The sequence below is a fragment of the Paraperlucidibaca baekdonensis genome (genome assembly GCF_003387535.1).
GTDB lineage: Bacteria > Pseudomonadota > Gammaproteobacteria > Pseudomonadales > Moraxellaceae > Perlucidibaca > Perlucidibaca baekdonensis.
This window is the reverse complement of the sequence record NZ_QUNR01000002.1, coordinates 234,514-290,912: the sequence shown is the minus strand read 5'-3', so window position 1 is coordinate 290,912 and position 56,399 is coordinate 234,514. Positions and strand designations below refer to the sequence as shown.

The window sequence follows — 56,399 nt, the reverse complement described above, 5'->3', positions numbered from 1 at the left end:
ATTGACGAAAAAAATCGCCTCGGCCGCCAGCAAATCGGCGCGCGTGTAGTCATCAATATGCACGCTGATGTCGCGCTCTGCACAGGCATTGAGCAATGCATCGCGCAGCACACCGCGCACACCACAACGCGCCAGTGCCGGTGTGTGCAGCTCGCCATCGCGGACAAAAAACAGGTTGCTAAACACGCCCTCAATGACGCGCCCGGCGTGATCGTAGACCACCGCTTCTTGGCAGCCCGGCAACGTGGCGAGCTCGGCACGCATGAGCACCTGCTCCAAACGGTTACAGTGCTTAATGCCAGCCAGCATGGGTTGATCGCTTAGCGTCAGGCTTAGCTCGGCCATGCAAATGCCCTGGCTCGACCACGCCGCCGGCGGCATTGGCTCATCGTGCCACGTCAATATCAATACCGGCTCGCAGGGCGTTGGGCGGCCATAGCCGCGACCACCGGAACCGGCACTTACCTGCACGCGCATCACGCCGGTGCCACGCCCCTGCAAAAATGCCTGCACATACTCTCGCCAAATCGGTTCATCGGGCAATGCCAGGCGCTCGCAACCACTGCTCAGGCGCGCCCAATGCTCAGCCATCAGCACAGGCCGACCTGCGAGCACGCGCACGCTTTCAAACAGGCCATCGCCGTAGCGTAGGCTGCGATCATCCGGCGCCAATGCCGTTAGCGGCTCGGCGCCGCGCCAGAGCATCACATCAGGCAGCATGGCGGATGGCTCGGCGACCGCGCTCACAGGCGTCGAAACACCAAGGACGCGTTGGTGCCGCCAAAGCCAAAGGAGTTTGATACGGTTACATCCAGGCGCTGATCACGGGCGCTGTGTGGCACGTAGTCGAGGCGGCATTGCGGGTCTGGATTATCCAAATTGATGGTCGGCGGCACGACCTGATCGCGCAACGCCAAGACGCTAAAGATCGCCTCAATGCCACCAGCAGCACCGAGCAAATGCCCAGTCATGGACTTCGTCGAGCTCACCGCCAGCTGGCTGGCGTGGCCGCCAAAGACCCGCTCAATGGCCAATGATTCGGCCACATCGCCGGCCGACGTGGAGGTGCCATGGGCATTGATGTAATCGACCTGATCAGGGTTGATACCGGCATCGTTTAAGGCATTGCGCATGGCACTGGCAGCACCGGCACCACTTTCTACCGGCGAGGTCATGTGGAAAGCATCTTCGCTCATGCCAAAACCCACCAGCTCCGCATAAATGCGGGCGCCGCGCGCTTGCGCGTGCGCCAAGGACTCGAGCATGACCACACCAGCACCATCGCCCATCACAAAGCCATCACGATCACGATCGAATGGCCGGCTAGCAAGCTCTGGCGCGTCGTTGCGTGTGGATAGCGCTCGCGCCGCGGCAAAACCGGCCAAGCCCAAGGCGCACGAGGCCTTCTCGGTGCCCCCAGCGAGCATGGCATCGGCATCGCCATAGGCGATCATGCGCGCAGCGAGACCAATGCTGTGTGTGCCGGTCGTGCAGGCGGTGGCCACGGCGATATTCGGGCCTTTTAAGCCAAAACGAATCGCCAGCATACCCGCCGCCATATTGACGATGGAGCCCGGCACAAAAAACGGCGAAACCTTACGCAAGCCGCCATCCAGCAAGCTTTTATGGGTCGCCTCAATGGTACTTAGGCCACCGATCCCCGACCCCACCGCAACACCCACGCGCTCGGCATTGGCTTCGGTAATCTCCAAGCCCGAATCGATCATGGCCTGATGGCCCGCTGCTATGCCGTACTGAATAAACGCATCAATACGCCGCGCCTCTTTGGCAGGCATATAGTCATCGACAGCGAAGTCAGATACTTGGCCGGCAAATTGGGTGGTGAGGTGGCTGCAATCAAATTCAGTAATCGGGCGAATGCCGCTGCGACCGGCGGTAACACCCTGCCAAGAAGACTCAACGCTGCTACCGAGACCGGTGAGCATGCCAAGCCCAGTGACCACTACGCGCTGCTTTGTCATAAGTCCTCCGCTCGCTAACTGAAGATGCGATTGTCGCTACTATTATGCAGCCATGCCCGTGCTGCTGATACGAAAAAGCCGCAGGAGCGCAAACGCCACTGCGGCTTTTCACTCACACACAAATTACTGTTTGCTGTGCGCAGACACGTAATCAATGGCGGTTTGCACCGTGCTGATTTTCTCAGCCTCTTCATCGGGAATTTCTGTTTCGAATTCTTCTTCTAATGCCATCACCAATTCCACGGTGTCTAGCGAGTCAGCGCCCAAGTCATCAACAAATGATGCTTCGTTGGTAACTTCTTCCAGCTTTACGCCCAGTTGCTCGGCGACAATTTTTTTGACGCGTTCTTCGATAGTGCTCACGTTTTTCTCCTGTGATGTCGGTTAGGCCGACAAGTCGCGACCAAGTCTAGTGAAGCGACCCGTAGCTGGCAAGAACAGCCTGCCGTCAAACCGTAAATAGTTGTTTCATGTCAACTTATGTTGGAATTTCATGGCCTTAGGCCATGTACATGCCGCCGTTGACGTGCAGCGTGGTCCCGGTGATGTAAGACGCTGACTCAGAAGTCAAAAACGCAACTGCCGAGGCAATGTCTTGTGGTTGCCCTAAACGCCCTGCCGGCACTTGCTTGAGTAATAACTCGCGCTGCGCTTCCGGCAAAGCAGTGGTCATATCGGTTTCAATAAAGCCCGGCGCAATGGCATTGACGGTGATATTGCGCGAAGCAATTTCCGCCGCCAGCGCACGGCCAAAGCCCTCTAAACCGGCTTTCGCCGCCGCGTAATTGGCCTGTCCGGGATTACCCATGGAGCCCACCACGGAGCTGATATTGACAATGCGACCCCAACGCGCCTTGGTCATGCCTTTCAGGCAGGCCTTGGTGAGTCGGAAAATCGCCGATAAATTGGTGTTAATAACCTCATCCCATTCGTCTGCTTTCATGCGCAGCATGAGGTTATCGCGGGTGATGCCAGCGTTATTAACGAGGATTTGCGGGGCACCGAATGTCTCGTGAATGCTGGTTAAGGCTTGCTCGATCGACTCAGGATCAGCGACATTGAGCACGAGGCCTTGGCCCTTGATGCCGGCCTCAGCAAATGCGGCCGAAATGCGCGCGGCGCCATCGGCGCTGGTTGCCGTGCCTATGACGGTATGGCCTTGCTGACCAAGCGCTAACGCAATCGCACGGCCAATGCCGCGGGTGGCGCCAGTCACGAGGGCAATTTTTTCTGACTCACTCATAGCAATTCCTCAAGCATGTTACAGAGCTTAACAAAGAGCAGCCAACGCTGCTGTCATACCTTCGGTGGACTCTAACGACCAATGCGTCGCGTCTTTTGCGCTGCGCTTGTTGAGGCCGGTGAGCACTTTGCCCGGGCCACTTTCTAGCAAATCCGTGACGCCCAACGTCGTTAAACGCTCAACGCATTCAACCCAGCGCACGGGGCTGTAGAGCTGCTCCACGAGCGCCGCTTGCAAGCTCGCCATGTCATTGGCCACTTTCGCTGAGACATTTTGCACCACCGGAATCACCGGCGCATTGAACGTTAGCGCGTGAAAGCATTTCGCTAGCTCGTCTGCGGCCGGGCGCATCAGGGCACAATGCGATGGTGCACTTACCGATAGCGGCAAAGCGCGCTTGGCACCCGCGGCCTTACACTCGGCCATGGCGCGCTGCACCGCCGCTGCCGTGCCGGCAATGACGACCTGGCCGGGCGCATTAAAATTGACCGCTGAGACGACTTCGCCTTGCGCAGCAGCCTGACACGCCGCAATGACTTGCGCGTTATCTAACCCTAAAATTGCCGCCATCGCGCCCTCGCCAGCAGGCATAGCAGCCTGCATCAGGCGTCCGCGTTCAGCCACTAGGCGCACACCATCGGCCAGTGATAGCACCTCAGCGGCCACCAGCGCGGTGTATTCGCCCAATGAGTGACCCGCCAAATACTGCGGCGCTGGGCCACCGGCTTGCTGCCAGGCGCGCCACACCGCAATGCCTGCCGTCAGCAACAAAGGCTGCGTGTTTTCGGTGGCGTTCATGTCGGCTTCAGGGCCGCTCTGCGCGAGCGCCCACAGGTCTTTGCCGAGGGCCGCTGAGGCTTCTGCAAACGTGGATTCAATGAGGGGATGGTGCGCCGCTAAGTCGGCTAGCATGCCAATACTTTGCGAGCCTTGGCCGGGAAATACCCATGCAGTCGTCGTCATAATCTGTCCTGTAAAATGAATACGTTTTTTTATAGTAATGAGCGCCGCAACGCCTAAGCGTTTTTGTCTTCAGCCGCCTCGCTAAAACGCCGAGAGATCAAGCCCGGAATGTCTTTGCGCACCTCCAGCATGGCCACTTCCAGGGCGTGTGCAAACGAGTCGCTGGTGGCGCTGCCATGGCTTTTTATCACGATGCCATTGAGGCCAACGAGGCTGGCGCCGTTGTAGCGGCCGGGGTCCATTTGCGATTTTAAGCCACGCCAAATCGGGTAGGCCAGCGCGCCGAGCAGCTTGGTCAGCCAGTTGCGGTTGATTTGCGTCTTGATCATCGCGGCGATCATTTTCGCCACGCCCTCGGAGCTTTTCAGCGCAATATTGCCGACAAATCCGTCGCAGACCACCACTTCAGCTTCGCCACGGAAAATGCCATCGCCCTCAATGTAGCCGATGTAATTGAGGCCAGAATCGCGCAGCAAGGCGTGCGTTTGCTTGATGAGCTCGCTGCCCTTGATTTCTTCTTCGCCAATATTGAGCAGCGCCACGCGCGGGCTGGCATGGCCATCAAGGGCGCCAGCAACGAGCGCACCCATCCGGGCAAACTGCAGCAAATGCGCGGGCTCGGAATCAATATTGGCGCCCAAATCGAGCATATGCACATGGCCACCCTGCGTGGGTAGCGCCGTCATAATGGCTGGGCGATCAATGGCAGGATGGGTTTTCAACACGAAGCGGCTGACCGCCATGAGCGCGCCGGTATTGCCCGCAGAGATGCACGCTTGCGCGCGGCCATCACGCACGGCTTCGGCTGCTAAACGCATCGATGAGCGTTTTTTCTGACGCAGGGCCACCGCGATTTTATCGTCCATGGTGACGAATTCGCTGGTGTGCTCAATGCATAGACGGGCTCGAAGCGACGCGGGAACATTTTCCAGAAATGGCAAAATAGCCGCTTCATCGCCTACCAACAAGAAATTCACGTCGGCGGCAATGGCGGCTATTTTTAACGCCGCTGGCACAGTAACGGAGGCACCGAAGTCGCCTCCCATTACATCAACTGCCAGCGTGATCGACATCGATCAGAGCGTCTTGAGTTTAGGCTTCGTCTTTGACGCCAAAGAGTTGGTGGCCACGATAGAAGCCATCTTTGGTGACGTGATGACGACGGTGCAGTTCGCCCGTGGTTTGATCGACGCTCAGGGTTGGGCCACTGATGGCATCATGCGAACGACGCATGTCACGACGCGAGCGGCTTTTACGGTTCTGTTGAACGGCCATGGTTTACTCCGGCACTTTACTCACGACTGTTGCACAAAGCAGCAGTCTCACTGTGGTGTCATTTCGCGTCTCAGTGCTTTTTCAAGCTCGCTAAGACATGAAATGGGTTCTCTTTCACTACCTCGGGCTCAGCTACCACGTCATCGTGCAATGGCACGGCTGGCTCACATTCGTCATGGCATGCCACCAAGGGCAGCGCCAAAATCAACTCATCTTCTAGCAATGCCGGGAAATCTAATTCTCCGTCATCGGCTAGTACAAAATCTTCGGCTTCCGACAAGCGCTCAACATCGGCGTCATCATGCAGCATAAACACATTGATCTGTGCCGACAGCGGCACGGCCACGGCTTGCAAACAACGCTGGCACTCAAGCGACACGGTGGTCTCTAAGCGCCCCGCCAACACCGGCAGATGCCGTGCGTCGCGCGCGAAAGCAACATGCACACTAACCTCACCCTCGGTACTCAAGGCGCCATCAAGCAGGCGCGAAAAACGCGCTAATGGCACGGCGACATCGAGCACTGCTGCGCGATCGGCCCATTTGCCAGGTTCGATGAGGTGTGGAAGTGTGCCGTCTGACATAGGGGCGGGATAATACGGACTCACCCCGCCCCTGTCAAAGAACTATTGCGGCATTTATGGCTTATTTTAAGCGCCCGCCAGCGAGCTCCATGCCCAGTGTTTGGCGCACGCTCGCGGCAAACTCGTGACCAGCCAGCGCACCCAATCGACGCAGCACGGAATCCACTGGATTGGGCACCAAGGTGTAGTCGACCATGGTCTCGGCTTTCACCACATCGCGCGCCACGCTGTGCAGCGAGCCGAGGTCATCGGCAAGACCAAGCGCAATGGCCTGATCACCACTCCAGAAATACCCAGAGAAAGTCTCATCATTGACGCTCAGGCGCTCACCACGCCCAGCTTTCACGGCCTCAATAAAGTGCCGGTGCACCGCATCGAGCACGCCTTGTACATGGGCGCGCTCCTCAACATTCACCGGCTGACTGGGGCTGAGCAGGTTTTTGTGACGCCCCGCAGTGAGCGTTCGATCCTCCACGCCGAGCTTCTCTAGCAGCTCAGGCACACCAAAGCCGGGCATGATGACGCCAATCGAACCCACCAAGCTCGACGGATTCACGAAGATTTTATCGGCGGCCACCGCCATATAATACGCACCTGAGGTGCCCATATCATCGATCACCGCATACACCGGCGTGTCTGGATGCGCGGCGCGTTGGCGACGAATCTCGCGATACACCAGATCCGACTGCACGGGGCTGCCGCCGGGGCTATTGATGCGCAACACCACAGCCTTCGCCTCGCTGGCATTAAAGGCACTATCGAGCGCCTCAATGAGGCTGTCGGCATTGGCCAAGGCATCGGCAGCAATCACACCATCCACCGTGATGACTGCGGTGTGCGCACCAAAGCTCTCGGTGCTAACCGAGCCCGATAGCGCGCGATAGGCCAGCAACGCCACCAACACAATAAATGCCGCACGACGAATCCACATCCAACGCTTAGCGCGCTGACGGTCTTTCAAATCTTCTAATAAAAAACGCTCAACCAATGCCCAGTCGCGCGGACCGCGACCATTGCCCCATTCCGCCATGACTTAATCCTCACTGATAAATAGTGTGCTGCAAAAATTTCGCCAAGGCCGGCACGCTGTCGCAGAGCGTCAATGGCTGATGCTTGAGCAAGCGCTCGGCGCTGTGCACGCCATAGGTCACGCCCACAGACGCCATGCCCAGCGCTTCGGCCATGCCAAGATCATAGGTGGTATCGCCAACCATGAGCGCGCGCTGCACCGGCACATTGAGCTCGCTTAATAGCTCCTTGAGCATGCGCGGATCGGGCTTAGAGCGTGTCTCATCGGCACAACGGGTAGCGGCAAAATAATGCCGCCAACCGGTATCAGCGAGCACGCGATCTAGGCCTTTACGGCTTTTGCCAGTGGCCACCGCCAACTGCACAGCACCCGCCTTGAGCTGCTCAAGCATGGCTTCGGCACCAGCAAACGGCGTGGTTTGTCCCTGGCTATGTGACACAAAGTGATTAGCATAGTGTTGTCGCAAGGCCTCGCGCGCGGCCTCAGTGACGCTCGGAAATAGCACGCGCATGGCCTCGGGCAAGCCCAGGCCAATAATATCTTTAGCGGCCTCATCGCTCGGCGCATCAACACCTAAAACGCCAGCGGCGGCCTGAATGCTGCGCACAATCTGCGCCACCGAGTCCATCAGCGTGCCATCCCAGTCGAAAATCACCAGGTCAAATTTAGCCACGACGCAGCACCGCCAGACCTTTTTCGAAGTCGTCATCGGGCTCGGCCGACAAGCTCAAGCGCTTGCCCGAGGGCAAGGTCAGCTTCAAATCGCGCGCATGCAAAAACAGTCGCGACAGGCCTTTGGCTTTAAAGCGCTCATTAACCGCATCGCTGCCGTACTTGCTGTCGCCCACCAGCGGATGGCCTAAATGCTGCGCATGCACACGAATCTGATGAGTGCGACCGGTGAGCAAATGCGCCTCTACCAGCGTGGCATCTTTATAGCGCTCCAATACCGTAAACACCGTGATTGCAGCCTTGCCCTCGCGCGAGACTCGCACCATGGCTTCACCGCCGGGGCGCTCAACCTTTAGAAGCGGCGCTTCAACGCGGTGGCTGGTGCCTTGCAAGCGACCACTCAAAAGCGCCACATAGCGTTTGTCCATCTGGCCATCACGCAGCTGACCGTGCAGCGCACGCAGCAAGGGTCGATGCCCCGTGACCATGATCAGCCCTGATGTATCGCGATCTAGGCGATGCACGAGCTCAAGGCTACCGGCCTGCTCGGGGCGCATGCTGCGTAGCGCCTCAATCAAGCCCACCGAGATGCCACTGCCACCATGCACGGCCAAACCGGCAGGCTTATTGATCACCATCAAATGATCTTCATCAAACACCAGGCGTTGCGCCAAAAGCTTTTGCAAGCCGCTCGATGGCCGGTGCGCGGGCGCTTCTTCGCTGACACGAATTGGCGGCACGCGAATCACATCGCCGGCCTCCACACGGTAATCCGGCTTAATGCGGCCTTTATTCACGCGCACCTCGCCTTTGCGCACAATGCGATAAATCAGCGTGCGTGGCGTGCCTTTCAACGCCGTCATCAGGAAGTTGTCGAGGCGCTGGCCGGCGTAAGCGGCATCCACGGTGATGTAGCTAACGGCGGGGGTATCTGAACTATCGGGTGCGTGCATGAACAAGCCTGTGGATAAATCGGTGCGCTTAATCTAGCGGCACACGGGGATGACTGCTATATTAGCGAGTCGCTATGCAATTGAAGACTAACGACTTGCTCATTAATGCCCAAGGGCACGCCCAAACACATCGGGCTCAAGCAAGTCGCTGGCGGAAGTATAAAGCATAAGCGACGCCGCCCGGCGGGAATCGCACACGAGCTTGGTCAGCTGAGAGGATAATCCCCAGTCTTGACCACCGACCCATGCACCTCCCCTGGCTGGCCGTAACACCCAAGTACCGGTAAGCGTTGACGCTACGCGCTCACCAAACAACACAGCCTGGGGCCGTCTTCGGATCTCGCTCAGGCAGGAATAGTTTTCGGCCCATGCCCATTCGGCGTGGAACCGCGTTGGTTAGCTCCGCACAGACACCCTGTGCCCGACCTGGCCAACCAACAACAGAATCAATGACTTAATCTGGCCCGATCGGTCGATGATAGTCAGCTTACACAGACCTCATGCCACGCGTGTGGTCGCTCTGTTGCCGTACACCTGCCTGAGTGCGCTCAGACGGTTCCTCTTTTGAGTAACCGCACATGAAACGCATGTTAATTAACGCCACGCACGACGAAGAAATTCGCGTCGCCATGGTCGATGGCCAACGCCTCTATGATTTCGATCTGGAGCACCGTGGCCGAGTTCAGAAAAAAGCCAGCATTTATAAAGGCCGCGTCACCCGCGTTGAGCCCAGCCTTGAAGCCGCCTTTGTTGACTTCGGCGGCGACCGTCACGGCTTCTTGCCATTAAAAGAAGTCGCGCGCGAATATTTCAACAAATCCCCGAAAGAAGCCGGCGGCCGCATCACGATTAAAGATGCGCTGCAAGAAGGCCAAGAAGTCATCGTTCAGGTCGAAAAAGAAGAACGCGGCAATAAAGGCGCGGCGCTATCGACATTTATCTCGCTGGCCGGTCGCTATTTGGTGGTCATGCCCAACAACCCGCGCGCGGGTGGCATCTCGCGCCGTATTGAAGGTGAAGAGCGCCAAGAGCTGAAAGATGCGCTGAACTCCATCACCATCCCCAATGATATGGGCGTCATTGTGCGCACCGCGGGTCTCGGTCGTAGCGCCGAAGAGCTGCAATGGGACTTGGATTATCTGCTGACCTTATGGACGGCGATCAACCAAGCCGGCACCGAAAAGTCCGCGCCCTTCCTGATTTACCAAGAATCCAACGTCATTATTCGTGCCGTGCGTGATTATTTGCGCCAAGACATCAATGACGTGCTGATCGACAGCGAAGCCGCCTACAACGAAGCCATGAGCTTTGTGCAACAGGTCATGCCGCACTATCAGAACAAAATTAAGCTCTACAAAGACTCGGTGCCGCTGTTTAACCGCTATCAAATCGAGAGCCAAATTGAGACCGCCTTCCAGCGCGAAGTGAAACTGCCATCGGGCGGTTCTATTGTTATCGATCCGACTGAGGCGCTGGTGTCTATCGACATCAACTCGGCGCGCGCCACCAAAGGCAGCGATATTGAAGAGACCGCGCTCAACACCAACTTAGAAGCGGCCGATGAAATAGCCCGTCAGCTGCGCCTACGCGACAGCGGCGGCTTGGTGGTCATCGACTTTATCGACATGACCCCGCCAAAACATCAGCGCATGGTCGAAGAGCGTCTGCGTGAAGCGCTGACCATGGACCGCGCACGTATCCAAATGGGTCGCATCTCCAAGTTCGGCCTGCTCGAACTCTCGCGCCAACGCCTGCGGCCATCGCTCGAAGAAGCCACTGGCTTGGTCTGCCCACGCTGTAATGGCACGGGCGTGATCCGCGATGTGCGCTCACTGGCGCTGTCGATCATGCGTCTCATTGAAGAAGAAGTATTGAAAGAGCGCACCGCGCAAATCAACGCCTCAGTGCCGGTCTCGGTCGCCACGTTCTTGCTCAATGAAAAGCGCCAGACCTTGGCTGAGCTCGAGCTGCGCAGCAAAGTACGTATTTTGATTTTGCCCAACCCGCACTTAGAAACGCCACACTACGAAGTCACGCGTCTGCGCGATGACCAAGTCGAAGAAAACGATGACGACGGCCCAAGCTTCAAGCTCGTTGAGCGTATCGAAGCACCGGCGCTCGAAGTCGTGCTCGATGCAGTCGATGGCGAGTCGCCAAAACGCCAAGTCGCGGCCGTGCGCAATGTTGCCCACAACACCCAAGCGCCAGCGCCAAAAGCCGCTGAGCCGCGCGAACAGGCCACCACGCCCTCGCCGGCTGCTAAAGTTGAGCAAGCCACCGGCTTGTTACTGTGGCTGAAAACATGGCTTAGCGCCCTGTTTGGCATCAAGCCTGAGCCGGAGCCCGTGGTACCTGAGCGCAAACCGACGCAAGCACGCGGCAACTCAAACCAACGCGGTGGTCGCGGCCAAGGCGGTCGTAATCGCCAGCCAGAGCGTCGTCAAAATAACGAACTGCAAGCCGCCGGTGGTCGTGGTCAAAGCGACACAGCAAATGACAATCGCCCCCCACGTGGTGAGCGTCGCGATGCCGGTGATGGCACAGAGCAGGCATCGCGTGCGCCGCGCCCACCGCGGGCTCCGCGTCCGCCACGCGATAAAAATCGTGAAGCCAATGCAGAGAGCAAAGCAAAAGCTGAAGCCGATAACGTCGACAATACCGCTGCTACAACCACTACCCCGCCGGCCGCCGCAGCAACTGAGGGCGGCGGTGGCGAACGTCGTCGTCGCAACCGTCACCCTTCACGACGCCAACGTGGACCGCGCGAGCGCGACCCACAGGTACTTATGGATGCCGGCTTGCCCGTTCCAGACGAAATGGCGGCAAAAACTGACGCTACGCCAGACGCCAGTGCCGCACCTAAAGCAGCGCCTGCTGTTGCCGCATCAGCTGCCGAGGTCGTGGCTGTAGAAAAGACAGAAGCCATTGCCGTTGTCGAAGCCAAGCCAGAAACTGCTGAGGCTGCTCCTGCACAAGCAAAGACTGAAGCTACTGAGGCTGCTGCAAGTGTCGAGGCGACTGAGGCGGCTCCTGTTGCAGAGCCAGAGACTGCTCAAGTAACCGCTGCCGTTGAAGCAACCACAGAAGCCACACCCGCTGCAGAGACTGTTGAAGCACCTGCTGCTGAACTCGCGCCAACCGCAGAGGCCAAGCCAGCTGCCGAGAAAGCTGCTGAGCCGAAAGCCGAGACCGAGCCAAAAGCTGAAGCCAAAGCAGAGGCCGAGAGCAAAGGCGATAAAGCCAAGCGCCGCGCCAGCAATGACCCACGTGTGCGTCGTCGCTTACAGCGTGAGCAAGAGGCCCGCCTGAAAGCTGAGGCTAAAGCCGCGGAAACGCCAAGCGAAGGCTAATCAAGCGTCAAAAAAATGCCCCGTTCAGCGGGGCATTTTTTTATCTGACATTACGCCTGACCCATGAGCACCGGCTCTTGTTCGAGTTGCACGCCATAACGTGCTTTCACACTCGCCACAATGTCATCAGCAAGAGCCAACAGCTCAGCGCCATGGCCACCACCGTGGTGCACCAGCACTAATGCTTGGCGCTCATGCACGGCAACGGCGCCACGGCGATAGCCCTTCCAGCCAGCCTGCTCAATAAGCCATCCGGCCGCCACCTTTTGCAAGCCTGGCGCTTGCGGCTGAGCGGCATATGCCACCAAGCCGGGAAAGTCAGACTGCAGCGCTGCCACTTGCGCGGCCGGCAGCAGCGGATTTTTAAAAAAGCTGCCAGCATTACCTAGCAGCGCGGGATCGGGCAGCTTTGATTGACGAATCGCGATGACGGCACGCGCCACGTCGTGCGCCGTGGGTGAGCTCACGCCGGCAGCTGACAAGGCGCTGGCAATATCGCCATAGCCCAGCACCAACGGTCGTGTTGCCGACAGGGCAAAGCGCACAGCCACAATGACATAGCGTCCTGGCTGCGCCGATTTGAATAGGCTATCTCGATAAGCAAAGCCGCAATCGCTCGCCGCCAACTCAACAAAGACACCCTGCTCGCGATCATAGGCTCGCAAAGAATGCATCACATCGGCAATTTCAACGCCGTAAGCGCCAATATTTTGCACCGGCGCGGCCCCCACCGAGCCGGGAATCAGCGAGAGATTCTCCAGGCCACACCAGCCATTGGCCAGTGCGGTTTGCGTGAAGGCATGCCACGGCTCACCGGCGGCCGCTTCTATGATGACGGTATCGCCGGCATAGTCGGCGCTGCACTCACGAATACCGCGCAGGTTCATCTGAATCGTTAAGCCCGGCACGTCGCCAGCAAAGACAATATTGCTACCGCCGCCAAGCAACTGCACTGGCCAGCCTTGGGTTTTAGCCATAGCCAAGAGACCCGGTAAATCATCGGCATTGGTCAAGGCATAAAAATACTCGGCGACGGCCATCAGGCCCAAGGTGTTGTATGGCTGAAGCTGCACATGCTGACGCAGGTGTTGTGGGTTCAAGCCACCACTCCGCGGTTAGATGGGTTCGCCAAAATAGCCCGTACACGATCGAGATCGGCCTGCGTGTCGACACCGGGTGGCAAGGCCTCGTGGGCAACATCCACATGAATACGCACGCCTTGATACAAGGCGCGCAGCTGCTCCAACGACTCCAGCTGCTCAATAGCCGCTGGCGGCCAAGACACGTAGTCATGCAAAAAGCCGACGCGATAAGCGTAAATGCCCAGATGCCGCAAATACAGCGCCAGCGCTTCCGGCGGCAGTTGGCTACGATCATCGGCAAAGCTATCGCGCGCCCACGGCATGGGCGCACGACTGAAATACAGCGCGAAGTCATTTACGTCGCGCACGAGCTTGACGATATTGGGGTTAAACAACTGCTCGGCCTCTTGCAACGGTTCGGCCAACGTGGCCATGCCCGCCAATGGCGCGCTCGCTAGGTTTGCCGCGACTTGATTGATGACGCGGGGCGGAATCAGCGGCTCATCGCCTTGCACATTGACGACGATGTCATCGGCCTGCCAACCGCGTAGCGTAGCGACTTCCTGCAAACGATCGGTGCCGGAAGGGTGATCGGCGCGGGTCATCACCACGGGGGCGTTGTAATCGCGCAACGCCTCGGCAATGCGCACGTCATCGGTGGCGACAACCACCTCACTGGCAGCACTCAACAAGGCGCGCTCATAAACATGCACCACCATGGGCTTGCCGGCTATATCGAGCAACGGCTTACCGGGCAGGCGGCTGGAGCCAAAGCGTGCGGGAATGACGACGCGAAAGCTCATTTCGCGTTGTGCTCGGGTAATGACTCATCGAGGCTAAGGGCACGCGCCTCGCCTTCGAGCATGACCGGCATGCCATCGCGCACGGGAAATGCCAAGGCATCGGCACGGCAAATGAGCTCATCATGACGGAGCAACAATGGACCTTTACACAATGGGCACGCCAATAACGCTAAGAGTTTTTTATCAAGCATGAGCAGCATTCCTAAACTGAAAATCTAAAAACCATAGTAGCGCACAGCCATAGCGGGCCGCCTAGTTGAGCGTTTTGTTGGCCGCTGCCCACGCCGTTAAGCGCTTAGCTAATGCCTGCCAAAACGCCTCGGGCAATGCCGCTTGCACGGGCACATACCAGCTATTTGGCGGGGCAATCTGCGCGCATTTGACTGCATCTTTTTCGGTCATCACCACAGGCCACGCTGGCTGAAATTGTAAGTCCTGTGCGCGGTAGGCGTAATGATCCGGAAACGCATGCGGCTCTGGGCCATAGCCAAGACTGGCCAGTAGCTCAAAAAATCGTGGCGGATGGCCAATGCCCGCCACCGCATGCACGGGGCCCTGCGCCGGTGGCGTGCCTTGCGGCTCGTCGCGATTGACCGGACGCCAAGGCTGCGGCTCTAGCACCATAATATGTGCCTGCGGGGGCTTGGCCGACGGCAAATGCCATGAGCCATTAAGGACAATCAGGTCGACCTCGCGCAAACGCGCCGGCGGTTCACGCAATGGCCCGGCGGGTAATAACCAGCCCGAACCCAGGCCGCGCTTGCCATCAATCACGACAATCTCGATATCACGCGCGAGCGCATAATGCTGCAGGCCATCGTCGGAAATCAGCACGCTACATTCGGGATGCCGCGCGAGCAAATGTGCCGCGCCACGACTGCGATTGGGGTCGACCACCACCGGCACACCACAGGCGCGCGCCAGCAACAACGGCTCATCGCCAACCTCAGCAGGCGTGGCGTAATCGCTGACTTCGCAGGGATAGGTGGTGCGGCCGCCATAGCCGCGGCTGATGATGCCCGGCTGCCAGCCAGCCGCCTGCAAATGCGCTACCAATGCTTGCGTCAGCGGTGTTTTGCCGGTGCCACCAACGCTAATATTGCCGACCACAATGACCGGCACCGGCGAGCGCCAGACGGACTTTTTACCCGTGGCATAGGCGCGTCGACGGCGTGCCACCAGCCAAGCAAACAGCCACGACAGCGGCAGCAAGAGTCGCAGTATGGGATGCCCCTGATGCCAACGCTCAGGCCATGAGGCCATCATCTTCCTCACTAAATCGTCGGCTATGCAGCTGCGCATAAACACCGGCTTTGGCGAGCAGCTCGGCATGCGAGCCTTGCTCAATAATACGGCCCTGATCCATCACCACGATGACATCGGCGTTTTCAATCGTCGATAAGCGGTGGGCAATCACCAAAGTGGTGCGGCCTTCCATCACGCGCTCAAGCGCGGCCTGAATGTAAAACTCTGACTCGTTGTCGAGGGCGCTAGTAGCCTCATCTAAAATTAAAATAGGCGCGTCTTTTATGAGCGCGCGGGCAATAGCAATGCGCTGGCGCTGGCCACCAGATAGCTGCATGCCATCTTGACCCACACGGGTGTCGTAGCCCTGCGGTAAGTCACGAATAAACTCGTCGGCGAAGGCTGTTTTAGCCGCCGCAATAATGGTCTCGCGCGGCAAATGTCGATACGCACCATAGGCGATGTTATTGGCCACGGTGTCATCAAACAAAATGACTTTCTGGCTCACCGTGGCAATTTGCTTACGCAACTCGCCCACCGGGTAATCATCGATCGGAAAGCCGTCGATCAGTAGTTCACCAGACTGCGCGTCGTGAAAGCGCGGCAACAAGTTCACCAAGGTGGATTTGCCCGAACCCGAACGCCCAACAATCGCCACCGTCTGCCCCGGTGATACCCGCAAACTAAAGTCTTTCAGCACGGGCAGGCCAGACTCATAGGCAAACTGCACCTGACGAAACTCCACGTCGCCCTGCAATCGCGTAATGGCGCGCGTACCGCCTGTGGGCTCTGGCGTCTCATCAATGACATCGAAAATTGACTGGGCCGCGGAGATGCCGCGCTGCAATTTTTCATTGACTTCGGTCAGCGCTTTAATGGGCTTGGCCATCAGACCGGCGGCCGTGATGTAGGCAACAAACTCACCCGGCGAGGTTTGCCCAGTAATGCCCGGCTGCAGCGCCACCCAAATCACCCCGGCCAATGCCACCGCCATCAGCAGCTGCACCAACGGCGTATTGATGGCGCTGGTGACGACAATTTTCATGCCTTGCTTGAGGTTTTCGCGCGAGGCTTTATCGAAACGCTTGCGCTCGTAATCCTCACCGCCATAAGTCTTTACCACCAAGAAACCGTTGATGGCCTCTTGGGCAATATGGTTGAGGTTGCCCATGGCATTTTGCATTCGCACCGCGAGCTTGCGAAAACGCTTGCTTGCCACACGCACCAGCAGCGCCGCGAACGGCCCAACGAGCAGCAGTGACAACGACAGCTTCCAGTTGGTGTAGAACAAATAGCTGATCAAACCAATGACCACCGCACCTTCACGAACAATGGTTTTCAGCGCGTCGGTGGCGGCCGCCGTGACCTGCTCAACGTTGTACATGAGCTTGGCAGAAATATGCCCGGCCGAATTATCTTGATAAAAACGTGCTGGCAATGTCATGAGGCGGTCAAACAACTCAATCCGCAATGCATAGACAATATTTCGTGAAATCAATGACATGTAATACGTGCCAATGAATGTGCCAACACCCCGCACAATAAAAAGCGTGATGATCAACACCGGAAAGAGGTTTTTCGACTCTTGGTCTTGGTCTTGAATGGCGGTGATGATGTATTTCAGCAGCTGCGCGGCGGCCCACTCGGTTTGCGCATTGAGCACAAAGCCAAAAATCGCCAACAGAAAGATCTTCCAATGCTTGCGCGTGTAACCCAAAAGCCGTTTATACGACTCCCAGCTCGTGGTCGGAATAGGCGCTGTATTCATTCAGTTGCTTCCAAGATCATGGCGTTGCAGCCTTTTGTGTGCCAATGCCAATTTGGCGAAAGCCGAGCTGACCGGCAATGTCCATGATGCTAACAACCGACTGATGCGGCGCCTGACCATCGGCAGAAATGATCAATGGCTGCTCACGCGACTCGCCAGCTTTCGCGACTATAGCCGCGCGCAGCGCCTCGGGGCTGTTGTCGGCTAAAATATCGCCATTCACCGCATAACTCCCGCGGCCATCGACCGATACTTCCAGCGGCTTTTTCTTGGCGGCCGGCACGGTGGCATCGGCCTGTGGCAAGGTAATTTGCAACTTGCCGGTTTTCGCAAAAGTCGTCGACAACAGAAAAAAGATAATTAAAAACAGCAGACAATCGATCAATGGCGTGAGGTTGAGCTCAAGCTCATCATTCATGGGGCGCTTAAGCTTCACGCGCCAGCTCCGCGGCGCTGGCTATCGGCGACATCGACTTCACGATCGCCGTGCAGCATATCAACGAGTTTCACGGCTTGCTGCTCCATGCTCACCATCAAGCTTTGAATATGGCGCAAATAGTAGCGGTGCATGATCATTGCTGGGATCGCCACAAAAATACCGCCGGCGGTGGTAACCAGCGCCTTCGAAATGCCGCCGGCCAGCGCCGTGGGGTCACTAATGCCGCCAGCGGTGACCACCAAAAATGCGTCAATAATGCCGATCACCGTGCCCAATAAACCCAGCAGCGGCGAGATCATCGCCAAGGTGCCGAGTAGCGTTAAATAACGCTCCATTTCATGCACAACCGGTGTCGCGGCGTCTTCAATGCTTTCTTTGGTGAGCTCGCGGCCATGGCGCGCATTAATCAAACCCGCTGCCAGCAAGCTGCCCAAGGGCGAACCCGCCTGCAATAAACGCAACTGATCGGCATTCATGTCGCCGGCTTGCAGCTGCTTCCATACCTGACTGAGCAATTGCGGCGGAGACACACGGCGCCGGCGTAAGGTCCACGCACGCTCTAGGATGATTGCCAAGGCCAATACCGATGCGACTAACAGCGGCAGCATCAAATATCCGCCAGATTTCATCATCTCAAACACAGGTGCATCTCCTCATCACGAATGCTCGCTACTCTAAGGGATGGCGGCCAGTGCGCCAAGCATTAAGGCTGCATTTCAGCTGGCGATGACGGCACGCCCGCCGCGTTGCGCGGGCCTTAATCACGGCGCGGTCGCCAATAATGTGCATCGTGCTGGCGCCATTGCTGCACCGTCGGCCATTGCCCCGGATGCAGAAACTCATAGCGCAACATACCGCTGCTATCGCTACGCCATAACGTCTGGCCAGCAGCCAACACGCGCTGCTGCACGCTCGGGTGCGGATGGCGAAAGCGGTTGCGATAGCCCACAGTGGCAATGACTTCGCGCGGTGCCACAGCCGCCAGCCAACTGGCCGTCGTCGACGTTTTGCTGCCATGATGACCTAGTAATAATAAATCAGCGCGCACATCGGCCGCCGGCAGCAACGACAACAGCGTTAACTCCCCTTGCGCTTCTAAATCCGCCGGAATAAGCACACTAAAGCCCTGCGCGCGAATACGTAGCACGCACGAGCGCTCGTTATCACGAGATAACAAAAACGCCGGCGCGGGCCACAGAAATTCAAACGTCACGCCATCCCATTGCCAGCGCTGACCTTGGCGACAGGCCTGCACCGGCGGGCGCTCCGCCAGTGGCCAATGCTCAAGCGGCGATGGCCAATCGCCCCACACCTGCGCCACCGGCAGCGCGCGCATAATCGCTGCACCGCCGCCGGTATGGTCGTTGTCATCGTGGCTAAACACCAAGGCATCGAGCGCGCGCACCTGTGCCCATCGCATATAGGGCAAGATGATGCGCTGCCCCGCACCACCGGTTTCCTGCCACGCCGCGCCGGTGTCGAAAAGCAGCTCATGCTCTGCGGTTTGCGCATGCACCGCCAAGCCTTGACCGACATCGAGAATGCTCAGACGCAACTGGCCCGGCTGTAATAGTGGCTGCGGCCAGAGCAAGGCCAGCAGTGGCAGCCACGCCAACGAGCGCCCCGGCAAGGCGCGTGGCATCAGCAGTAAGGCAATGCTCAATACCAAGGCCCACAGGCTTAGCCCCGGCACATGCCAATCGAGCGCCGCTGCTGGCAAGGCGGCGAACCATTTCAGCAGCGCATCGAGCGTTGCCATGCTGGCAATAGCGGCAGTCCATAACGCATGGCCTAGCGTTTCAGACACGGTGTGGGCGAGGAGCCCGGCCATCGCCACCGGCACCACACTAAATGTCACCCACGGAATGGCGATGATATTGACCAGCAAGCTCAGCCACGCAAGCCGCGAAAACAGCGCCAACGACAGCGGCAACAATCCCCAAGTCGCCAGCCATTGCGCGCGTAAACCGGCGCGCCAACTGACCTCCTCGCCGGGCGCCATGCCACCGGCCATCAGCAAAGCCACGGCGGCAAACGACAACCACAAGCCCGCCGAATGAATCGCTAAGGGATCGATCAGCAACACCGCTGCCAGCGCCCACACGAGGCTTTGCGCAGCGCGCATTTCGCCCGGCAAGTAGCGCAGCCAGACCACCATACCAAGCATCAATAAGGTGCGCTGCGTGGGCACTTCCATGCCCGCCAACACGCCGTAGCCACAGGCTGCAAGCCAGCCCATAACGCCTGACACGCGCGCCGCCGGCAGCCACAGCGCCAAGCGTGGCGAGCGTAACCAAAGCCAACGCAGGCACCAGGCCACCAACCACGCGACCATGGTGATGTGTACGCCTGAGATCGCCACCAAATGCGTGATGCCGGTGCGTGCGTAGCGATCCCATGCCTCAGCCGACATGCCGGCGCGATCGCCGGTGAGCAGCGCCAGCACCGTACCGGCTGCATCGGGCTGCTCAGGAAATGCCGCCAATAGATGCTGACGAATGCGCCAGCGCAGGCCATCGAGCGTGATGCCAGCAGGGGCTATCAGCTCGCCGTGGCTAGCCCAGCCAGTGGCACTGATGCCACTCTGGTGCCACCACAATTCGCCATCGAAGCCACCGGGATTGACCACGCCATTAGGGCGTTTTAATCGCACGTGAAACTGCCAGTGCTGATCGGGGCGCAATACCGTCTCGCCTCGCCAGCTGAGCTGCCAATGCACACCCGGCTGCCAGCAACTCGGCGCACCCGACTGCGGCGCAAAGACAAACCGCTCGCCCACCGGCTCCGCTGGGCGCGGCAGGCCAATAATGCGCCCGCTCACGGTGATGCGCTGACCTTCGCAGGCCGCCGGCAATTGCGCCTGCATGGCCGTACTGGCCGCCAGCACCGACCAATACAGGCCAGCGCTCAAGCCAGTGACCATCAACACTGCACGCGGCAACGGCAGCCGCCGCAGGCCATAGCACAAACACACACTGAGCATGAGCGCGAAAAAGCCTAGGCAATAGACCACATCGGGCAGCTGCACCCACCAGCGCAACAAAAATACGCCAAAAATAGAACTCAATAGCAGCGCAGACACGCGATTGCTCCCCTGGCATCCATTCCAGTTGAATCAAATCTCAGTGTAGACTACGGCCTGCCCCATTTCTGGGCGGAACACGGATTACCCCATGGCCAAGGCTTTTATTCGTCGCTACCTACCGTCTCCGGAGCAAATCCGCGAGATGAAGGGCCTCGGTTTTTTGCGTAATCGCCTCAGCGACCCGAGCTTGTGGCATCTCAATCGACGCTCAGCCTCGTGGGCGATGTTTTGGGGTCTGTTTTGCGCATTTTTACCGATACCCTTTCAGATGGTTCCGGCCACCGCCATCGCGATTTTATTTCGCATCAATTTGCCGCTGATTATTCTGCTGGTATGGCTCACCAACCCACTCACACTGCTACCGTTTATGTACAGCGGCTATTGGTTTGGTAGCTATATTTTAGATGTGCCCATGCTCAGCTGGCATCAATTGGAGCATTTGGCCACGCGCGCCATGCACATGTCCGACGCTCCCGTTGATGCTTTCGAGCCGGGCCTGCTACAGCAGCTCAAACCATTCTTTCTCGGCTCGCTGTTGCTGGGGCTGATTTTGGGCACGATTGGTTATATCGGCATGCGCTATTTCTGGCGATGGCATGTGATACGCGCCTGGCATAAGCGCCTGGCCGAGCGCCTCGCGCGCAAGCAGCCCAATGCATCATCGAGCGACCCCAAAGACTAAGCAGCGGCTAGTCAACCTCGACCAACGCGCCACTCGTCATGCTCAAGCGCCGATGCGCCAGCGCCGCTAAGCGCTCTTCGTGCGTGACAATAATAAAGCTCGTGCCCAGCGACTCATTGAGTTCCACAATGAGCTGATGAATGGCCTCTGCCGTATCCCGATCTAAGTTCCCCGTGGGCTCATCAGCTAGCACAATGGCCGGCTCGTTGACCAAAGCCCGCGCCAACGCCACACGCTGACGCTCACCGCCGGAAAGCTCCGATGGCTTATGCTCGACGCGCTCAGACAGCCCCACTCGCGCCAATAAATCTCGCGCTTTAGCAAACGCCAGCGCCGGTTTCAAGCCGCCAATGACGGCTGGCAAGGCGACATTTTCCAGCGCCGTAAACTCAGGCAACAGATGATGGAGCTGATAGACAAAGCCGATGTGCTGATTGCGCAACTGGCTGCGCTGCGCTTCGCTGAGGCTGGCCAAATCGCGGCCCATCAACTCAACACGCCCGCTACTGGGCAGCTCCAAACCGCCGAGCAAATGCAGCAAGGTGGTTTTGCCCGAGCCCGAGCGCCCAACAATCGCCACACGCTCACCGCGCGCGACCTGAAAGCTCACCTCGGTGAGCACGGTGATGGCTTGCGGGCCCTCGCTAAATTGCTGGCCGAGCGCCTGAGCGCTTAAGACGATCTCACTCATAGCGCAGTGCCTCAGCCGGTTGAATGCGCCCAGCTTGACGCGCCGGATAAATCGTGGCCAAAAAGCTCAGAATAAACGCCGTCAGACCCACCCACGTGACATCGAACCAATCGAGTTGCGTGGGCAGATAATTGACAAAATAGGCATCAAATAGGCGCACATGCATGAGGCGCTCATAGGCGGCTGCAAGGTCACTGACCGTGAGCGATAACAGCACGCCCAAGCCCACACCGGCAATCGTACCGCCCAAGCCCACGGCGGTGCCTTGCACCAAGAAGATGCGCTGAATCATGCCCGGCGTGGCGCCGAGCGTGCGCAAAATGGCGATGTCGGACTTTTTGTCATTAACCACCATGACCAAGCTGGAGACGATGTTGAATGCCGCCACGGCAACAATCAGCAGCAGCAGCAATGACATCATGGCCTTTTCCATCTTGATGGCGTTAAACAGGCTGCCCTGCGTTTGCGTCCAATCGCTGGCGTAAAAATACGGCGGCAAACTGGCCAGCAAACGCTCATTGGTGGCGCGCACGGCAAACAGGTCATCGACTTTTAAGCGCACACCCTGCACGCGGTCGCCAATGCGTAGTAAGCGCCCGGCATCGGCGTAATGCACATAGGCCAAGAGGCCATCGACCTCGGCACCCACTTTAAAGACGCCGACCACGGTAAAGCGTTTAAAGCGTGGAATCACGCCGGCGGCACTCAGCGTGGCCTCGGGCATCACCAAGGTGACCGAATCGCCTTGGCGCACACCGAGTACATCGGCCAATTGCTGACCGAGCACAATGCCATAGCCGCCATCACTTAAATCGCTCAAGGCCCCTTGCTTCATAAACGCCGGCAAAATCGAGACATTTTTCTCAAACTCAGGCGCAATGCCGGTGATCACCGCGCCATTGACTTGGCCATTAGCGGTGAGCATGCCCTGCACCTGCGACATCGGCGCGGCGGAGGTCACTCCGGGGCTAGCCTCGGCGAGCTCAACGAGTTTGCGCCAATTCTGCACCGGCTCAGTGGCGTGGATGGTCGATTGCGAGACCATGCCCAAGATGCGCTGCTTGAGTTCGCGGTCGAAACCGTTCATCACCGAGAGCACGGTAATCAGCACCGCCACGCCGAGCATCAGCCCGATCATCGAGCTCAAGGACATGAAAGAGATAAATTGGTCGCGGCGGCGCGCACGCGTGTAGCGCAGCCCGATAAACATAGAGAGTGGTGTATACATGGGGCGCGATTACACCATAGCCACAGTAGTTTGGCGAGATAGCATCATTGAGGAGAATGGCATGCGATTAATTGGCCATCGCGGCGCACGCGCTGAGGCGCCGGAAAATACGCTAGCCGGGTTCCGGCATTTGCGCGCGCTCGGCGTGCGTGCGGTGGAGCTCGATATTCACCTAAGTGCCGACGGCGAGCTCGTGGTCATCCACGATGCCGAGCTATCGCGCACCACCTCCGGTCACGGCTTAGTGCGCGCGCATACGGCGGCGGCTTTGGCAACGCTTGATGCCTGCCATCAGCCCACCCACGCGCGCTATGATTTTGCGCCGTGGCCGCTGCATGAAGGTGTGCCAACACTGGCGCAGGTGCTCATGGAGCTCACCGACTTTGCCCACATTGAGCTTGAGTTAAAGGTCCAAGACGAGGCCGACGAACGCGCTGTGGTGGCAGCGCTGCCGGCATATTGGCAGCAGTTCGCGCTCGCGGGCCGTGCCCGCTGTACCTCGTTTAATCCGCGCTTATTGTACCAATTACAACAGCATGCGCCGAGTTTGCCGCGCGGCTTTTTAGCCGAAGAGGATTTTGCTGGCGACATCGTGCAGGTGGCGCTAGCGCTCGGCTGCAATGCCATTGGCCCACAGGCCAAATTGCTCACAGCTGAGTTAGTCGCTCAGGCGCATGCCGCCGATTTGTGGGTCTCAACGTGGACCGTTAACGACGCCGCGCAAGCGCAAGCCTTGGCGGCGATGGGCGTGGATGGTCTGATTACCGATGTGCCCAGCGCGGCAAGAAACTGGCTGGCGTGACCTAGCTACGCGGCACAATGGCGCGACTCGGTGCCGGATTGCGCTTAGCTTGCTGATACAGCGCCATGACCTTCGGCATCGCGGCTTGCAAGTCTTTAATGCGCTGGGCATTGCCCGGGTGCGTGCTTAAAAATGAGCCGCTGCTGTTGCCCGTGGCAGCCGCCATTTTTTGCCACAGCGTGACCGCCGCTTGCGGGTTATAGCCAGCGCGCGCCAGCAACTCCAAGCCCATGATATCGGCCTCGGATTCTTGGCCACGACCATTCGGCAAAGTCAGGCCAATCTGTGCGGCCTGCTGCAACAAGGCACTGGTGCCCTGCGACATGCCCGTGATAGCACCGACAATGCCGAGGCCGGCATTTTGCGCATAGGCCTGCGACACGCGCTCGCGGCCATGCTCACGCAAGGCATGGGCAATTTCGTGGCCCATGATGGCGGCGATTTCATCATCGGTGAGTTTTAACTTGGTGATGATGCCGGTGAAAAACATGATTTTGCCGCCCGGCGCGCAATAGGCATTGAGCTCATCACGGGTTTCTAAATTGACCTCCCAGCGCCACGCCAGCGCATCGCTGCGAAACGCGGACACCTGCGGAATCAGTCGGTCGGCAATGCGGCGAATACGCTCTAAATTGGCTTTGTCGGTGTTTAGCGCGCGCTTATTGGCCGCGCTTTGCAGCTCTTTTTCATAGCTCTGCGCCGCCATCGTTTCTACTTCCGCCGACGACACCAACAACAGCTGCGAGCGCGTGATGCCCGTGGCACCTTGCTGCGTGGTGGTGGTGCAGGCGCTCAGGCTGAGCGCAACTAAAGCGGCGGTGCTGAACGCGCGAGAAATCGATGAAAGCGTCATTGGCGGGGCTCCAAAAAAGTGGCGCTAAGCGGCCATAAGACTGCGCAAATTACGCGCTTACGACTGAGGCGGCAAGGAATAATAACGCCGCCAAATGCCCTCATAGCGTACACGCTCAGCGGCAATTTTTTCCGCCGACCAGCCTAATTCATCACGCAATATGCCATCGAGCATGGGCAGCGCCGAGAGGCCGCCGCGCGGTAAAAGCAAACCTAGGCGCACACGGCGCAGCAGCAAATCATCGAGATGCACGACTTGCTCATGGCGACAGGCCCAGCGTAATTCAGCCACAACAGTTTTGGTGTCGGCAATCGGCTCAAGCTCGCCGGCGGGCATCTCACGTAAAAAGCGCTGGGTGTGAATGCCAAAACGCGCCACCACATGAGCAAACATCGCCGCACTCAAATGCGCAGGAGGCGTGCCCGATTGCGGCGCGCGAAACACGGCGGCGCCATCATCACGCACAGTAATGCCCAATTGCGCGGCGGCGGAGCGCAACGCATCGAGGGCAATGAGGCGGAACGTCGTGAGCTTGCCGCCGGTCACGGTAATTAGCCCTTGGTCATTCCAGACGCTGTGGCTGCGGCTTTCCTTCGATGGGTCGCTGCCATCGCCGGCGCTAACCACCGGTCGCACGCCCGACCACGTCGAGATAATGTCTTCCACCGTAAAGGCCGCGCTTGGAAATTGGGCATTGATGCCGCGCAACATATAGTGCATTTCATCCGTGCTGAGTACGGCTTCCAAATCCATATCGTCGCGATGGTCTAGATCAGTCGTGCCAACCACTGTACGGCCTTCCCAGGGGTAGACGAACATCACGCGCTGGTCATCGGGGTGATGACAAATTAAGGCCTCGGTGATTGGCAAGCGCTCGTGCGCAAACACCAAATGGCTGCCGCGCAAGGGCCGAATGCGCACCTCATCGATGAGGTTGCTGCGCAGACGATCGGCCCACGCGCCAGTGGCATTGATCACGGCTTTCGCCGCCACCACCGTGCCCGAGGAGTGACTCGCAGAGGCTAAACTCGTCTCAGCCACATCGTGTAGGCAGAGACCCGTGACGCGGTCATTGGTCATCACTAAATCACTGGCTTTCACGTAATTGAGCATCACCAAGCCATCGGCCACGGCTTCATCAAGCACACGCTGCACCAAGCGCGAATCGTCAACCACGGCATCGGTGTAACGCGTGGCACCGGTGAGCTTGTCGCTGCGAAAACCGGGCATGCGGGCCAGGAAATTCAGCTTTTTAAAATAGCGATGGTCGCGCACGCCGGCGAGCAGGTCGTAGACCATGATCAAGAGCTGGAAGGCCCAGCGCCCCGGAAACACGCGTTTGAAATGGGCAAAATGAAAGCCCATACGCTCCACCAAACCCGGCGCCTCGCGCAGCAAACGCTCGCGCTCGGTGAGCGAATGCCAGGTCAGCCGCACCTCACCTTGGGCGATGTAGCGCAGGCCGCCATGCACCAGTTTCGATGAGCGACTGGAGGTGCCCCAGCTGTAATCACCCTGCTCAATCAGCGCAGTGCGCAGGCCGCGACGCACCGCTTCGCGCGCCACGCCAGCACCTGTAATGCCGCCGCCAATAACCAGCACATCCCAGGCGGTAGTGGTTAGTGTCTGCCATTGCTGCGTGCGTGCATCGATCACCGGGCGCCTCTCCTGAGCAAAAAATCGGCGCTAGTGTAACGAAATGTTTACGCGTGTGGGCTTCAACGACCGACTGACAAGTCAGCGTGGCGGGGTTAGCGGTGCATCTCACGCGCTTCGGCGGTGGCGCCCCTACCAGCGCACCTGCTCCAAATGACTCAGCTCACGCCCCAAAAAGCGCGAGCCAATGGTCTGAAAGCGCAGCGGAATATCGGTCACCACATAGTCATAACGCGGTGCCACGCGTTGTGGGTTGTGCATGTCCATCTCGGTGAGTACGCGCGCGGTTTGCTCGGCAATGGTCACCGCTGAGTCCACCAGCCGAATGCCAGCGCCGGCCACCTGACCAATCAAGGGCTTTAGCAACGGATAATGCGTGCAGCCAAGCACCAGCGCATCGATAGACTCAACAAACACCGGCTTTAAATATTCCTGCAGCGTGAGCTTGGTGACCTCGTGCTCGAGCCAGCCCTCTTCGACCAAAGGCACCAGCAGCGGGCAGGCCTGCGAATAAACACTGAGCGCTGGGTTTAAGGCGTGAATATTGCGCGCATAGGCATTGGAATTGACGGTCGTTGGCGTGCCAATCACACCAATGCCGCGCTGGCTAATCTCCACCGCCGCGCGAGCACCGGCATCAATGACATCGAGCACCGGCACTGGCGAGCGCGCCCGCACGGCATCGCCAGCCACCGCCGCCATGGTGTTGCAGGCAATGATCAGCAGCTTGACGTCACGGTCGAGTAGGAAGTCAGCAATTTGCGTGGTGAAATTGTGGATGGTGTCGTTGGATTTAACGCCATAGGGTACGCGCGCGGTATCGCCAAAATAGACAATATCTTCAAACGGCAGCCGCTCCATGAGCGCCCGCACCACAGTGAGGCCACCGATGCCGGAGTCAAACACACCAATTGCGGAGCGGGCGGTTGCGACCATGCGCGAGTCCATCTAGCGAATCAATAACGCAGCATAGCAAAACGCCGACACAGTGGTCGGCGTTTTGTCGATTTGGAGCGGGTAACGAGGCTCGAACTCGTGACCTCAACCTTGGCAAGGTTGCGCTCTACCAGCTGAGCTACACCCGCAATGTTTAGTGGCAAGCCATCTGAACAGGCGCGCATTTTATCCGGTGGGCTTGGCAAGTCAAGCACCTGCGCAACTGTCTGCGCAAAGTTTAGTCAGCTTCGCTTAGCGAGGGCCACGCCGCGACCAAATAGATGCACATCGACCAGAGCGTGAGCACCACGGAGATATACAACAGGCCCCACGCCAGAGGGTTAAGCGCCGACCAATCGAGCAGCAACAGTGTGATCGAGACCATTTGTGCAGCGGTTTTCCATTTGCCAATGGCGCTGACCGCGACCTGCGCACGCTGACCGATTTCGGCCATCCATTCACGCAAGGCCGAGATGGTGATTTCCCGCGAAATAATGACAATCGCCGGCACCACCATGACCACATGGGCATGCCATTCGACCAATAAAATCAGCGCCGCGGCGACCATGAGCTTGTCGGCGACCGGGTCTAAAAAGCGGCCAAACGCCGAGCCTTGATTGAGCGTGCGCGCCAAATAGCCATCGAACCAATCGGTTATGGCGGCAAAGGCAAACACCGCCGCGGCGATTTCGTTGCGATAGCCAATGGGCGAATACGCCAACACCAACAGCACCGGAATCAGGCCGACACGGGAGACAGTTAATATATTGGGGATGTTCCAGAGCGGTCGCGCAGCCAACACCGTCTCCATACGCGGCAAATAAGGCCTCAGACTATCCTAGAACTTCAGTGGCTGTGCAAGGCAGCATAGATAGTTTGTGCTAATGACTCGCTGATGCCGCTCACGCGCGCGAGATCATGAGCACTGGCGCGCAGCACCTCCGGCAATCCACCGAAATGCTGGATGAGCGCGCGCCGGCGCGCCGGCCCCACGCCATCGATACCCTCCAGGCTTGATGTTTTTCGCGCTTTCGCCCGCCGCGCGCGATGCCCGGTAATGGCAAATCGATGCGCCTCATCGCGGATGTGTTGGGTCAAATGCAGCGCCAGCGATTGCGCATCGAGATTGAGCGGCTCGCGATCGGGAAAATGCAGCGTCTCCAAACCCGGCTTGCGGCCCTCGCCTTTGGCGATGCTGACCAGCTGCACCGAGGTAATGCCGAGCGTCTCAAACACCTCAATGGCCTGGCGCAGCTGGCCTTTGCCGCCATCGATAAACAGCACATCGGGCAGGCGCTCATCGGCAGCACCGAGCTTGCTGTAACGGCGCATTAAGGCCTGATGCATGGCGGCATAATCATCGCCGGGCGTGATGCCATCGATATTAAAACGGCGATAATCTTTCACGCGCGGGCCCTCGGCATCGAAGACCACGCAAGAGGCCACGGTGGCCTCACCCATGGTGTGCGAAATATCAAAACACTCCATGCGCGCAATGGGCTTGGCCAACGCCAACACACGCTGCAACTCAGCAAAGCGCGCAGCGGTATGACCACGATGACTGAGCTTGGCCGTCAATGCCGATTCGGCATTGCGCTGCGCCATGGTCAGCCATGCCGCACGCGTCTCGCGCACCCGCGACTTGATGTCTATCTCACGGCCAAACTGCTGGCGCAAGGCATCGGCCAACACCACATCGTCGGCTAAGTCTACCGGCACAATAATCTCGCGCGGCAACACACGACCACCGCCGATCTGCAAATAATAAGAAGGCAAAAATTCGCTGAGAATATCTGCCACGGCGGTCTCGCCAAAGACACTCGGATGCCACGATTTACTGCCTAACACGCGCCCTTCGCGCACCTGCAATACCGACACGCAAACGCCACCAGGCTGCGCCGCCACGCCAAAAACGTCTGCCGAACCGACATCGCTCAGCACAAACTGCTGCTCTTGCACACGCCGCAAAGCGCTGAGTTGGTCGCGATAGCGCGCCGCCGCCTCAAAGTCCAAGGTCTCCGCCGCCATCTCCATACGCGCGATGAGATTGTCGGTGACCTCGGCATTGCGGCCCTCCAAAAACAGCCGCGTATTCATGACATCGCGACGATAATCTTCGTCGCTAACCAGGCCCACGCACGGCGCCCGACAGCGGCCAATTTGGTGCTGCAAACACGGTCGCGCACGATTGCGAAAAAAGCTGTCCTCGCATTGCCGCACCTGAAATAACTTCTGCAATAAATTCAGGCTATCGCGCACCGCCACCGAGCTTGGGAAAGGGCCAAAATAACGGCCTTTTTTGCGCTTGGTGCCGCGATGAAAACTCAGTCGCGGCCAGTCATCTCCCTCGGTCAGCAACACCGAGGGATAACTCTTGTCATCGCGCAATAAAATATTAAATGGCGGCTTCAGCGACTTAATCAGTGTTTGCTCAAGTAACAGCGCCTCGGTTTCCGACGCCGTAATCGTCACTTCAATGGCCGCGATACGCGCCACCAGTGCCCGCGTTTTCGGGCTATCGACCTGCTTAGCCACATACGAATTGACGCGATTTTTTAAGACCTTGGCCTTGCCCACATACAGCACCGCGCCGGAGGCATCGAGCATGCGGTAGATGCCCGGATCATTGGGCAGCGTCTTAATGGTGTCGCGCAAATTCGCCAGGCGTTGCGCATCATGCGTGGCATCGCGCGCGCTGAGGTCGGTTAAGCTGGCCGTGACATCGCTCATGCGCACAGCCCCGCCGCTTGCGCCAGCCGCAACAGCGCCATGTCGGATTGCACGCCGAGTTTCTCCATCAGGCGGCTTCGGTAGGTGGATACGGTTTTTGGACTCAGCGATAACGCCGTGGCTATTTCTTGCACGCGCTTATCGGCCAATAAATAGCGCAACACTTCCCATTCCCGCTCAGACAGCGCCGCAAATGGCTGGTCACCGGCGCTCAGTGACGGCGTGGACAGCAACCAGGCCTGTGCTAATTCGGGCGAGACATAACGCTGCGCCATGGCCGCCATGCTCAAGGCTTTGACGAGCTCATCGAGGCCGGCCTGGCGACTGACGAATGCCGAGACGCCGGCATCAATGAGCGCCTGCGGCGAGACCGATGGGCATTGGTTCATCAGGGCGACTTTGGGCTGATGCGGCTGGCGCATAGCACACAGCGCGGTGTCGAAAAGCAGCGGATCGGTATCGGTAATGCCCAATAGCACAACCTGCGCGAGGTCTTGGCGAAGCGCCGATATCAGCGCGGCGTGCTCCGTGATCACCGTCACCTGCGCCAGCCCTGGAACTGGCTCCAGCAGCGCCGCCAAGCCATGACTCAACACAGGATGACTATCAACAATGGCAACCGTGAGCGGCACAAGACCTCCTATAAATGCGGGTTAGCGCTATCTTACTCGCCACGTCTTATGTTACATAAGCAGGAAAAGCAATTAGTCATACGTCCCGAGACTCTTTTATGTTGCCACGTCCTATTTTTTCGCGCCCCGCTTGGGCATTCGCCGCTGTGTTTATGGTCGCCGCCTCGCTGCCCTCCGTTAGCCTAGCCGCCGGCATGTCACCGGCACAAATTGCTGCCGAACAACGCCGCGCCGGCCCCGATATTATTGAAAGCAGTTTAACCACACGCCTCGATGTGGCCTCGCGTGCCGCACTGATTACCAATGTCGATAGCGGCGAAGTACTGTATTCAAAAAATGTGCATCAACGCTTGCCGATTGCCTCCATCACCAAGCTGATGACCGCCATGGTGGTGCTCGACGCCAAGCAGCCCATGAATGAGCTGGTGACCATCACCGAGGGCGATATTGACCACCTGCGCCACACGCACTCGCGCCTCACGGTGGGCACCAAATTACCGCGCGCCGACCTGTTATTATTGGCGCTGATGTCCTCTGAAAATCGTGCCGCCTCGGCGCTAATTCGCAATTACCCCGGCGGCCTTAACGCCGGCATCGCCGCAATGAATCGCAAAGCGCGCAGTCTCGGCATGCCCAACACGCGTTTTTTTGATGGCACCGGCCTGCATGGTGAGAATGTCTCAACACCCGGCGAGCTCACGAAAATGGTGCAAGCCGCGTATCGCTACCCCGATATTCGCGCGTTTTCCACCGCACCGGATTACACGGTGACTGTGCGCGGCCAAGAGCAGCATTTTCGCAACACCAACGGCCTCGTAAAAAAACCCGAATGGGAAATCGATATCTCGAAAACTGGCTTCATTAATGAAGCCGGGCGCTGTTTGGTGATGATGGCGCATATCCGCGACATGCCGGTGGTCATTGTACTGATGGATTCGTGGGGCAAATACACGCGTATTGGCGATGCTAATCGCGTGAAAGACTGGCTCGAAGTGGCGATCAACTCGCGCTAAAACGGCACGACTTAGACAGCCGCTAAGCGCTTCGCCCACTGCTTCATCTCAGCGCGTTGCGCAGGCCAGTTCGGGTTGAGCTGGCTTTGCACCGCGTAAAACGCCGCGCTGTGATTCATCTCGCGCAAATGCGCCATTTCATGACAAATCACATAATCGATTAAATGCTCAGGCAGCTGCAGTAGCTGCGTGTTGAGCATGATGCGGCCGTCGGCGCTGCAACTGCCCCAACGCGCACGCAAGCAGCGAAAGCGCAGCGCCGTCGGGCGCCATTGAGCACCATGCGTTAATACTAGTGTCTCAACGCGCCCGGGCAGCACGCGCTTGGCCTCGGCGAGCTGCCAAGCCTGCAGCGCCTTAGGGATGCTCTCGGGCCAATGTGCTGGGTCAATGGGCGTGGAAATAGTGAAACCCGCTGGCGCAGCCGGCACGCCGAGCTGAAAGTTCACGCGTGTGCGGCGCGATGCACTATTGGCCAATACCCGTACCGGCCACGCCTGACCACCGTGCCACCATTGCCTGCCCTCGCCCCACGCCGGCAACACCGGCAGCTCGCTCAAGCGCGCTAATTGCTCGGCAATCCACGATTGGCGACTCGCCACAAACGCCTCAATGGCATTGAGCGGATAGCGCAGCGGCGCGCGCACCTCGACGTGGCCATCGCGGCGAATATGAATGGCGACGCTACGCCGCGCGGTGCGCTTGAGCTGCCAGGCCACGTCGGCGCTCAGCCCAGCACCGGATAGCTGTGATCTAAAATCACCGCCAAAAAAGCCTCGCCATAGCGCGCCAATTTGCTCTCGCCGATGCCTTGGATGGCCCCCATCTCCGATAAGCTCTGCGGCTGATGCGTGACCATGGCCACCAGCGTGCTGTCGTGAAAAATCACATACGGCGGCACACCTTGCTCCTCGGCCAATGTTCGCCGACGCGCCCGTAGCGCCTGCCACAACGGCTCATCAGCGGGCTCAATGCTGCTCGCCGCGCGCGACGATTTGCTGCTGCGCTGCGCGCTGTCACGATCCTTGCGCAGCTGCAGACTGACCTCGCCTTTCAGCAGCGCACGACATTCTGGCGCCAAGCGCAGCGTGCCATAGCCATCGGCATCGACCAGCAACAGCCCATGCGCGAGCAGCTGGCGAAAGACACTACGCCAGGCTTTCAAGCTCAGGTGCACGCCTTGACCAAACACCGCGAGCGCCTCATGACCATTGCTCACGACACGCTCGGAGCGCTTGCCGCTGAGCACCTCCACTGCGTATTCGACGCCATAACGCTGGCCGGTGCGATACACCGCCGACAGCGCCATGCGCGCCGGCTCGGTGGCATCCCAGGTCGCCACGGGCTCGGAGCAGACGTCGCAATGGCCACAGGGCTCACTCAAGTGCTCATCGAAATAGCGCAGCAGCAGTTGGCGCCGGCACGTCACCGTTTCGCAGAGCTGCAACATGGCATCGATGCGACGGCGCTCGTGACGTTTGTGTTCCTCGCTGCCATTGGACTGCGCGAGCATTTGCTGATGCTTGATGACATCTTGCAGACCGTAAAACAGCGAGACAGTCGAGGGCAAACCATCGCGGCCGGCACGCCCAGTCTCTTGATAATAGGCCTCGAGACTTTTCGGCAAATCCAAGTGCGCGACAAAACGCACATTGGGCTTATCAATGCCCATGCCAAACGCGATGGTGGCCACCACGATGATGCCCTCTTCGCGCAAAAATCGGGTCTGGTTGGCCTCGCGCTCCGCTGGCGATAAACCCGCGTGATAGACCAACGCCGGGAAGCCGAGCTTGACCAGCGCGGCGGCAACTTTTTCGGTTTTCGCCCGCGATAAGCAATAGACAATTCCGGCATCTTGCGGATGCTCGCGGCGGATGAAATCGGTGAGCTGATCCATCGCATTTAAGCGCGGCAAAATGCGGTAATAAATATTCGGCCGATCAAAGCTGCTTAAAAATACCGGCGCCTGATCGAGCTTCAGCAGCCGAGCGATATCGGCACGCGTACGCAGGTCGGCGGTGGCGGTCAGCGCCAAGCGCGGCACATCCGGAAACTGCTCAGCAAGCACCGACAAGCCCAAGTAGTCGCTGCGGAAATCGTGGCCCCATTGCGACACACAGTGCGCTTCATCGATGGCAAATAATGCAATCGGCACGCGCGCCAGCAATGCCAAATTACGCGGCGTGATCATTCGCTCAGGCGCCATATAGAGCAGGTCTAATGAGCCCTCGAGCAGCTGCGTTTCAATCGCGCGCGCCTCGTGCATGTCGAGACTGCTGCTCAAATACGCCGCCCGCACGCCCAGCTGCAAGAGCGTGGCGACCTGATCTTGCATCAGCGAAATCAACGGCGAGATGACAATGGCTGTGCCCGAGCGCATCAAGGCCGGCACCTGATAGCACAGCGACTTACCACCGCCGGTGGGCATCAGCACCAAGGCATCGCCGCCATTGGCCACGGTCTCAACCACCTCGGCTTGGCGACCACGAAACTCGCCATAGCCCCAGACTTGGCGCAGCACCTCGCGCGCGCGATCTAGGCTAGCGGTCATCGGGCAGCCCTCGTACAATGCGTGGACATTTTGGAGCGCCTTTTATGCACGAACAATACGCCCTGCCCGAATCCACGCTGCTGGCGCTGGAAACCTTTCTCGATGACGATGCCAACCCCAACGGCCCTGATTTTGCCGGCGTGCATGGCTTTTTGACTGGCCTCACCGTGGGCCCGCGCGGCACGCTGGACGACGATGCCATGCTGGCCTGCTTCGATGACGAGGCGCCGCTGCCCGACGCCCAAGCCAGCGCCGACCTCTACGCCGACCTCAAAGCCTGGCAAAAAAGCATCCACGCCGCGCTTTACCACGGTGTGCGCCTCGAGCTGCCCTGCCCGCTGCACGCCGAGCCCAACGACGACACGCCGCTCAACAGCTGGTGCGCGGGCTTTATGGAAGCCTTGTTTTTGGATGAAGACGACTGGTACAAGCTCGACGAAGACGAGATCGCCGACATGACTTTGCCCATGCTGGTGCTCTCGGATTTGATCGAAGATCCCGACCTGATGCCGCTGCGTCGCGACCGCAAAATGCTTGCTGGCATGACCGCGGAAATCCCCGAACTCATCACCTCGATTTACCTGCACTTCCACGCACCCGAAGGGCATTAAGCCCCTCCCAAACGCTTAGTCGCCAGCGCCAGTTGTAAACGGCGCTCGGCAAAGCGCGCACGCTGATCATCGCTCAGGCTATCGTGGCAATGCGCACAGCTGATGCCGTATTCGTACAGCGGCGACGCCAGATCAACGGGCATTAAGGCGCGCCGGCAGCCATAACAGAGCGTGGCCTCGCCCGGCTCAAGACCATGCTTGACCGCCACGCGCTCATCGAACACAAAACACTCGCCCTGCCACAGACTGTCTTGTTCCGGCACCTCTTCGAGGTACTTCAAGATGCCACCCTGCAAGTGGTAAACCTCATCAAAACCGTGCTGGCGCATATAGCTCGAGGCTTTTTCGCAGCGGATGCCGCCGGTGCAAAACATCGCCACGCGCGTGTGCTTTTCCGGGTCTAACTGGCTCGCCACATAGTCTGGGAAATCACTGAAATGTGCGGTTTTCGGATCCACCGCGCCAGCAAAACTGCCAATGGCAACCTCGTAATCATTGCGCGTGTCGATGACCAGCACCGACGGGTCGCTGATTAGGGCATTCCAGTCTTGCGGCTTCACGTAAGTGCCCACCAACGCCGTGGGGTCAACGGGCTGGCCTAGCGTGACAATTTCGCGCTTAAGCTTAATTTTCAGGCGCAAAAACGGATGGCGCTCAGCGACGGATTCTTTGTGCTCCAGGTCGGCAAATCGCGCATCGCTGCGCAAGCGCGCCAGCAGAGCATCGATGGCCTCGCGGGTGCCGGAAACCGTACCATTAATGCCCTCGTGCGCGAGCAGCAAGGTGCCACGGATGCCCTGCGCCAGGCAGAACTCGGTCAGTGGCGCTTTCTGCTCAGTAAACTCCGGCCAGTCGGCAAAATGATAGAGCGCCGCCACCACCACCGGCTCATCGGCGGCTTGGCGCGCCTGAATCCACGCCTCGCTCATTGGCTACCTCCACGGCACGCCGGGCTATCCGGTGCCCTCGCCACGGCGGCCCATTCATCCGGGGTGTACAAATGCAGCGCCAAAGCATGCAAGCCCGTCTCGCGCTCGGCGGCCGTGAGCGCATACACGCGCTGATGCCGGGCCACGGCGCGCTGGCCCTCAAATGCGGCACTCACAGCAATGAGCTTGTAGTGCGTCTCGGTGCCCGAGCCGCCGTGATTATGCGACTCATTGATGACTTCCAGATGCGTTGGCGCTAAGGCTTCGCGGACGGCTGTCGCTAGGCGCTGCTCGCGCCCAACAGGGGCAGATGCGGCATCACCCGATGGCATAGGGGCTGAAAAAGACGACATGAGCAGACTCCAAAAACGATGAACACAGGCCACAGCCGCAGCTATCGCACATTCTGCGGACTATTATAGAGCCTGAAACACAGGCTCGCTTGCTCCGCGACGTTTTTACTAAAAATCGTGCGTTTTATTACATAGATTGCACGATGGCTATTTACTGCGTAATATAAATTATCGCAAACGACCCCGAGCAGGCCTCATGAACACCTACACACTAAGCGCCGCACAACGCGCTGCGCTCAATGAAAAATCGAATTGGCGCGGCGCCCGCGAAGTCGCCAAAGATTGGGGCCTAGTGCTGCTGGCATTTGGCCTCAGCCTGGCGTGGCCGCACCCGCTCACGTATGTGCTGAGCACGCTGCTGCTGGGCTGCGCCATGGCTGGGTTTGCCATCTTGCAGCATGAAACCGCGCATCGCTCGCTCTTTGCCACGCCGGCACTCAACGAATGGGTCGGCGAATACCTCGCCGCCCTGCCGATCTTGCAAAGCATGCCCGGCTACCGCGCCTACCACATGCAGCATCATCGTCTCGCCGGCACGCTTGATGACCCCGATCTCATCATGACCAAAGATTATCCGGTCAGCCCCGCCAGCCTGCGGCGCAAAATCAGGCGCGATGTCAGCGGGCAAACCGGCCTCAAATCCATCGTCGGCTTACTAGGCATGTACGCGGGCTATTGGCAGTACGAGCTGACCGGCAAAGTCGAGCGTGTGACGCCTGCGCCACAGGGTGTGGTTGGTTATCTGCGCATGTTCGTGAAAAACAATGGCCATCTGGCGATTGCCTGGCAGGTCGCGATTTGGGCGGCTCTCTACGCACTGGGTAATGGCTGGCTTTATGGCCTCTGGGCCATCGCGTTCATCTTTGTGCTGCCAACGTGCATGCGCATTCGCCAAATTGCCGATCACGCCGTGGTCGCCGACCCCATGAGCACCAATCCGCTGCTGCATGCGCGCAGCACCTCGGCAAATTGGCTGGAAAAATTGCTGTTTGCGCCGCACTACGAGCACTACCATTTAGAGCATCACTTCATGCCCACGGCGCCATGCTGGCAGCTACCAAAACTGCACGCGCAATTGAAACAGGCTGGGGTGATTCCCGAGCAGAATCAAGCCACCAGCCTGTTTGATGTGCTGCGCCGCGCAACAACTTAAGGCGCGCTGACCACCGCTTCCACCACCAAAGTATTGCCCTGCACCGCCGCTACCCGCACACGGGTGCCGGCGGGCAACTCAGGGCCAGTCACCGACCAATGGCTGTCGTCCATGGCGGCACGCCCACGACCATTGACAATGGCCTCCGACAGCACCAGTTCACGACCCAGCCAGCGTTTGGAGCCGGTATTTAAACCGGTCGGCGCGGGCACGGCTTGCGCCGCGCGACGCTTCGCCCAGCCATAGCAGAGCAACACCGACAGCAGCGAAAACAGCCCGGCTTGATAGCGCCAGTCCGTCAGTCCCGCATGCGTTGCCAGCGCGGTCAGACCACCGGCAATGGCTAGCATCAGCAAAAACAGCGAACCCGAAAGCAGCTCGCTGAGCGCCAACACCAATGCCACCACCCACCACATCGTGGCCGTCATGGCCTAGCCCTGCTCAACGCGCATGGCTTTAAGCAACTCACCCATGCCGCCGACACTGCCAACCAACTGCGTAGCCTCGATGGGCATCATGATGACTTTCGAGTTGGTCGATGCCGCCACTTCGCCAAAAGCCGTCACGTATTTTTGCGCAATAAAGTAGTTCAGCGCTTGGATGTTGCCCTTACCGATGGCTTCAGACACCACCGACGTGGCATTGGCCTCGGCTTGTGCTTCACGCTCACGCGCCTCGGCTTCCAAAAACGCCGCTTCACGCGCGCCTTCGGCTTTCAAGATCTGCCCTTGCTTCTCGCCTTCGGCCTCTAAAATCTCAGCCTGACGGCGACCCTCGGCTTCCAAAATCGACGCTCGCTTCATCCGCTCCGCTTTCATCTGCGAGGCCATGGCATCGACCAGGTCAGTCGGCGGCGTGATGTCTTTGATTTCCACACGGGTGATCTTGATACCCCACGGGCCGGTGGCCTGATCAATCGCTGCAAGCAAACGGCTATTGATCTGGTCACGCTGCGAGAGCATTTCGTCGAGATCGAGCGAGCCAATGACGGTGCGCATATTGGTCATCGCGAGGTTCTGAATGGCATAGCCCAAGCCCTGCACTTCATAGGCCGCACGCGGGGTATCGATGACCTGATAAAAACACACGGCATCGATACGCACCATGGCGTTATCACGCGAAATCACTTCTTGCGCCGGAATGTCGAGCACCTGCTCCATGACACTGAGTTTGCGACCAATCTGGTCGAAAAACGGCATGATGAAATGCAGGCCGGGGCTGAGCGTGGTGGTATAGCGACCAAAACGCTCAACGGTCCATTCGTAGCCCTGGGGCACGGTTTTTACGCTGAGCAGGACGATCAAGACCGCCAAAATGACCAGCGATAACAAGAAAATTGGCAACATGCTGAACTCCATTAGCGTGGGTATTGCGAGGGGTTACTTGGCGACGGCTTCTTTAATCAAGGAGGCCAGCTCACCCTTTTGCGCCATTTCCATGACGATATCGCAGCCGCCAATCAGCTCGCCTTTGACCCACAGCTGCGGGAAGGTGGGCCAGTTGGCAATTTTCGGCAAGGTCGCACGAATTTCTGGATTTTCCAGGATGTTCACATAGGCAAACGGTTCACCGACTTGCACCATGGCTTCCACGGTGCGCGCGGAAAAACCACACTGGGGAAATTGCGGCGTGCCTTTCATAAAGAGCAGCACGGTGTTGTCGGCGATTTGTTTGTTGATTAAGGCTTCGATTTCCATGGACGCATCTCATTACTAAAAAAAGTGGATGCCACGTGGCGTGGCGAGCAGGGAGATAATATAGCAGACTGCCAAGTGTCTTGGCGAAACTCCGCCCCGGCGCTACACTCCGCGATTGCCTTTTTATCGATCAGCAGGCCTGCCATCATGACCGCCCCCATCACTCTCATGCCAACTTATGCACGCCAGCCCGTAGCGTTTGTGCGCGGCGAAGGCATTTGGCTTTATGACAGCGATGGCAAGCGCTACCTCGATACCACCGCCGGCATCGCCGTTTGTGGGCTAGGTCATGCGCATCCGGGCGTGGCGAAAGCCATTGCTGAGCAGGCCAGCACGCTGGTGCACACCTCCAATTTGTATCGCGTGCCGTTGCAAGAGCAGCTCGCCGAACGCCTGTGTGCGGTATCGGGCATGAGCCGGGCGTTTTTTGGCAACTCCGGCGCCGAGGCCAATGAAGCCGCGATCAAACTCGCCCGGCTGCATGGCTACAGCAAAGGCATTGAAACGCCGACGATTATTGTCATGGAAAACAGCTTTCATGGCCGCACCATGGCGACCCTAACCGCCACCGGCAATGCGAAAATTCAAGAAGGTTTCGGGCCGCTGGTACAAGGCTTTGAGCGTGTACCGTTTGATGATCTTGAGGCCATTAAAGCCGTGGCCGCGCGCAACCCCAACATCGTGGCGATCTTGGTCGAACCGATTCAAGGTGAAAGCGGCGTACGCACCGCGAAAGCTGGCTTTGGCTACTTAAAGTCACTGCGCGAACTCTGCGATCAGCACGATTGGCTGCTGATGATCGACGAAATCCAAACCGGCAACGGCCGCACCGGGCGCTACTTTGCTTACCAACACGCGGGCATTTTGCCGGATGTTTTGAGCACCGCCAAAGGCCTCGGTAATGGCTTCCCGATTGGCGCCACGCTGGTCTCCGGCCGGGCCACTGAGCTGTTTAGCCCAGGCAAACATGGCACTACCTATGGCGGTACGCCGCTCGGCTGTGCGGCGGCATTGGCGACCATGGACGGCCTGCTCGATGGCGTCGTGGCCAACGCCGAGGTCATGGGCCAGCGCATTCGCGACGGCTTTACCCGCGAGCTCGGCGATTTAGGCGTGTATGTAGAGGGCGCCGGTCTGATGCTCGGCGTGGTGCTGCCGAAGCCCTGCACAGAGTTGGTGGCCTTGGCGCGCGAGGCCGGTGTGCTGCTAATTGTCAGTGCTGAAAATCGCATTCGCTTATTGCCACCGCTAATTTTAACGGCGGCCGAGAGCGACGAACTGGTGAGCCGCATCAGCGCCTTGGCACGAGCATTTTTAGCGCCAAGCCATGAGGCGCGCGCATGAGTACTCGTCACTTTCTCACGCTACTCGACTTCACTCCGGCGGAACTGCAAGGCGTACTCGACCGCGCCATTGAGCTCAAGCGCCTGCTGCGCGCAGGTGAGATTTATGAGCCGCTGAAAAATCGCGTGCTGGGCATGATCTTCGAGAAGTCCTCGACGCGCACGCGCGTGTCGTTTGAAGCCGGCATGGCGCAGTTTGGCGGCTCGGCGATTTTTCTATCGCCACGCGACACGCAGCTGGGTCGCGGCGAGCCCATTGAGGACTCGGCACGAGTCATCTCCCGCATGGTCGACGCGGTGATGATCCGTACCTTTGAGCACGCCACCATTGAGCGCTTTGCGGCTTATTCGCGGGTGCCGGTGATTAACGCCCTCACCGATGACCATCATCCCTGCCAACTGCTGGCCGATTTGCAAACCTTTGTTGAGCATCGCGGTGCCTTGGCGGGTCGCGAATTTGCCTGGGTCGGCGATGGCAATAATATGTGCAATAGCTATGTGCATGCCGCGCATCAGTTCGGCTTTCACCTGCGCATTGCCTGCCCTTACGGCTTTGAGCCCGACCCCGACATGCTCGAGCAGTACGCGCACTGCGCGACGTTGGTGAAAACGGCTGAGGAGGCCGCCGAGGGTGCGCACTTGGTCGCCACCGATGTCTGGACCAGCATGGGTCAGGAGTCGGAACAGAGTGTGCGTAAGCGGCGCTTCTCCATGTATCAGGTCAACCCGCGCCTGATGGATCATGCCGCCGATGACGCGCTATTTATGCACTGCTTACCGGCGCATCGGGGTGAGGAAATCTCCGAAGACATGCTCGATGATCGTCGTAGCGTAGTCTGGGATGAGGCGGAAAATCGACTGCATGCGCAAAAGGCCTTGCTGGAATTTTTGCTAGTCGGTGCGCGCTAAACCTTGAGTCGGTTGCGGTTATCGCGGCTCGCCAAAATTAGCTCGTCGCCGGTTTTATCGAGCGTTGCGCCGCGCTTGAGTAAGCGATCGTAGAGCAGCACATTAACCGTGGCCGCCAAATTCAAACAGCCAATGGTGGGGATATACACCACCGCATCGGCCGCACTCACGGCGGCTTTCGCCAAGCTGCCATCCTCTGGGCCAAACACATAAAGCGCGCGTTCTGGATGCTCAAACTCGGGCAAACTGGTCGCGCCTAAAGCGAGCTCCACGCAGACCATTTTTGTGCCCTCGGGCAGCTGCGCTTTGAGCTCAGCCCATGAATACGTGCGCTCCAACGGCACACGGCTCTGCACATTTTTGGTGTCGGTATGATGCTTGGCGGCGATGTCATAACGCTGGCCGGTGTAGTACACCGCCTGCGCATTGAAACAGCCGACAGCACGTAGCACCGAGCCAACGTTATCGGGCGTTTTCGGGTTTTCTAGGCCAATGGCGACGAAGCTTGGCACCGGCCCCGAAGCGCTCGGCGCATCGTTTGGTGGCGACACGCTCATGCTTCTCGGAAACCATTCGGGTTTTGCGATTGCCAGCGCCAAGTATCTTGCATCATCTCACTGAGGCCGCGCGTGGCCCGCCAGCCCAACTCGCTGCTGGCTTTCTGCGGGTCAGCGTAGCAGGTGGCAATGTCACCCGCGCGGCGCGGCATCAGCGCATACGGCACGGCCGCACCACTGGCCTGCTCGAAAGCATGGACCATCTCCAGCACCGAATAGCCCTGGCCAGTGCCGAGATTCCAGGTGTGCACACCGCCCTCACGCGCCAAAAATTTCAGCGCCGCCACGTGGCCCTGCGCCAAATCCACGACATGAATATAGTCACGCACGCCCGTGCCATCGGGCGTGGCATAGTCGTCACCAAACACCGAGAGCGTGGCCAGTTTGCCCACAGCAACCTGACTGATGTAGGGCAGCAGATTATTGGGAATGCCCTGAGGATCTTCGCCGATCAGGCCGCTATTGTGCGCACCCACGGGGTTAAAATAGCGCAAAATCGCGATATTCCAGCGCGCATCAGAGACACTTACATCACGCAGAATGTCTTCAACCATGAGCTTGGAGCGACCATACGGATTGGTCGGGCGGCCCACTGGGCAGGCCTCGCTGATGGGCATTTGCGCTGGCTCGCCATAGACCGTGGCCGACGAGCTAAACACCAGCGTAAACACGCCTGCCTCGCGCATGGCCTCGACCAGCACTTGCGAGCCATGGACATTGTTGTCGTAATATTTTAGTGGCTGCTCAACGCTTTCGCCAACCGCCTTCAAGCCGGCAAAATGAATAACCGCAGAAATATCATGCGTAGCGAAGACCTTCGCGAGCACTGTCTTATCGCGAATATCGCCCTCAATGCACGCCACGCGGCGACCCGCGATCTGCTCAACTCGGCGCAATGACTCAGCGCTGGCATTGCTATAATTATCCAGCACCAGCACGTCGTGCCCTGCTGCCATGAGCTCGATAAGCGTATGCGAACCAATATAGCCGGCCCCGCCGGTGACCAAAATCGTCATGCAATCATCCTTGTTAGCGTTTTAGGTCACGATAGAAGTTTTCGTGACTACCTAATTTGAGCAAGTACAACATCAGCCGGCCTTCCTCGACTTCATAGGCGAGCAAAACAGGCTGCTTCAGTAAATGAAATTTATAAACTCTGACACCGGCCAAATCACCAACTTTAAGCTCTCCACACAATGGCTCTGCAAGCAGTGATCGCAATGCGCCATCAAGCGCTTGTTTTTGTTGCTTAGTGAGCTTTTTAATACTGCGAGCAAACTCAGGCGTTTGCAGTAGTTGCCACGACACTTAACGCGTCACGTCATCGTCAAATGTGTAGGGTGTAAGCTCACCCGCTGCGGCCTCCGCCTTTGAGCGCAGCAGGCTCACAATGCACGCGTAGGAATATTCTGGATTCGCCTCGGCAATACGCCCCACCGTGGCCCAATGCTCAATTTGCTTGGGCGTGGAGCGATGCACCGCTTGGCCATAAATGCGCGCTGACTCGACTAAGGCGTTATCTAATTTTACTGGCGTGCTCATGCAAAAATCCTCCAAGGCTGATTCAGAATGCTACCTTTTGCACCCATAGTCAACTAATTGGTTCCGAGGCGACACGGCGCACGGCATCAAGCCAGCCAACATAGAGTGAGCTGCGTTTGTCTTCATTCATCGATGGCTCAAAGCGACGGTCACAACTCCATAGCGCTGAAATGGCGTCCAGCGAGGCAAAAATACCGACCTGCAGGCCCGCCAAAAATGCCGCGCCTAAGGCAGTCGTTTCAGTCACCACCGGGCGATCGACCGGCACACCAATGATGTCGGCGAGCGATTGCGCCACCCAATTATTCACCACCATACCGCCATCGATGCGCAGCGTGGTGACCTTGGAAGCACCATCGCGGGTCATCGCTTCCATCAAATCGCGGGTCTGGAAGCACACCGATTGCAAACCGGCAGTGACTATCTCACCAATGCCAGTATCGCGGGTGAGGCCAAAGATGGCACCGCGCGCACGCGGGTCCCAATACGGCGCGCCCAGCCCGGTAAACGCCGGCACCATATACACGCCGCGGGCATCGCCGGTGGCCTCGGCTATCGCCTGGGTATCGGAGGCATTCTCGATGAGCTTGAGGCCGTCACGCAGCCATTGGATGGTGGCGCCAGCCACGAAAATCGAGCCCTCTACCGCGTAGGTGGTTTGGCCATTCAGGCGATAGGCCACCGTGGTGAGCAGGCGATTATCCGACTGCACGAGCGTCGTGCCGGTGTTGGTCATCATAAAGCACCCCGTGCCATAGGTACTTTTCACCATGCCCGGCGCAAAGCAGGCCTGACCAATGAGCGCGGCCTGTTGATCACCGGCCATGCCACAAATCGGAATGGGCGCGCCCAAAAAATCGGGTGCACAGAGGCCAAAATCGGCACTGGAATCTTTCACTACCGGCAGCACAGCGGCAGGGATATTAAACAGATGCAACAGCTCTTCATCCCAGCATTGTGTGCGGATGTTAAACAGCAGCGTGCGCGAGGCATTGGTGGCATCGGTGGCGTGCACTTGGCCATGCGTGAGTTTCCATAACAACCAGCTGTCGATGGTGCCAAAGGCCAGCTCACCCCGCTCGGCGCGCGCGCGGGCATTGGGCACATGATCGAGTAGCCACGCCAGCTTGGTGGCGGAAAAATACGGGTCAAGCAGCAGGCCGGTACGCGCCTGAATCAGCGGCTCATAGCCCTGCGCTTTAAGCTCGGCGCAGCGCTCACCGGTGCGCCGATCTTGCCAGACAATGGCGCGGTGCACCGGCATGCCATTGGCGCGATCCCAGAGCACCGTGGTTTCGCGCTGATTGGTAATGCCGATGGCGGCAATATCGCGCGCATGCAAACCGCCCTTGCGCAGCGCATCGCGGCAGACGGTCTCGGTCGCCCACCAGATGTCCATGGCGTCGTGCTCGACCCAGCCATCGGCAGGGAAATGCTGTTTGAGTTCGGCCTGAGCGCTGGCCACACGATGGCCGGAGCCATCAAAAACGATGGCGCGGGTGCTGGTGGTACCTTGGTCGATGGATAAAATGTAATGCGGCATGATGAGGTTCTTATAACGAATGCGGTAGAAGCCTACTGTAACGGCAAATGCCCAGCGCCGACATTTACTCGGTCGCTTTTATCGCCGCAATGGGCAGGTTCACGCGCTGTTGCTGATGCAGCAAAGTCAGCAGCAAGACCACGCGCTCGTTGCCATCACGCGCGGCCACAACGGCCTCCAGGCCGGCCAATGGTCCCTCGCTGATGCGCACGCTTTGACCCGGCGCAAACAGCGCGGCGGCTGTCGCTTCACCGGCATCTTGCGCCTGCTCGCGAGTCTGAAGCGCGCGCACAATGGCCTCGGGCACGGCCAGCGGCAAGTCGCCAAAGCGCAGCACTTTCGCCACGCCGCGCGTGGAGCGAATCGGCGCCCAGTTATCTTCGGTGGCACTGAGCTGGACAAAAATATAATGCGGAAATAACGGCTCACTAATCACCGTGCGCTGACCGCGACGAATGACCTCACGGCGTAACGTCGGCAAAAACGCCACATAGCCCTGGTTGGCCAACTGCACCACCGCACGCTCACACTCGCGTGGCTTGCATTGCAGCACATACCAATGCCGCGCTGCCATGTCGTGTTTGTCTTGGTCGTCCTGCATGTGGCCCTCCTAGCCCGCCTAGCCCTTCTGTGCCAGCGCCTTTGCAAGCACCTGTATCTGCAGCGATGATTTATGCCGTAATCAACCCGCGCAGCCAGTCGGTTTTCGCCTGCATCAGTGCCGTGTCGCCGCGCGACTCCACATTCAGACGCACCACCGGCTCGGTATTGCTCATGCGCAGATTAAAGCGCCAGTGCGCAAACTCACGCGAGATGCCATCAAGCATGGACTCGCTGACCAAGGTCTCGCGGCCAGCACTCACCTGCGCCTGCACCGCGGCATCGACACGCTGTAGTGTCGCCGCGGCGTCACTGACCTTGAAGTTTATCTCGCCGCTGCACGGGTAGGCCGCTTGCGCTTGCGCGACCAAACTCGACAAGGGTTTACCCTCGGCCACGAGGCGCTCGAGCAGTAATAACCACGGGATCATGCCGGAGTCACAGCAGTAAAAATCACGGAAATAATGGTGCGCCGACATCTCGCCACCATACACCGCTCCCTCGCGGCGCAGCGCGCCTTTGATGAAGCTGTGGCCACATTTGCTGACCACCGCGCGCGCCCCCATCGCCTCCACTTGCGCGATGGTGTTCCAGGTCAGACGCGTGTCGTAGCACACCGCGCCCTGCGGCTCGTGCTTGAGTAACTGCGTACCGAGCAAGGCCACGAGGTAATAGCCCTCAATGAAGGCACCGGTTTCATCGAAGAAAAAGCAGCGGTCAAAGTCGCCATCCCAGGCAATGCCCACATCGGCTTTTTGCGCACGCACCACCTTGGCCGTGTCTTCTTGGCATTTCGCCAGCATGGGGTTGGGTACGCCGTTAGGGAATTGGCCATCGGGGGTGTGAAAGACGCGGGTGATGTCTAGCTTCAGACCTTCAGCGATGCTGTCGAAAAATGGCCCCGCGCAGCCATTGCCGGCGTTGACCACCACGTTCAATGGCCTATCACGTGTTGCCAGGGCAGCTTTCAGCGCGGGAAAATCGACAAATGAGCGCACTTTGTCGCGATAGGTATCGGCAATGGGCATCTTAGCATGCAGCTGCGGGTTGGGCTGGTAGTGCTCGCCGTTGGTTAATGGGCCGAAATGGTAGGGCGCTACTGAGTCCTGGGCCGCTTGCTCGCTCAGCAGCTGGCGTGTCAGCACTTCCATTTCCGCCAAGCCGTCATCGCCGCTGATGGGCCGCGACTCATAGCGCACCATCTTAATGCCGTTATCGCCGACCGGGTTGTGACTGGCGGTGATCATCACGCCGCCGCCCATGACCTCGCCATGTAAGCCCGGCGAGCCCGCCGCGTGATAGACCATCTCGGTGCCAGCCAAACCAATATCGCGCGTGGCCACACCCTCGGCATTGAGCCCGGCCGCCAGCGCACGGGCGAAGTCCTCACTGGTGTCGCGAATGTCATAGCCAATGGCCACCGGTCCCGGCGGCTGAATGACCCGCGCGTAAGCCCGGCCAATGGCATAGACCATATCGATATGCAGCTGCGCGGGAACGGGGCCGCGCACATCGTAAGCCTTAAAGGCGGGCAATTTTTGCGGCGATGTCGTCATAGAAGGCCTTACTGGGTAAACAGGAATGATGTACTTATTTTCGCCCTAAAAGCGGCGACCAGCCATGCCGCTCGGTCAATTTTTTGGGCTTAATTGGTGCCGATAATTGCGTAAAGTTATCGTTTAGCGGCCATGCTGGCATCGCAAAAGATCGCTTATCACGCAAACCCTGCACACCCTCCGACCAAGCAAATAGCATACGTTTACCGAGCTCATGAAAGCCATCGTGTTCTCGCATCCGATACCTAACATCGTCGCTTACTTCGAGCACTGCCTCGCTAATCGCCTCCACTATTTGTACCTGCTCTTTCAACGGCAGCGAAAACTGTGAGGCTAAAAAGCGCTGCAGATTTTTCCCCGGCAACCACGTCTTCTTACCCATAAAGCCGATACTTGGTGGATTATGTTCGTAACCAGCATAAACACTCGTGGTAAGCATGTCATACGTAGGCGCCAAGTGGGCATCGGCATGAGAGCTATAAAGCAGCGCTATATTCTTGGCATGGCAGTCAGCATTGCGCAGCGCATAGCTTAGTAATAGCTGCGTTGCTAAGCCTCGCAACACCTGTTGCTGTTGCTCACCTGCGACTAAATCTCGCACAGCCTTGGCTATACGCTCCCAAGTCGTATCGTACTTTGCCGATGGTCGCAGGCCGAGCAAGGCACAAAAATCCTCCATGCCCCAATGCAACTGACCTTGTGCATCGACATCAAATCGATGAACAACCAACGCTTGAGCATCATCTGAAATTTCTGTTTTTGCAGTTGGCATAACTTTCGCGGCCACTTGCATACACAAGTGCTCATTGAGGGCGATGTACGGTAGCTGCGGCGTTGAACCTTTAATAATGTGTTTGCGAGTAATAACACTGGCCTTTTGTTGCGCATCTAAAAATTTCGGAACCACCCCAGACACGCCACTCATAGCATGTGCGCGAACCAACTCAGCAAATGCCTGTGCTGAGTTATCACCTCGCAATAGCGCCTGCACATCAATAGCCGCAGGCAACTCAGCTAAATTTGCGCCTGGCGCGGCAACTTGCGTACGCCCAACCATGTAGCGACCAATGACGGTTAGCAAAGCCACAGGATTCGCGCCTATATGTGGACCAAACTGCTCTTGCAAAATCTGCAGAAGGTAGCCTTCTGGCAAATTCATTTGCAGTACCGGTGGCAGCTGATCATCCCAAATATAGGATTGACTGCGAACCCGCATGGTGAGTGATATTAGGTCGCTTGGCTCGGCACTCGCGTGATACGTCAGCGCGCTTTTAAAGTCACCGATTGACTCCAATACCGCGACTTCTCGCCCTAACGTAAATATCGAAAGTTTCACGATTGCTGGCGCTCTTTACGTAACTCATCCAGCGTGCCGGCGTGGCCGGCCGGCACAAAACTCACTTCCATATGTAGAATCGCCAAGACAGAGAGTAGCTTGCGCGCGCCGAACTCAGCACATCGCCCGCGCTCAAACCGTGAAAGCGACTCTGGCGTAATGCCCGCCAGCTCGGCCACACGCTGCTGCTTTAATTTTAAGCGTCTTCGCTGGGTGGCAACGGCCTCGCCAAGCTCATGGAGTGCTTTCATTTGATTTATATATCAATAAAAATAAGAAAATAGCACTTTGTTGATATATAAATCAAATTGTAACGCCTCGATGCTGACTATCGTTCGCTTTGCGCGTAGTCACCCCCTGCTAGGGCATAGGGCCTAAAACACCTCGCCACGGCCAATGCCCACATACGTGAAGCCTTGCTCGCGCAGGTAGTCAGGGTCGTAGACATTGCGGCCATCGAGAATGAAGGGCTGACGCAGGCCTGAGTACAGGCGCGCGTAATCGGGGCTTTGGAAAATTTCCCAGGCAGTGACAACAATGAGGGCATCGGCGCCGGCAACGCGCACCTCAGAGTGGCCGAGCGCCGAACGCCCGGCATCAGTGCCCGCGTCAGCTAAAGCCGCGCTCGAAGTGCAAGCGAGCACATCATAAGGCTGGTCGACGATCTCGAGTAGCGGCTGGTCGGGATAGCATTCGCGCAAGCTCTCAGCAGCGAGCGGGTCATAGACGCGAGTGCGCGCGCCTTGGGCCCACAGCGCTTGCAGCAGCGGGTGCACGGCGGAATCTTGCACGCTGGCCGAGTTGGGTTTATAGGCGGCGCCCCAAATGGCGAAACAGCGGCCGCTGAGGTCGCCCTCGAAGTAGCGCCAGAGCTTGCGAAACAGCACATCGCGCTGGCGTTCGTTGATGCGCAAGGCATTGGCAATAAGGGTTTGCTGATCGATAGAAGCCTGCACGCTGCGCGAGAAATCGAGCAGCTCATCGGAGAAGCTGGGGCCGCCAAAGCCGCAGCCGGCGTCGAGGTAATCGGAGCCGATGCGCGGGTCAGCGGCAAGGCCTTGACGCACGAGGTCGATGTCGACGCCGACGCTTTCACAGAGCGTGGCCATCTCGTTCATAAAGCTCATGCGCGTGGCGAGCATGGCATTCACACTACTTTTAATGAGCTCGGCGGCGGCCAACGGCACGAGCATGACCTCCCCTGCACGGCGCGTCATGGGGCGTAGGGTTTCGAGCATGAAGGCCGTGTGCGCCTCGTCATCGCAGCCGATGACCAGCAGTGGCGGCTTGGCCAGGTTAGCCAGCATGCTGCCGCCGCGGGCAAAGATGGGCAGCGCGTAGACGGTGGCATCGACAGCTTGCTTGAGGCGCGCGAGCGTGCCCAGCGGATAGGGTGACAGCACCACCAGTGGCGCTAGCGCAATGCCGCTGACGGCGTCGAGCTCACGCGCATAGGCCACAAGCTCATCGGCTGAGCCGCCGAGTGCCAGCCAATGCTGATCCATGGCCTGCGTGCACACATCGCCAGCGTTTTCATCCGTGTGGCTGGCAGCGCTCAGCAGTGCCTCAGCGCTGCTCAGCGTCAGCAGGCCCTTCGGCATCAGCTCATGCAGCTGCGACAGCAAGCCGGGCTCGCGCGCGAGTTCGGCATCGGGGGTGCGCAGGCAGCGTGACCAATCGGCACAGAGCGTGACCGTGTGGCCTATGCCAGCCAGGTGCACCGCAGTAGTCCACGCAAATGGCGTGTTGCCGTGTACAGCGATCTTCATGACAACGGCTCCTTGGGCGGCGAGTCAGCTTGCACCGAGACCCGCTCACAGCCCACGCGACCTTCGGCAATCACCCGCAACAGCTGCTGCGTCGAGCCATCGTAGTCGTCGGCCTGCGCGCGCCCGACCATCACCGTGTGCGTCGCAGACGCGATTTGCTTGCCCAGCTCCACGCCCCATTGATCAAACGGGTTGATGTTCCACAGCACCGAAGCCACATATACCTTATGCTCATACAGCGCGATGAGCTGACCCAGACGATACGGCGTGAGCGCATCGAACAACAGCGTGCTCGAGGGCTGATTGCCGCGATAATAATGATGGCCCTGGCGCGTATCATCGCCGAGCATGAGCACGCGCGATTGCGCCAAACAGTTGGCCAAGGCCAACTGCTGCTGGTGCTGGAGACTGGAGCCGGCATCGTCATCGCGGCTGTAGCGACGAATGGGCGCGATGAAATCGCAGGCCACCGGCTGCGTGCCTTGGTGCAGCAATTGATAAAACGCATGCTGCGCATTCGAGCCCACCTCGCCCCATAAAATCGGGCAGGTGGCGTAGTCAATCGGCGTGCCCAGGCGGTCGACCGACTTGCCATTACTCTCCATTTCCAGCTGCGTGAGGTAGCTGGGAAACAGTTTCAGGCGCGCATCGTAGGGCAAAATGGCCTGACCATTGATGCCCAAAAACGTGCTATTCCAGACCTGCAGTAGGCCCATCAACACCGGTAAGTTATGCGCCAATGGCGCTTGCGCGAAGTGCGTATCGAGCGCGTGCGCACCGGCGAGCAGCTGCTTAAAACCGGCCATGCCGAGCTTCAGCGCGATGGGCAGACCAATGCCCGACCACAGCGAAAACCGCCCGCCCACCCAGTCCCAAAAGCGGATCTGGTTAGCCTCGGGGATGCCATAAGCGGTCATTTTCTCCGGCTTTGCCGACACCCCAATAAAATGATGGCGCAAAATGCGCGCGCGGTCGGCGATACGCGAGCGCATCCAAGCGATGGCCGTCTCGGCGTTCGACAGCGTGTCGATGGTGGAAAACGATTTCGAGGCCACGACAAACAGCGTGGTTTCCGGGCGCAGATGATCGAGCAGATCGGCGAGCTGGGTGCCGTCGATGGAGCTGACGAAATGCACGCTCAGCCCGCGCGCCTCGGGCGGGGCAAACTCGGCCAGCGCCTGCGTGGCCAAATACGGCCCGAGGTCGGAGCCACCCACACCAATGCTGACCACGTCGCTGATGGCCTCGCCGGTCACACCGCGCCATTGCTGAGCATGGATGCGCGAGACAATATCGCTCATGCGCGCCAGACTGGCATGCACCGCCGGCACCACATCGTCGCCGTCGACCACCAGCTGGCTCGTGACCGGTAAGCGCAAGGCCGTATGCAGGGCGGCGCGATCCTCACTTTGATTCACTCGCGCACCGCTGAGCAAACGCTCAATGGCGCGCGGCAATTCGCAGGCCTCGGCTAAGGCGAGCAAGTCATTGAGCACAGCGGCATCGAGGCGTTGTTTGCTGAAATCGAAGAGCAGGCCATCGTGCGTGCGGGTGAGCTCGGCGGTACGCGTCGAGGCGCGTTGAGCGCCATCTGTGCCCGACGCACTCACGTCGCTGGGCGCGCCCCAGACATCGCGCAAATGGCGTTGCTGCCAAATCGGCGCCTGCACGGCCACCGCCTGCCATTCGCGGAGATGAGTACGGGCTTTGCTGCTCATGTGGCGTCATTCCCCTGCCCATCGACCCATGCCTTCGCCGCTTGCTCACGCTCCCCATCTGCAGCCATGACCACATAATCCGCCGCCGGTGTTGCCAATTCAGCCTGCAGCCACGCGCGCAGCGGCGCGGCGAGCTCAGGATCGCGCAGGGCCAGCGCCATATTGGCTTGCGCGTAGCCAAGTTTGCTGCCGCAGTCGTAGCGCACGCCGGCGAAGCGGTGGGCGCGGATATCATGCTCAGCAAGCAGCGCGCTGATGCCATCGGTGAGCTGAATTTCGCCGCCTGCGCCGGGCTTCACATCAGCCAGCGCGGCGAAAATGGCTTTCGGCAATACATAACGGCCGACCACGGCGAGGTTGCTAGGCGCGACATCGGCGGCGGGCTTTTCCACCATCGCGGAGATACGTTTCTCGCCCGCCAACGACACCACGCCATAGCGATGCACCTGGTCACGCGGCACTTCCTCCACCGCCAATGACCATGCGCCCGTGGCCTCGTGCAGCGCCACCATATCTGCCAAACAGCCCGCCGCGCCCGCGCCAGACAGCGGCGCATCAATAAAATCATCCACCAACATCACCGCCACGCCATCGCCCGCGCTAGCCATCGCCGCCTCAGCGCCACAGGCCACCGCATGCCCCAAGCCCAGCGCCTGCGGCTGCATCGCCACCGTCACTTTCAAGCCCTCAGGCACCGTGCCCAGCAACGCCGCCAACAAATCTTTCTTGCCCTTCGCGGTCAGCTCAGCCACCAACTCAGGGTCTGCCGGTTGCAAATGCGTCTCCAACCCCGACTTTTTCGGCGAATTCACCAACACCACATGGCGAATGCCCGCGCGACACGCTTCCTCCACCGCGTATTGCAGCAAGGGCTTATCGACCACCGGCAGCAACTCTTTCGGCACCGACTTAGTGGCCGGCAAAAAACGCGTGCCCAAACCGGCAACAGGGAGAATGACAGTTGAAATCACAGAAAAATCCTTAAACAGTCAAGCTAATGATTTTGGCCGAGGCGACCAATGCTTTTGAGTAAATAGCTAGGTGGGTAAAGATAACCCACTACGCAGCTGTTGCGCCAACCCATAGTCGGTGGCTTCGGTGGTGAGCCTCGGGGGGGGATGTCGTTTTTTTTGCTTTTTGAAATGGCCTGTTTTGTTTGGCACTGACTGGGCTGAACGCCAACTAAAACAGGCCATTTCAAAAGGGAAGATTTTCGCACTACCCTGCCCCGGCTCCTATTTCGCACTATCCTCTCCTGAACTCCAAGAAGAAATAATGCGGTGGCTCCTTGAGCGGATGCGATAGCGCAGGGGAATGATTATAGTAGGCGCCTGCGCGTAATGCGTGAGTATACCGAAAAGCCCCCACCGAACGAGAGCGACATGACTAACTCAGCGACCAATGAACAAGCTAAGCACAACACGGTCGCCAGCGCCTCACTATTACTCGCCGTTGTCGCACTCATCTTTAGCCCGGTTGCGCGCTCGCCTAGCGTTTGGGTTTTGCTCGGCATGACTCTATTGGTTCTATGGCAATGGCGCCCGGCCTTCATTGCCCAAGCACGCGCACTACGACCGATCGCACTGCCGTTGCTTGCCGGCCTAATTATCAGCTTGGCGCTATCGGCCTACCCTTGGCAGGGCGGCACCGTCTTTCGCGATATCATCAAAGCACTGCTAGTCGCCATCACCGTAGCGGTGGTCGCACAACACGCACAGTGGCATTGGCTAAAACAAGGCATCGCAACCCTCTGCGGCCTATTTGCCGCCATGGCGCTAGTGCTTTACAACGCACCTGCGCTGCACGCATCCGCCGTGCATTGGCTCAATAGCATCGAAAACATGAACTTATGGGGCAGCGCATTCGCCCTGCTATTGAGCATTAGCCTAGCCGTCGCGTGCTGCTCTCGCCCCATCGTAGCAGCCGGCATTGTGCTCGCGGTGGTCATCAACTTTGCATGGCTCAGCCTGTACTACCCCAGTCGCGGCGCACTATTAGCGGTGCTCTGTGTTGCCGGCTTATTAGTCTTGTTGCGCTATACCCGTCTGCCCCTATCTTGGCTCTTTGGCCTAACGGTAGCGGCATTTTTCATCGGGAGCTTAGCGGTCTTCATCCTGCAGGCAGGCGACTGGATGAGCGACGCAAAGATCAACGCCATCAGCTCAAACCGTCTGCCCATCTACGACACCATCTGGCATTTATGGCAGCAAGCGCCATGGTTTGGTTGGGGATTAAAAGCATTTAAAAGTCATGCCGCCGTGGACATTGCAGCGGTTATGCGCGGCGCTCAATTTACCGCCCCGCACAATGTATTACTGGAGATGCTGTACTCCCTCGGCATCATAGGCACCATACTTGTGCTGACCAGCCTCGGGCGCATCACCTGGCAGGCATTTTCGGCCGCTCGTTCACGCACTCATGCATTGCCGGGCTTAGTCGCCGCCGCCCTGCTAGTCACGCTACTGCTGCACGGCACCACCGACCTATCGATTTACCGCCCTTACTTCTGGCTCTTGGTCTTCTCGGCTTGGGGCTTAGCACAGGGTTGGAAAAAACCCATTTGATTATCGGCATGTGAGCGTAGTGGGCCATGAAACAGTGCATGCCTAAGCTCCCATATTTTATGCCACAGACGATCAAACGCGCGCAATGTCAGTCGCCAATGCCATGGCTTAGCCGTACGCATCTGGCTACGCTCTGCCTCAAGCTGCGACTCCACGGCTAACACATCTGCGAAGTATGGCTCCAGCCCATGCACCTCAACGCCAGCAATCCGTTGAAAATATACCCAATCATCGGCCATGCAGCGCAGCGGCGTTTGCGCTTGCACCATCCGTTCGGCCGCCGCGCGATTCAGCAAATAAGCATGACCGCCCCAAGCGCGAAGCGGCGTCATCAGCGACACAGCATCGGTGAGTGCTTTAACTGAGCCCTGTGCATAAAGGCGTACTTTGCCTAAAACCACCACACGGGGGCTGTTGCTAGCAAGATGCTTTTCTAATGCAGGAAGAGCAGCCGGCAAGTCTTCGCTGAGCACAGCATCGTCTTCAAGCACTAGGGTGTAAGGCTCATCGCTGGCCAAAAAGCGCTGCCAAATGCCACGATGACTCAGAGCACAACCCAACTCACCCAAACTAAAGCCACGGCCAGCTCGGCGAATTAGCGACTTATGGCAAATGGAGGCCTCTGCCTCCGCTTTCGACAAGGCTTGGCCATCAATAGCTGAAAACCACCGGCAAGGTGGTAAAGCGAGGGCTTGTTGCTGGGCCTCTATATGGGCTTTGCGATGACGCGCTTGCGGTAGATTAATTACCCAGGCGGCGATAGGCATAGGGCATATCCATGCGCATGATTGAGCTCATGCTTGCTGGGTTAGTGTGGCTTTGCGGTCTTGCACGGCTTTGCGGATGAGTACCCAGGCCACGCCGAACATGCCGCCGAGGAGTAGGCCGAGGACGGACATCAGCGCGCCTTTGGGGGAGATTGGCTTATCGTTAGCGTAGGTGGCTTGCATGCGTTCGGTGGGGCGCGTGCTTGGCGTGGTTAGGGCTTGGCGAAGCGATGCGACTTGGCGCGCTAGGGCACCGGCCTCTTGCTGCGAGCCCATCTCAGCGAGCTGCAAAACCGCGATCGCCGACTGTGCAGAAGCCAAGCCCTTGCCAACATTGCGCAGAACGGCCGCGCGCTGCGCCTGACTGAGCTTAAGCTCCGCCTCGGCCTCGGCCAATTGGCGTTGAACTTCAGACAGTGCCGGCTTAGCCAGCTCGGCGTGTTGTTCCTGCAAAGTGGTCAATAGGTGGTCGCTCGTCGCCTTGGCCTCGGCCACAGAAGATGCTTTCACCACAAGCGTAATGACATCAGCGTTTTTTGGCTGGCTCACAGTCAGGCTTTTGCTCAAACTCGCCAGCGCATCGCCATCGCAGCTTGGGCAAACTTCTTGCAAAAACGCCTTCGACTTCAGCCGCTCCATAACCACCGGAATAGACTCAACCTGACCGACCTTGCCCACCTGACCGATGCGAATTAGCGTAGTAGCTTCATATTGCGGCGCGATCATTTGGCTAGCCGCAAACGCCAGAGCCAAACCCGCCAATGCCGTGCTCACCCAGATAGCCCAACCCGCGAGCAGCGTGTCTAATAGCTCGAAAAGGTCAATTTCGTCATCGAAGGTTTGCGGCGGCGAGACTTGCATTGCGGGCTCCTAGCTAGCTAAAGCCTCGGAGCGCCTAGCGCACCAAGACTAAAACATGGGCGCTGTAGCAACGATTTCGCTGCATTAATAAACGTCCATGCTCAAATTATTTTTTTACAAGCTACGAAAGTTTCTTTGGCGAAATCTACTGAAAAGTAGCGGCGCAAATTATATCAGAACAATTACAGCGTGGCATAATTCTATTCAGGGTTGTTTACAAAAATCTTGGGGGATTACCCACCGGCAGCAACTCTTTCGGCACCGACTTAGTGGCCGGCAAAAAACGCGTGCCCAAACCGGCAACAGGGAGAATGACAGTTGAAATCACAGAAAAATCCTTAAAA

At 58.5% G+C, this 56,399-nt stretch carries 57 protein-coding genes, 1 tRNA gene and 1 pseudogene (1 of these 59 running past the window's edge); 9 read left to right on the top strand and 50 right to left on the bottom strand.

What is annotated here, in order from left to right; genetic code table 11:
- The 11 genes from pabC to DFR26_RS05335 all read right to left on the bottom strand — a co-directional run.
- Window positions 1-720, bottom strand: partial view of an aminodeoxychorismate lyase gene (gene pabC / locus DFR26_RS05385; RefSeq protein WP_147300265.1) — the 5' portion only. Its footprint begins 159 nt before the window's first position; 720 of the gene's 879 nt are visible here — the first part of the coding sequence; it begins with the start codon at window positions 718-720; its stop codon lies off the left edge, out of view.
- A 23-nt stretch (window positions 721-743) separates the two neighbouring features.
- The gene (gene fabF, locus DFR26_RS05380; RefSeq protein ID WP_116207940.1) at window positions 744-1,982 is read right to left on the bottom strand and encodes a beta-ketoacyl-ACP synthase II; all 1,239 of its coding nucleotides are present in this window, start codon (window positions 1,980-1,982) and stop codon (window positions 744-746) included.
- 123 nt (window positions 1,983-2,105) lie between these two features.
- A complete protein-coding gene (gene acpP / locus DFR26_RS05375) occupies window positions 2,106-2,345 on the bottom strand; it encodes an acyl carrier protein (protein WP_116207939.1) in 240 nt (79 codons plus the stop codon).
- A 136-nt stretch (window positions 2,346-2,481) separates the two neighbouring features.
- A complete protein-coding gene (gene fabG / locus DFR26_RS05370; protein ID WP_116207938.1) occupies window positions 2,482-3,225 on the bottom strand; it encodes a 3-oxoacyl-ACP reductase FabG in 744 nt (247 codons plus the stop codon).
- Between the two features lie 27 nt (window positions 3,226-3,252).
- Window positions 3,253-4,188 carry an ACP S-malonyltransferase gene (gene fabD / locus DFR26_RS05365; RefSeq protein WP_116207937.1) on the bottom strand — a complete coding sequence of 312 codons (936 nt, stop codon included), beginning with the start codon at window positions 4,186-4,188 and terminating at the stop codon, window positions 3,253-3,255.
- Between the two features lie 53 nt (window positions 4,189-4,241).
- Entirely contained in the window at window positions 4,242-5,261 is a 1,020-nt protein-coding gene (gene plsX / locus DFR26_RS05360) for a phosphate acyltransferase PlsX (protein WP_116207936.1), read from the bottom strand.
- A 19-nt stretch (window positions 5,262-5,280) separates the two neighbouring features.
- Entirely contained in the window at window positions 5,281-5,463 is a 183-nt protein-coding gene (rpmF, locus tag DFR26_RS05355; protein WP_116207935.1) for a 50S ribosomal protein L32, read from the bottom strand.
- Window positions 5,464-5,533: 70 nt separating this feature from the next.
- Complete coding sequence (locus DFR26_RS05350; RefSeq protein ID WP_116207934.1) at window positions 5,534-6,046, bottom strand: YceD family protein; 513 nt, start codon at window positions 6,044-6,046, stop codon at window positions 5,534-5,536.
- A gap of 61 nt (window positions 6,047-6,107) precedes the next feature.
- Window positions 6,108-7,076: a signal peptide peptidase SppA gene (sppA, locus tag DFR26_RS05345; RefSeq protein WP_116207933.1), complete on the bottom strand. Its 969-nt coding sequence runs from the start codon at window positions 7,074-7,076 to the stop codon at window positions 6,108-6,110.
- A 10-nt stretch (window positions 7,077-7,086) separates the two neighbouring features.
- A complete protein-coding gene (locus DFR26_RS05340) occupies window positions 7,087-7,749 on the bottom strand; it encodes an HAD family hydrolase (protein WP_425453353.1) in 663 nt (220 codons plus the stop codon).
- Window positions 7,742-8,701 (bottom strand): RluA family pseudouridine synthase, encoded by a 960-nt coding sequence (locus DFR26_RS05335; RefSeq protein WP_116207931.1) that lies wholly within the window; start codon window positions 8,699-8,701, stop codon window positions 7,742-7,744. The genes DFR26_RS05340 and DFR26_RS05335 overlap by 8 nt, the downstream gene beginning before the upstream one ends.
- 578 nt (window positions 8,702-9,279) lie before the next feature.
- Here DFR26_RS05335 and DFR26_RS05330 point away from each other — a divergent pair.
- The gene (locus tag DFR26_RS05330; protein WP_220375707.1) at window positions 9,280-12,051 is read left to right on the top strand and encodes an Rne/Rng family ribonuclease; all 2,772 of its coding nucleotides are present in this window, start codon (window positions 9,280-9,282) and stop codon (window positions 12,049-12,051) included.
- Window positions 12,052-12,101: 50 nt separating this feature from the next.
- Here DFR26_RS05330 and murB read toward each other — a convergent pair whose 3' ends face one another.
- The 8 genes from murB to DFR26_RS05290 form a co-directional block, all read right to left on the bottom strand.
- Window positions 12,102-13,151: a UDP-N-acetylmuramate dehydrogenase gene (gene murB / locus DFR26_RS05325; protein ID WP_116207930.1), complete on the bottom strand. Its 1,050-nt coding sequence runs from the start codon at window positions 13,149-13,151 to the stop codon at window positions 12,102-12,104.
- Window positions 13,148-13,936 carry a 3-deoxy-manno-octulosonate cytidylyltransferase gene (gene kdsB, locus DFR26_RS05320; RefSeq protein ID WP_116207929.1) on the bottom strand — a complete coding sequence of 263 codons (789 nt, stop codon included), beginning with the start codon at window positions 13,934-13,936 and terminating at the stop codon, window positions 13,148-13,150. Before kdsB ends, murB begins: the two co-directional genes overlap by 4 nt.
- The gene (locus tag DFR26_RS05315) at window positions 13,933-14,127 is read right to left on the bottom strand and encodes a Trm112 family protein (protein WP_116208158.1); all 195 of its coding nucleotides are present in this window, start codon (window positions 14,125-14,127) and stop codon (window positions 13,933-13,935) included. Before DFR26_RS05315 ends, kdsB begins: the two co-directional genes overlap by 4 nt.
- Before the next feature lie 61 nt (window positions 14,128-14,188).
- On the bottom strand, window positions 14,189-15,199 hold the full coding sequence (gene lpxK, locus DFR26_RS05310) for a tetraacyldisaccharide 4'-kinase (protein WP_116208157.1): 1,011 nt from the start codon (window positions 15,197-15,199) through the stop codon (window positions 14,189-14,191).
- On the bottom strand, window positions 15,183-16,949 hold the full coding sequence (msbA, locus tag DFR26_RS05305) for a lipid A export permease/ATP-binding protein MsbA (protein ID WP_116207928.1): 1,767 nt from the start codon (window positions 16,947-16,949) through the stop codon (window positions 15,183-15,185). Before msbA ends, lpxK begins: the two co-directional genes overlap by 17 nt.
- A gap of 16 nt (window positions 16,950-16,965) precedes the next feature.
- The gene (locus tag DFR26_RS05300; protein ID WP_116207927.1) at window positions 16,966-17,385 is read right to left on the bottom strand and encodes an ExbD/TolR family protein; all 420 of its coding nucleotides are present in this window, start codon (window positions 17,383-17,385) and stop codon (window positions 16,966-16,968) included.
- Window positions 17,382-18,020 carry a MotA/TolQ/ExbB proton channel family protein gene (locus DFR26_RS05295; protein WP_245953032.1) on the bottom strand — a complete coding sequence of 213 codons (639 nt, stop codon included), beginning with the start codon at window positions 18,018-18,020 and terminating at the stop codon, window positions 17,382-17,384. The genes DFR26_RS05300 and DFR26_RS05295 overlap by 4 nt, the downstream gene beginning before the upstream one ends.
- Before the next feature lie 125 nt (window positions 18,021-18,145).
- A complete protein-coding gene (locus DFR26_RS05290) occupies window positions 18,146-20,470 on the bottom strand; it encodes a DNA internalization-related competence protein ComEC/Rec2 (protein WP_116207925.1) in 2,325 nt (774 codons plus the stop codon).
- A gap of 91 nt (window positions 20,471-20,561) precedes the next feature.
- Here DFR26_RS05290 and DFR26_RS05285 point away from each other — a divergent pair, with 91 nt between their 5' ends.
- On the top strand, window positions 20,562-21,155 hold the full coding sequence (locus DFR26_RS05285; protein ID WP_116207924.1) for a DUF2062 domain-containing protein: 594 nt from the start codon (window positions 20,562-20,564) through the stop codon (window positions 21,153-21,155).
- 7 nt (window positions 21,156-21,162) lie between these two features.
- Here DFR26_RS05285 and DFR26_RS05280 read toward each other — a convergent pair whose 3' ends face one another.
- Window positions 21,163-21,846, bottom strand: coding sequence for an ABC transporter ATP-binding protein (locus tag DFR26_RS05280; protein WP_116207923.1), 684 nt, complete (start codon window positions 21,844-21,846; stop codon window positions 21,163-21,165).
- Window positions 21,839-23,074 (bottom strand): lipoprotein-releasing ABC transporter permease subunit, encoded by a 1,236-nt coding sequence (locus DFR26_RS05275; RefSeq protein ID WP_116207922.1) that lies wholly within the window; start codon window positions 23,072-23,074, stop codon window positions 21,839-21,841. Before DFR26_RS05275 ends, DFR26_RS05280 begins: the two co-directional genes overlap by 8 nt.
- Before the next feature lie 61 nt (window positions 23,075-23,135).
- Here DFR26_RS05275 and DFR26_RS05270 point away from each other — a divergent pair, with 61 nt between their 5' ends.
- The gene (locus DFR26_RS05270) at window positions 23,136-23,876 is read left to right on the top strand and encodes a glycerophosphodiester phosphodiesterase (protein ID WP_181898992.1); all 741 of its coding nucleotides are present in this window, start codon (window positions 23,136-23,138) and stop codon (window positions 23,874-23,876) included.
- A 1-nt stretch (window position 23,877) separates the two neighbouring features.
- On the opposite strand, the gene DFR26_RS05265 is transcribed toward DFR26_RS05270, so the two are convergent.
- From DFR26_RS05265 to DFR26_RS05235, 7 genes are all read right to left on the bottom strand, one after another.
- On the bottom strand, window positions 23,878-24,729 hold the full coding sequence (locus DFR26_RS05265; RefSeq protein WP_116207920.1) for a M48 family metallopeptidase: 852 nt from the start codon (window positions 24,727-24,729) through the stop codon (window positions 23,878-23,880).
- Window positions 24,730-24,786: 57 nt separating this feature from the next.
- Window positions 24,787-26,385 carry a glycerol-3-phosphate dehydrogenase/oxidase gene (locus DFR26_RS05260; protein ID WP_116207919.1) on the bottom strand — a complete coding sequence of 533 codons (1,599 nt, stop codon included), beginning with the start codon at window positions 26,383-26,385 and terminating at the stop codon, window positions 24,787-24,789.
- A 132-nt stretch (window positions 26,386-26,517) separates the two neighbouring features.
- Window positions 26,518-27,321 (bottom strand): glutamate racemase, encoded by an 804-nt coding sequence (murI, locus tag DFR26_RS05255; protein ID WP_116208156.1) that lies wholly within the window; start codon window positions 27,319-27,321, stop codon window positions 26,518-26,520.
- Between the two features lie 73 nt (window positions 27,322-27,394).
- Window positions 27,395-27,470, bottom strand: a tRNA-Gly gene (locus DFR26_RS05250).
- Window positions 27,471-27,559: 89 nt separating this feature from the next.
- Window positions 27,560-28,132 (bottom strand): CDP-diacylglycerol--glycerol-3-phosphate 3-phosphatidyltransferase, encoded by a 573-nt coding sequence (pgsA, locus tag DFR26_RS05245; RefSeq protein WP_116207918.1) that lies wholly within the window; start codon window positions 28,130-28,132, stop codon window positions 27,560-27,562.
- A 35-nt stretch (window positions 28,133-28,167) separates the two neighbouring features.
- Window positions 28,168-30,051 (bottom strand): excinuclease ABC subunit UvrC, encoded by a 1,884-nt coding sequence (gene uvrC, locus DFR26_RS05240; protein ID WP_116207917.1) that lies wholly within the window; start codon window positions 30,049-30,051, stop codon window positions 28,168-28,170.
- On the bottom strand, window positions 30,048-30,683 hold the full coding sequence (locus DFR26_RS05235) for a LuxR C-terminal-related transcriptional regulator (protein ID WP_116207916.1): 636 nt from the start codon (window positions 30,681-30,683) through the stop codon (window positions 30,048-30,050). Before DFR26_RS05235 ends, uvrC begins: the two co-directional genes overlap by 4 nt.
- Window positions 30,684-30,781: 98 nt before the next feature.
- Between DFR26_RS05235 and pbpG the strand changes: the two genes are divergently transcribed.
- Complete coding sequence (gene pbpG, locus DFR26_RS05230) at window positions 30,782-31,696, top strand: D-alanyl-D-alanine endopeptidase (protein WP_116207915.1); 915 nt, start codon at window positions 30,782-30,784, stop codon at window positions 31,694-31,696.
- An 11-nt stretch (window positions 31,697-31,707) separates the two neighbouring features.
- On the opposite strand, the gene DFR26_RS05225 is transcribed toward pbpG, so the two are convergent.
- On the bottom strand, window positions 31,708-32,415 hold the full coding sequence (locus DFR26_RS05225; RefSeq protein ID WP_181898991.1) for a M48 family metallopeptidase: 708 nt from the start codon (window positions 32,413-32,415) through the stop codon (window positions 31,708-31,710).
- 8 nt (window positions 32,416-32,423) lie between these two features.
- Window positions 32,424-34,247 (bottom strand): DNA helicase RecQ, encoded by a 1,824-nt coding sequence (gene recQ, locus DFR26_RS05220; protein ID WP_116207914.1) that lies wholly within the window; start codon window positions 34,245-34,247, stop codon window positions 32,424-32,426.
- A gap of 44 nt (window positions 34,248-34,291) precedes the next feature.
- Between recQ and DFR26_RS05215 the strand changes: the two genes are divergently transcribed.
- Entirely contained in the window at window positions 34,292-34,858 is a 567-nt protein-coding gene (locus DFR26_RS05215) for a YecA/YgfB family protein (protein ID WP_181898990.1), read from the top strand.
- Here the strand turns inward: DFR26_RS05215 and trhO are convergent.
- Together trhO and DFR26_RS05205 are read right to left on the bottom strand one after the other, a co-directional pair.
- On the bottom strand, window positions 34,855-35,787 hold the full coding sequence (gene trhO, locus DFR26_RS05210) for an oxygen-dependent tRNA uridine(34) hydroxylase TrhO (RefSeq protein ID WP_116207912.1): 933 nt from the start codon (window positions 35,785-35,787) through the stop codon (window positions 34,855-34,857). The genes DFR26_RS05215 and trhO overlap by 4 nt on opposite strands.
- Window positions 35,784-36,140, bottom strand: a complete 357-nt coding sequence (locus DFR26_RS05205; protein WP_245953013.1) for a BolA family protein — start codon at window positions 36,138-36,140, stop codon at window positions 35,784-35,786. Before DFR26_RS05205 ends, trhO begins: the two co-directional genes overlap by 4 nt.
- Before the next feature lie 196 nt (window positions 36,141-36,336).
- Between DFR26_RS05205 and DFR26_RS05200 the strand changes: the two genes are divergently transcribed.
- A complete protein-coding gene (locus DFR26_RS05200) occupies window positions 36,337-37,293 on the top strand; it encodes a fatty acid desaturase family protein (RefSeq protein ID WP_116207910.1) in 957 nt (318 codons plus the stop codon).
- On the opposite strand, the gene DFR26_RS05195 is transcribed toward DFR26_RS05200, so the two are convergent.
- Genes DFR26_RS05195 through grxD form a run of 3 tightly spaced genes read right to left on the bottom strand, consistent with a single transcriptional unit; the run spans window position 37,290 to window position 38,990 of the window.
- Complete coding sequence (locus DFR26_RS05195; RefSeq protein WP_116207909.1) at window positions 37,290-37,721, bottom strand: NfeD family protein; 432 nt, start codon at window positions 37,719-37,721, stop codon at window positions 37,290-37,292. The two genes, DFR26_RS05200 and DFR26_RS05195, sit on opposite strands and share 4 nt — an antisense overlap.
- Window positions 37,722-37,724: 3 nt before the next feature.
- Window positions 37,725-38,639 (bottom strand): SPFH domain-containing protein, encoded by a 915-nt coding sequence (locus tag DFR26_RS05190; protein ID WP_245953012.1) that lies wholly within the window; start codon window positions 38,637-38,639, stop codon window positions 37,725-37,727.
- Window positions 38,640-38,672: 33 nt separating this feature from the next.
- The gene (gene grxD / locus DFR26_RS05185) at window positions 38,673-38,990 is read right to left on the bottom strand and encodes a Grx4 family monothiol glutaredoxin (RefSeq protein WP_116207907.1); all 318 of its coding nucleotides are present in this window, start codon (window positions 38,988-38,990) and stop codon (window positions 38,673-38,675) included.
- A 147-nt stretch (window positions 38,991-39,137) separates the two neighbouring features.
- Between grxD and DFR26_RS05180 the strand changes: the two genes are divergently transcribed.
- Both DFR26_RS05180 and argF read left to right on the top strand, forming a co-directional pair.
- Window positions 39,138-40,334 carry an aspartate aminotransferase family protein gene (locus DFR26_RS05180; RefSeq protein WP_220375705.1) on the top strand — a complete coding sequence of 399 codons (1,197 nt, stop codon included), beginning with the start codon at window positions 39,138-39,140 and terminating at the stop codon, window positions 40,332-40,334.
- Entirely contained in the window at window positions 40,331-41,242 is a 912-nt protein-coding gene (gene argF / locus DFR26_RS05175) for an ornithine carbamoyltransferase (protein ID WP_116207906.1), read from the top strand. The genes DFR26_RS05180 and argF overlap by 4 nt, the downstream gene beginning before the upstream one ends.
- On the opposite strand, the gene DFR26_RS05170 is transcribed toward argF, so the two are convergent.
- The 12 genes from DFR26_RS05170 to DFR26_RS05115 form a co-directional block, all read right to left on the bottom strand.
- Complete coding sequence (locus DFR26_RS05170) at window positions 41,239-41,799, bottom strand: RNA methyltransferase (RefSeq protein WP_116207905.1); 561 nt, start codon at window positions 41,797-41,799, stop codon at window positions 41,239-41,241. The genes argF and DFR26_RS05170 overlap by 4 nt on opposite strands.
- Complete coding sequence (gene galE, locus DFR26_RS05165; protein ID WP_116207904.1) at window positions 41,796-42,815, bottom strand: UDP-glucose 4-epimerase GalE; 1,020 nt, start codon at window positions 42,813-42,815, stop codon at window positions 41,796-41,798. The genes DFR26_RS05170 and galE overlap by 4 nt, the downstream gene beginning before the upstream one ends.
- A 13-nt stretch (window positions 42,816-42,828) precedes the next feature.
- A complete protein-coding gene (locus DFR26_RS05160) occupies window positions 42,829-43,107 on the bottom strand; it encodes a type II toxin-antitoxin system RelE/ParE family toxin (RefSeq protein ID WP_116207903.1) in 279 nt (92 codons plus the stop codon).
- Complete coding sequence (locus DFR26_RS05155; protein ID WP_116207902.1) at window positions 43,108-43,341, bottom strand: TA system antitoxin ParD family protein; 234 nt, start codon at window positions 43,339-43,341, stop codon at window positions 43,108-43,110.
- A gap of 49 nt (window positions 43,342-43,390) precedes the next feature.
- Complete coding sequence (gene glpK / locus DFR26_RS05150) at window positions 43,391-44,884, bottom strand: glycerol kinase GlpK (protein WP_116207901.1); 1,494 nt, start codon at window positions 44,882-44,884, stop codon at window positions 43,391-43,393.
- Between the two features lie 64 nt (window positions 44,885-44,948).
- Complete coding sequence (gene rfaH, locus DFR26_RS05145) at window positions 44,949-45,485, bottom strand: transcription/translation regulatory transformer protein RfaH (protein ID WP_245953011.1); 537 nt, start codon at window positions 45,483-45,485, stop codon at window positions 44,949-44,951.
- A gap of 70 nt (window positions 45,486-45,555) precedes the next feature.
- Window positions 45,556-47,040 carry a phosphohexomutase domain-containing protein gene (locus tag DFR26_RS05140; RefSeq protein WP_116207900.1) on the bottom strand — a complete coding sequence of 495 codons (1,485 nt, stop codon included), beginning with the start codon at window positions 47,038-47,040 and terminating at the stop codon, window positions 45,556-45,558.
- 34 nt (window positions 47,041-47,074) lie between these two features.
- On the bottom strand, window positions 47,075-48,376 hold the full coding sequence (locus DFR26_RS05135) for a type II toxin-antitoxin system HipA family toxin (protein WP_116207899.1): 1,302 nt from the start codon (window positions 48,374-48,376) through the stop codon (window positions 47,075-47,077).
- A complete protein-coding gene (locus DFR26_RS05130) occupies window positions 48,373-48,627 on the bottom strand; it encodes a helix-turn-helix domain-containing protein (RefSeq protein WP_116207898.1) in 255 nt (84 codons plus the stop codon). The genes DFR26_RS05135 and DFR26_RS05130 overlap by 4 nt, the downstream gene beginning before the upstream one ends.
- A gap of 123 nt (window positions 48,628-48,750) precedes the next feature.
- On the bottom strand, window positions 48,751-50,145 hold the full coding sequence (locus DFR26_RS05125; RefSeq protein ID WP_116207897.1) for a UDP binding domain-containing protein: 1,395 nt from the start codon (window positions 50,143-50,145) through the stop codon (window positions 48,751-48,753).
- A complete protein-coding gene (gene pgi / locus DFR26_RS05120) occupies window positions 50,142-51,863 on the bottom strand; it encodes a glucose-6-phosphate isomerase (protein ID WP_116207896.1) in 1,722 nt (573 codons plus the stop codon). The genes DFR26_RS05125 and pgi overlap by 4 nt, the downstream gene beginning before the upstream one ends.
- Window positions 51,860-52,834, bottom strand: a complete 975-nt coding sequence (locus DFR26_RS05115; RefSeq protein ID WP_116207895.1) for a UTP--glucose-1-phosphate uridylyltransferase — start codon at window positions 52,832-52,834, stop codon at window positions 51,860-51,862. The genes pgi and DFR26_RS05115 overlap by 4 nt, the downstream gene beginning before the upstream one ends.
- Window positions 52,835-53,245: 411 nt before the next feature.
- On the opposite strand from DFR26_RS05115, the gene DFR26_RS05110 reads away from it, so the two are divergent.
- Complete coding sequence (locus DFR26_RS05110; protein WP_181898989.1) at window positions 53,246-54,427, top strand: O-antigen ligase family protein; 1,182 nt, start codon at window positions 53,246-53,248, stop codon at window positions 54,425-54,427.
- Here DFR26_RS05110 and DFR26_RS05105 read toward each other — a convergent pair.
- The 3 genes and pseudogenes from DFR26_RS05105 to DFR26_RS11190 all read right to left on the bottom strand — a co-directional run.
- Window positions 54,364-55,194, bottom strand: a complete 831-nt coding sequence (locus tag DFR26_RS05105) for a glycosyltransferase family 25 protein (RefSeq protein ID WP_116207893.1) — start codon at window positions 55,192-55,194, stop codon at window positions 54,364-54,366. The two genes, DFR26_RS05110 and DFR26_RS05105, sit on opposite strands and share 64 nt — an antisense overlap.
- Window positions 55,195-55,221: 27 nt before the next feature.
- Window positions 55,222-56,055, bottom strand: coding sequence for a Wzz/FepE/Etk N-terminal domain-containing protein (locus tag DFR26_RS05100; protein WP_116207892.1), 834 nt, complete (start codon window positions 56,053-56,055; stop codon window positions 55,222-55,224).
- Window positions 56,056-56,281: 226 nt separating this feature from the next.
- Window positions 56,282-56,383 (bottom strand): annotated as a pseudogene (locus tag DFR26_RS11190) (UTP--glucose-1-phosphate uridylyltransferase); the annotation flags it as partial.
- Window positions 56,384-56,399: the final 16 nt, after the last annotated feature.

What these genes read in the sequence shown, in the direction of transcription:
- DFR26_RS05200 (WP_116207910.1), top strand. Translation starts at nt 36,337, where the DNA reads ATGAACACCTACACACTAAGCGCCGCACAACGCGCTGCGCTCAATGAA.
- DFR26_RS05180 (WP_220375705.1), top strand. Translation starts at nt 39,138, where the DNA reads ATGACCGCCCCCATCACTCTCATGCCAACTTATGCACGCCAGCCCGTA.
- DFR26_RS05110 (WP_181898989.1), top strand. Translation starts at nt 53,246, where the DNA reads ATGACTAACTCAGCGACCAATGAACAAGCTAAGCACAACACGGTCGCC.
- pgsA (WP_116207918.1), bottom strand. Translation starts at nt 28,132, where the DNA reads ATGGAGACGGTGTTGGCTGCGCGACCGCTCTGGAACATCCCCAATATA.
- plsX (WP_116207936.1), bottom strand. Translation starts at nt 5,261, where the DNA reads ATGTCGATCACGCTGGCAGTTGATGTAATGGGAGGCGACTTCGGTGCC.
- grxD (WP_116207907.1), bottom strand. Translation starts at nt 38,990, where the DNA reads ATGGAAATCGAAGCCTTAATCAACAAACAAATCGCCGACAACACCGTG.
- DFR26_RS05330 (WP_220375707.1), top strand. Translation starts at nt 9,280, where the DNA reads ATGAAACGCATGTTAATTAACGCCACGCACGACGAAGAAATTCGCGTC.
- pbpG (WP_116207915.1), top strand. Translation starts at nt 30,782, where the DNA reads ATGTTGCCACGTCCTATTTTTTCGCGCCCCGCTTGGGCATTCGCCGCT.
- rfaH (WP_245953011.1), bottom strand. Translation starts at nt 45,485, where the DNA reads ATGCAGGACGACCAAGACAAACACGACATGGCAGCGCGGCATTGGTAT.
- DFR26_RS05195 (WP_116207909.1), bottom strand. Translation starts at nt 37,721, where the DNA reads ATGACGGCCACGATGTGGTGGGTGGTGGCATTGGTGTTGGCGCTCAGC.
- DFR26_RS05155 (WP_116207902.1), bottom strand. Translation starts at nt 43,341, where the DNA reads ATGAGCACGCCAGTAAAATTAGATAACGCCTTAGTCGAGTCAGCGCGC.
- DFR26_RS05315 (WP_116208158.1), bottom strand. Translation starts at nt 14,127, where the DNA reads ATGCTTGATAAAAAACTCTTAGCGTTATTGGCGTGCCCATTGTGTAAA.
- DFR26_RS05285 (WP_116207924.1), top strand. Translation starts at nt 20,562, where the DNA reads ATGGCCAAGGCTTTTATTCGTCGCTACCTACCGTCTCCGGAGCAAATC.
- murI (WP_116208156.1), bottom strand. Translation starts at nt 27,321, where the DNA reads ATGGTCGCAACCGCCCGCTCCGCAATTGGTGTGTTTGACTCCGGCATC.
- DFR26_RS05205 (WP_245953013.1), bottom strand. Translation starts at nt 36,140, where the DNA reads ATGTCGTCTTTTTCAGCCCCTATGCCATCGGGTGATGCCGCATCTGCC.
- DFR26_RS05125 (WP_116207897.1), bottom strand. Translation starts at nt 50,145, where the DNA reads ATGAAGATCGCTGTACACGGCAACACGCCATTTGCGTGGACTACTGCG.
- DFR26_RS05335 (WP_116207931.1), bottom strand. Translation starts at nt 8,701, where the DNA reads ATGCACGCACCCGATAGTTCAGATACCCCCGCCGTTAGCTACATCACC.
- DFR26_RS05140 (WP_116207900.1), bottom strand. Translation starts at nt 47,040, where the DNA reads ATGACGACATCGCCGCAAAAATTGCCCGCCTTTAAGGCTTACGATGTG.
- sppA (WP_116207933.1), bottom strand. Translation starts at nt 7,076, where the DNA reads ATGGCGGAATGGGGCAATGGTCGCGGTCCGCGCGACTGGGCATTGGTT.
- DFR26_RS05190 (WP_245953012.1), bottom strand. Translation starts at nt 38,639, where the DNA reads ATGTTGCCAATTTTCTTGTTATCGCTGGTCATTTTGGCGGTCTTGATC.
- DFR26_RS05170 (WP_116207905.1), bottom strand. Translation starts at nt 41,799, where the DNA reads ATGAGCGTGTCGCCACCAAACGATGCGCCGAGCGCTTCGGGGCCGGTG.
- DFR26_RS05350 (WP_116207934.1), bottom strand. Translation starts at nt 6,046, where the DNA reads ATGTCAGACGGCACACTTCCACACCTCATCGAACCTGGCAAATGGGCC.
- fabD (WP_116207937.1), bottom strand. Translation starts at nt 4,188, where the DNA reads ATGACGACGACTGCATGGGTATTTCCCGGCCAAGGCTCGCAAAGTATT.
- DFR26_RS05265 (WP_116207920.1), bottom strand. Translation starts at nt 24,729, where the DNA reads ATGACGCTTTCATCGATTTCTCGCGCGTTCAGCACCGCCGCTTTAGTT.
- glpK (WP_116207901.1), bottom strand. Translation starts at nt 44,884, where the DNA reads ATGCCGCATTACATTTTATCCATCGACCAAGGTACCACCAGCACCCGC.
- DFR26_RS05270 (WP_181898992.1), top strand. Translation starts at nt 23,136, where the DNA reads ATGCGATTAATTGGCCATCGCGGCGCACGCGCTGAGGCGCCGGAAAAT.
- pgi (WP_116207896.1), bottom strand. Translation starts at nt 51,863, where the DNA reads ATGAGCAGCAAAGCCCGTACTCATCTCCGCGAATGGCAGGCGGTGGCC.
- kdsB (WP_116207929.1), bottom strand. Translation starts at nt 13,936, where the DNA reads ATGAGCTTTCGCGTCGTCATTCCCGCACGCTTTGGCTCCAGCCGCCTG.
- galE (WP_116207904.1), bottom strand. Translation starts at nt 42,815, where the DNA reads ATGACGATTTTGGTCACCGGCGGGGCCGGCTATATTGGTTCGCATACG.
- fabG (WP_116207938.1), bottom strand. Translation starts at nt 3,225, where the DNA reads ATGAGTGAGTCAGAAAAAATTGCCCTCGTGACTGGCGCCACCCGCGGC.
- trhO (WP_116207912.1), bottom strand. Translation starts at nt 35,787, where the DNA reads ATGAGCGAGGCGTGGATTCAGGCGCGCCAAGCCGCCGATGAGCCGGTG.
- DFR26_RS05295 (WP_245953032.1), bottom strand. Translation starts at nt 18,020, where the DNA reads ATGATGAAATCTGGCGGATATTTGATGCTGCCGCTGTTAGTCGCATCG.
- uvrC (WP_116207917.1), bottom strand. Translation starts at nt 30,051, where the DNA reads ATGAGCGATGTCACGGCCAGCTTAACCGACCTCAGCGCGCGCGATGCC.
- argF (WP_116207906.1), top strand. Translation starts at nt 40,331, where the DNA reads ATGAGTACTCGTCACTTTCTCACGCTACTCGACTTCACTCCGGCGGAA.
- DFR26_RS05275 (WP_116207922.1), bottom strand. Translation starts at nt 23,074, where the DNA reads ATGTATACACCACTCTCTATGTTTATCGGGCTGCGCTACACGCGTGCG.
- DFR26_RS05105 (WP_116207893.1), bottom strand. Translation starts at nt 55,194, where the DNA reads ATGCCTATCGCCGCCTGGGTAATTAATCTACCGCAAGCGCGTCATCGC.
- msbA (WP_116207928.1), bottom strand. Translation starts at nt 16,949, where the DNA reads ATGAATACAGCGCCTATTCCGACCACGAGCTGGGAGTCGTATAAACGG.
- recQ (WP_116207914.1), bottom strand. Translation starts at nt 34,247, where the DNA reads ATGACCGCTAGCCTAGATCGCGCGCGCGAGGTGCTGCGCCAAGTCTGG.
- DFR26_RS05130 (WP_116207898.1), bottom strand. Translation starts at nt 48,627, where the DNA reads ATGAAAGCACTCCATGAGCTTGGCGAGGCCGTTGCCACCCAGCGAAGA.
- DFR26_RS05215 (WP_181898990.1), top strand. Translation starts at nt 34,292, where the DNA reads ATGCACGAACAATACGCCCTGCCCGAATCCACGCTGCTGGCGCTGGAA.
- lpxK (WP_116208157.1), bottom strand. Translation starts at nt 15,199, where the DNA reads ATGGCCTCATGGCCTGAGCGTTGGCATCAGGGGCATCCCATACTGCGA.
- DFR26_RS05100 (WP_116207892.1), bottom strand. Translation starts at nt 56,055, where the DNA reads ATGCAAGTCTCGCCGCCGCAAACCTTCGATGACGAAATTGACCTTTTC.
- fabF (WP_116207940.1), bottom strand. Translation starts at nt 1,982, where the DNA reads ATGACAAAGCAGCGCGTAGTGGTCACTGGGCTTGGCATGCTCACCGGT.
- DFR26_RS05280 (WP_116207923.1), bottom strand. Translation starts at nt 21,846, where the DNA reads ATGAGTGAGATCGTCTTAAGCGCTCAGGCGCTCGGCCAGCAATTTAGC.
- rpmF (WP_116207935.1), bottom strand. Translation starts at nt 5,463, where the DNA reads ATGGCCGTTCAACAGAACCGTAAAAGCCGCTCGCGTCGTGACATGCGT.